Annotated in this window: 55 protein-coding genes and 2 tRNA genes (2 of these 57 running past the window's edge); 16 read left to right on the top strand and 41 right to left on the bottom strand. The window is 63.6% G+C overall.

Translation table 11 applies throughout. The features are described 5' to 3' along the window. From NZ993_08780 to pruA, 7 genes are all read left to right on the top strand, one after another. Nucleotides 1-1,055, top strand: the 3' portion of a protein-coding gene (locus NZ993_08780; GenBank protein ID MCS7155881.1) for a cytochrome c. It extends 31 nt beyond the left edge of the window; the window shows 1,055 of its 1,086 coding nt (coding positions 32-1,086); the start codon falls outside the window, past its left edge; the stop codon is at nt 1,053-1,055. A gap of 64 nt (nt 1,056-1,119) precedes the next feature. After that, nucleotides 1,120-2,166, top strand: coding sequence for an MBL fold metallo-hydrolase (locus tag NZ993_08775; protein ID MCS7155880.1), 1,047 nt, complete (start codon nt 1,120-1,122; stop codon nt 2,164-2,166). 13 nt (nt 2,167-2,179) lie between these two features. Further along, complete coding sequence (gene ubiE / locus NZ993_08770) at nt 2,180-2,896, top strand: bifunctional demethylmenaquinone methyltransferase/2-methoxy-6-polyprenyl-1,4-benzoquinol methylase UbiE (protein ID MCS7155879.1); 717 nt, start codon at nt 2,180-2,182, stop codon at nt 2,894-2,896. Between the two features lie 19 nt (nt 2,897-2,915). Further along, entirely contained in the window at nt 2,916-3,518 is a 603-nt protein-coding gene (locus tag NZ993_08765) for an outer membrane beta-barrel protein (GenBank protein ID MCS7155878.1), read from the top strand. A 30-nt stretch (nt 3,519-3,548) separates the two neighbouring features. Beyond that, nucleotides 3,549-4,403 (top strand): ABC transporter substrate-binding protein, encoded by an 855-nt coding sequence (locus NZ993_08760; protein ID MCS7155877.1) that lies wholly within the window; start codon nt 3,549-3,551, stop codon nt 4,401-4,403. Nucleotides 4,404-4,419: 16 nt separating this feature from the next. Then, on the top strand, nt 4,420-5,709 hold the full coding sequence (locus tag NZ993_08755; protein MCS7155876.1) for an amidohydrolase family protein: 1,290 nt from the start codon (nt 4,420-4,422) through the stop codon (nt 5,707-5,709). Nucleotides 5,710-5,774: 65 nt separating this feature from the next. Continuing rightward, nucleotides 5,775-7,436 (top strand): L-glutamate gamma-semialdehyde dehydrogenase, encoded by a 1,662-nt coding sequence (gene pruA, locus NZ993_08750; protein MCS7155875.1) that lies wholly within the window; start codon nt 5,775-5,777, stop codon nt 7,434-7,436. A 7-nt stretch (nt 7,437-7,443) separates the two neighbouring features. Here pruA and NZ993_08745 read toward each other — a convergent pair whose 3' ends face one another. The 25 genes from NZ993_08745 to NZ993_08625 form a co-directional block, all read right to left on the bottom strand. Next, nucleotides 7,444-9,153 carry a short-chain dehydrogenase gene (locus tag NZ993_08745; protein MCS7155874.1) on the bottom strand — a complete coding sequence of 570 codons (1,710 nt, stop codon included), beginning with the start codon at nt 9,151-9,153 and terminating at the stop codon, nt 7,444-7,446. Nucleotides 9,154-9,324: 171 nt separating this feature from the next. Beyond that, nucleotides 9,325-10,593, bottom strand: coding sequence for a cell division protein FtsZ (gene ftsZ / locus NZ993_08740; protein MCS7155873.1), 1,269 nt, complete (start codon nt 10,591-10,593; stop codon nt 9,325-9,327). A gap of 18 nt (nt 10,594-10,611) precedes the next feature. After that, complete coding sequence (ftsA, locus tag NZ993_08735) at nt 10,612-11,841, bottom strand: cell division protein FtsA (GenBank protein MCS7155872.1); 1,230 nt, start codon at nt 11,839-11,841, stop codon at nt 10,612-10,614. 13 nt (nt 11,842-11,854) lie between these two features. Then, on the bottom strand, nt 11,855-12,580 hold the full coding sequence (locus NZ993_08730) for a hypothetical protein (GenBank protein ID MCS7155871.1): 726 nt from the start codon (nt 12,578-12,580) through the stop codon (nt 11,855-11,857). A 2-nt stretch (nt 12,581-12,582) separates the two neighbouring features. After that, entirely contained in the window at nt 12,583-13,485 is a 903-nt protein-coding gene (gene murB / locus NZ993_08725; protein MCS7155870.1) for a UDP-N-acetylmuramate dehydrogenase, read from the bottom strand. After that, entirely contained in the window at nt 13,482-14,897 is a 1,416-nt protein-coding gene (gene murC / locus NZ993_08720; protein MCS7155869.1) for a UDP-N-acetylmuramate--L-alanine ligase, read from the bottom strand. Before murC ends, murB begins: the two co-directional genes overlap by 4 nt. Further along, a complete protein-coding gene (gene murG, locus NZ993_08715; GenBank protein ID MCS7155868.1) occupies nt 14,894-15,994 on the bottom strand; it encodes an undecaprenyldiphospho-muramoylpentapeptide beta-N-acetylglucosaminyltransferase in 1,101 nt (366 codons plus the stop codon). Before murG ends, murC begins: the two co-directional genes overlap by 4 nt. Continuing rightward, on the bottom strand, nt 15,991-17,118 hold the full coding sequence (locus NZ993_08710; protein MCS7155867.1) for an FtsW/RodA/SpoVE family cell cycle protein: 1,128 nt from the start codon (nt 17,116-17,118) through the stop codon (nt 15,991-15,993). Before NZ993_08710 ends, murG begins: the two co-directional genes overlap by 4 nt. Before the next feature lie 5 nt (nt 17,119-17,123). After that, complete coding sequence (murD, locus tag NZ993_08705) at nt 17,124-18,491, bottom strand: UDP-N-acetylmuramoyl-L-alanine--D-glutamate ligase (protein MCS7155866.1); 1,368 nt, start codon at nt 18,489-18,491, stop codon at nt 17,124-17,126. Nucleotides 18,492-18,493: 2 nt separating this feature from the next. Continuing rightward, nucleotides 18,494-19,642, bottom strand: coding sequence for a phospho-N-acetylmuramoyl-pentapeptide-transferase (gene mraY / locus NZ993_08700; protein ID MCS7155865.1), 1,149 nt, complete (start codon nt 19,640-19,642; stop codon nt 18,494-18,496). 4 nt (nt 19,643-19,646) lie between these two features. After that, nucleotides 19,647-21,116, bottom strand: a complete 1,470-nt coding sequence (locus NZ993_08695) for a UDP-N-acetylmuramoyl-L-alanyl-D-glutamate--2,6-diaminopimelate ligase (protein MCS7155864.1) — start codon at nt 21,114-21,116, stop codon at nt 19,647-19,649. Nucleotides 21,117-21,121: 5 nt separating this feature from the next. After that, nucleotides 21,122-23,197 (bottom strand): penicillin-binding transpeptidase domain-containing protein, encoded by a 2,076-nt coding sequence (locus NZ993_08690; protein MCS7155863.1) that lies wholly within the window; start codon nt 23,195-23,197, stop codon nt 21,122-21,124. Beyond that, on the bottom strand, nt 23,194-23,571 hold the full coding sequence (locus NZ993_08685; protein MCS7155862.1) for a septum formation initiator family protein: 378 nt from the start codon (nt 23,569-23,571) through the stop codon (nt 23,194-23,196). The genes NZ993_08690 and NZ993_08685 overlap by 4 nt, the downstream gene beginning before the upstream one ends. Continuing rightward, nucleotides 23,568-24,494, bottom strand: a complete 927-nt coding sequence (gene rsmH, locus NZ993_08680) for a 16S rRNA (cytosine(1402)-N(4))-methyltransferase RsmH (GenBank protein MCS7155861.1) — start codon at nt 24,492-24,494, stop codon at nt 23,568-23,570. The genes NZ993_08685 and rsmH overlap by 4 nt, the downstream gene beginning before the upstream one ends. Next, nucleotides 24,491-24,937: a division/cell wall cluster transcriptional repressor MraZ gene (gene mraZ / locus NZ993_08675; GenBank protein ID MCS7155860.1), complete on the bottom strand. Its 447-nt coding sequence runs from the start codon at nt 24,935-24,937 to the stop codon at nt 24,491-24,493. The genes rsmH and mraZ overlap by 4 nt, the downstream gene beginning before the upstream one ends. A gap of 241 nt (nt 24,938-25,178) precedes the next feature. Then, nucleotides 25,179-26,636: an aminomethyl-transferring glycine dehydrogenase subunit GcvPB gene (gene gcvPB / locus NZ993_08670; GenBank protein MCS7155859.1), complete on the bottom strand. Its 1,458-nt coding sequence runs from the start codon at nt 26,634-26,636 to the stop codon at nt 25,179-25,181. A 15-nt stretch (nt 26,637-26,651) separates the two neighbouring features. Next, a complete protein-coding gene (gene rnc, locus NZ993_08665; GenBank protein ID MCS7155858.1) occupies nt 26,652-27,392 on the bottom strand; it encodes a ribonuclease III in 741 nt (246 codons plus the stop codon). A 65-nt stretch (nt 27,393-27,457) separates the two neighbouring features. After that, entirely contained in the window at nt 27,458-28,711 is a 1,254-nt protein-coding gene (fabF, locus tag NZ993_08660) for a beta-ketoacyl-ACP synthase II (GenBank protein ID MCS7155857.1), read from the bottom strand. A gap of 9 nt (nt 28,712-28,720) precedes the next feature. Beyond that, nucleotides 28,721-28,960 carry an acyl carrier protein gene (locus tag NZ993_08655; GenBank protein ID MCS7155856.1) on the bottom strand — a complete coding sequence of 80 codons (240 nt, stop codon included), beginning with the start codon at nt 28,958-28,960 and terminating at the stop codon, nt 28,721-28,723. A gap of 79 nt (nt 28,961-29,039) precedes the next feature. Further along, nucleotides 29,040-29,798 (bottom strand): 3-oxoacyl-ACP reductase FabG, encoded by a 759-nt coding sequence (gene fabG, locus NZ993_08650; GenBank protein ID MCS7155855.1) that lies wholly within the window; start codon nt 29,796-29,798, stop codon nt 29,040-29,042. 1 nt (nt 29,799) lies between these two features. After that, nucleotides 29,800-30,729, bottom strand: coding sequence for an ACP S-malonyltransferase (gene fabD, locus NZ993_08645; GenBank protein MCS7155854.1), 930 nt, complete (start codon nt 30,727-30,729; stop codon nt 29,800-29,802). Between the two features lie 16 nt (nt 30,730-30,745). After that, a complete protein-coding gene (locus NZ993_08640; protein ID MCS7155853.1) occupies nt 30,746-31,789 on the bottom strand; it encodes a ketoacyl-ACP synthase III in 1,044 nt (347 codons plus the stop codon). Nucleotides 31,790-31,816: 27 nt separating this feature from the next. Continuing rightward, nucleotides 31,817-32,827 carry a phosphate acyltransferase PlsX gene (plsX, locus tag NZ993_08635; protein ID MCS7155852.1) on the bottom strand — a complete coding sequence of 337 codons (1,011 nt, stop codon included), beginning with the start codon at nt 32,825-32,827 and terminating at the stop codon, nt 31,817-31,819. Between the two features lie 23 nt (nt 32,828-32,850). Then, the gene (rpmF, locus tag NZ993_08630; protein ID MCS7155851.1) at nt 32,851-33,039 is read right to left on the bottom strand and encodes a 50S ribosomal protein L32; all 189 of its coding nucleotides are present in this window, start codon (nt 33,037-33,039) and stop codon (nt 32,851-32,853) included. Nucleotides 33,040-33,051: 12 nt separating this feature from the next. Next, the gene (locus NZ993_08625; GenBank protein MCS7155850.1) at nt 33,052-33,525 is read right to left on the bottom strand and encodes a DUF177 domain-containing protein; all 474 of its coding nucleotides are present in this window, start codon (nt 33,523-33,525) and stop codon (nt 33,052-33,054) included. 364 nt (nt 33,526-33,889) lie between these two features. Between NZ993_08625 and dnaA the strand changes: the two genes are divergently transcribed. Together dnaA and dnaN are read left to right on the top strand one after the other, a co-directional pair. Then, a complete protein-coding gene (gene dnaA / locus NZ993_08620) occupies nt 33,890-35,332 on the top strand; it encodes a chromosomal replication initiator protein DnaA (GenBank protein ID MCS7155849.1) in 1,443 nt (480 codons plus the stop codon). Nucleotides 35,333-35,347: 15 nt separating this feature from the next. Next, nucleotides 35,348-36,526, top strand: a complete 1,179-nt coding sequence (gene dnaN / locus NZ993_08615; protein ID MCS7155848.1) for a DNA polymerase III subunit beta — start codon at nt 35,348-35,350, stop codon at nt 36,524-36,526. 50 nt (nt 36,527-36,576) lie between these two features. Here the strand turns inward: dnaN and NZ993_08610 are convergent, their stop codons facing one another. The 3 genes from NZ993_08610 to tyrS are packed head-to-tail and all read right to left on the bottom strand — an operon-like array spanning nt 36,577 to nt 40,030. Then, a complete protein-coding gene (locus tag NZ993_08610) occupies nt 36,577-37,731 on the bottom strand; it encodes a trypsin-like peptidase domain-containing protein (GenBank protein MCS7155847.1) in 1,155 nt (384 codons plus the stop codon). An 11-nt stretch (nt 37,732-37,742) separates the two neighbouring features. Further along, the gene (locus tag NZ993_08605) at nt 37,743-38,816 is read right to left on the bottom strand and encodes a glycosyltransferase family 4 protein (protein ID MCS7155846.1); all 1,074 of its coding nucleotides are present in this window, start codon (nt 38,814-38,816) and stop codon (nt 37,743-37,745) included. Further along, nucleotides 38,813-40,030 carry a tyrosine--tRNA ligase gene (gene tyrS, locus NZ993_08600; GenBank protein MCS7155845.1) on the bottom strand — a complete coding sequence of 406 codons (1,218 nt, stop codon included), beginning with the start codon at nt 40,028-40,030 and terminating at the stop codon, nt 38,813-38,815. Before tyrS ends, NZ993_08605 begins: the two co-directional genes overlap by 4 nt. Before the next feature lie 106 nt (nt 40,031-40,136). On the opposite strand from tyrS, the gene NZ993_08595 reads away from it, so the two are divergent. After that, nucleotides 40,137-40,227 (top strand) — tRNA-Ser (locus NZ993_08595). 30 nt (nt 40,228-40,257) lie between these two features. Here the strand turns inward: NZ993_08595 and smpB are convergent. The 8 genes from smpB to ffh form a co-directional block, all read right to left on the bottom strand. After that, nucleotides 40,258-40,722, bottom strand: coding sequence for an SsrA-binding protein SmpB (gene smpB / locus NZ993_08590; protein ID MCS7155844.1), 465 nt, complete (start codon nt 40,720-40,722; stop codon nt 40,258-40,260). Then, nucleotides 40,719-41,549, bottom strand: coding sequence for a hypothetical protein (locus tag NZ993_08585; GenBank protein ID MCS7155843.1), 831 nt, complete (start codon nt 41,547-41,549; stop codon nt 40,719-40,721). Before NZ993_08585 ends, smpB begins: the two co-directional genes overlap by 4 nt. Next, nucleotides 41,546-41,914, bottom strand: coding sequence for a 50S ribosomal protein L19 (gene rplS / locus NZ993_08580; GenBank protein ID MCS7155842.1), 369 nt, complete (start codon nt 41,912-41,914; stop codon nt 41,546-41,548). The genes NZ993_08585 and rplS overlap by 4 nt, the downstream gene beginning before the upstream one ends. An 11-nt stretch (nt 41,915-41,925) precedes the next feature. Further along, a complete protein-coding gene (trmD, locus tag NZ993_08575; protein MCS7155841.1) occupies nt 41,926-42,618 on the bottom strand; it encodes a tRNA (guanosine(37)-N1)-methyltransferase TrmD in 693 nt (230 codons plus the stop codon). Beyond that, the gene (gene rimM, locus NZ993_08570) at nt 42,618-43,151 is read right to left on the bottom strand and encodes a ribosome maturation factor RimM (GenBank protein MCS7155840.1); all 534 of its coding nucleotides are present in this window, start codon (nt 43,149-43,151) and stop codon (nt 42,618-42,620) included. Before rimM ends, trmD begins: the two co-directional genes overlap by 1 nt. Next, entirely contained in the window at nt 43,148-43,405 is a 258-nt protein-coding gene (locus tag NZ993_08565; protein ID MCS7155839.1) for a KH domain-containing protein, read from the bottom strand. Before NZ993_08565 ends, rimM begins: the two co-directional genes overlap by 4 nt. Nucleotides 43,406-43,490: 85 nt before the next feature. Continuing rightward, nucleotides 43,491-43,949 (bottom strand): 30S ribosomal protein S16, encoded by a 459-nt coding sequence (rpsP, locus tag NZ993_08560; protein MCS7155838.1) that lies wholly within the window; start codon nt 43,947-43,949, stop codon nt 43,491-43,493. A 34-nt stretch (nt 43,950-43,983) separates the two neighbouring features. After that, nucleotides 43,984-45,315, bottom strand: a complete 1,332-nt coding sequence (gene ffh, locus NZ993_08555) for a signal recognition particle protein (protein ID MCS7155837.1) — start codon at nt 45,313-45,315, stop codon at nt 43,984-43,986. A 153-nt stretch (nt 45,316-45,468) separates the two neighbouring features. Here ffh and NZ993_08550 point away from each other — a divergent pair, with 153 nt between their 5' ends. Further along, the gene (locus NZ993_08550) at nt 45,469-46,848 is read left to right on the top strand and encodes a M20/M25/M40 family metallo-hydrolase (protein MCS7155836.1); all 1,380 of its coding nucleotides are present in this window, start codon (nt 45,469-45,471) and stop codon (nt 46,846-46,848) included. A gap of 1 nt (nt 46,849) precedes the next feature. Here NZ993_08550 and NZ993_08545 read toward each other — a convergent pair whose 3' ends face one another. Beyond that, on the bottom strand, nt 46,850-47,134 hold the full coding sequence (locus NZ993_08545; protein ID MCS7155835.1) for a helix-turn-helix transcriptional regulator: 285 nt from the start codon (nt 47,132-47,134) through the stop codon (nt 46,850-46,852). A 175-nt stretch (nt 47,135-47,309) separates the two neighbouring features. Between NZ993_08545 and mfd the strand changes: the two genes are divergently transcribed. After that, complete coding sequence (mfd, locus tag NZ993_08540) at nt 47,310-50,630, top strand: transcription-repair coupling factor (protein MCS7155834.1); 3,321 nt, start codon at nt 47,310-47,312, stop codon at nt 50,628-50,630. Here mfd and rsmG read toward each other — a convergent pair. After that, entirely contained in the window at nt 50,619-51,278 is a 660-nt protein-coding gene (rsmG, locus tag NZ993_08535) for a 16S rRNA (guanine(527)-N(7))-methyltransferase RsmG (GenBank protein ID MCS7155833.1), read from the bottom strand. The two genes, mfd and rsmG, sit on opposite strands and share 12 nt — an antisense overlap. 8 nt (nt 51,279-51,286) lie before the next feature. Then, a complete protein-coding gene (gene mnmG, locus NZ993_08530) occupies nt 51,287-53,164 on the bottom strand; it encodes a tRNA uridine-5-carboxymethylaminomethyl(34) synthesis enzyme MnmG (protein MCS7155832.1) in 1,878 nt (625 codons plus the stop codon). A gap of 93 nt (nt 53,165-53,257) precedes the next feature. Here mnmG and NZ993_08525 point away from each other — a divergent pair. Then, nucleotides 53,258-53,330 (top strand) — tRNA-Gln (locus tag NZ993_08525). 57 nt (nt 53,331-53,387) lie between these two features. Here NZ993_08525 and NZ993_08520 read toward each other — a convergent pair. Next, nucleotides 53,388-53,951 (bottom strand): YqgE/AlgH family protein, encoded by a 564-nt coding sequence (locus NZ993_08520; protein ID MCS7155831.1) that lies wholly within the window; start codon nt 53,949-53,951, stop codon nt 53,388-53,390. A 76-nt stretch (nt 53,952-54,027) separates the two neighbouring features. Here NZ993_08520 and NZ993_08515 point away from each other — a divergent pair, with 76 nt between their 5' ends. Continuing rightward, nucleotides 54,028-54,744, top strand: a complete 717-nt coding sequence (locus NZ993_08515) for a pyridoxine 5'-phosphate synthase (protein ID MCS7155830.1) — start codon at nt 54,028-54,030, stop codon at nt 54,742-54,744. Here NZ993_08515 and NZ993_08510 read toward each other — a convergent pair. Further along, the gene (locus NZ993_08510; protein MCS7155829.1) at nt 54,741-55,337 is read right to left on the bottom strand and encodes a glycerol-3-phosphate acyltransferase; all 597 of its coding nucleotides are present in this window, start codon (nt 55,335-55,337) and stop codon (nt 54,741-54,743) included. The two genes, NZ993_08515 and NZ993_08510, sit on opposite strands and share 4 nt — an antisense overlap. Nucleotides 55,338-55,439: 102 nt before the next feature. On the opposite strand from NZ993_08510, the gene NZ993_08505 reads away from it, so the two are divergent. Both NZ993_08505 and NZ993_08500 read left to right on the top strand, forming a co-directional pair. Beyond that, the gene (locus NZ993_08505) at nt 55,440-56,012 is read left to right on the top strand and encodes a sigma-70 family RNA polymerase sigma factor (GenBank protein MCS7155828.1); all 573 of its coding nucleotides are present in this window, start codon (nt 55,440-55,442) and stop codon (nt 56,010-56,012) included. Next, a protein-coding gene (locus NZ993_08500) for a hypothetical protein (protein ID MCS7155827.1) crosses the window boundary here: on the top strand, nt 56,002-56,051 show its start. It continues 340 nt past the right edge of the window; 50 of the gene's 390 nt are visible here — the first part of the coding sequence; it begins with the start codon at nt 56,002-56,004; the stop codon falls past the right edge of the window. The genes NZ993_08505 and NZ993_08500 overlap by 11 nt, the downstream gene beginning before the upstream one ends.

Here is a 56,051-nt window from a genome sequence, read left to right as displayed (position 1 = left end):
TCGGCGCATCCCAACGACTATGGGCCCAAACGGACAGCACGGAAACGGATCTGGTCAGCCTACCCGCTCCGCGTCTTTTCCAGGTGGCCTGCGCACGCTGTCACGGCCCTGACGGCAGGGGCTATCCCGATGGATCCTGGCGAGAGCTTACAGCCCTTCAGGTCCCGCCGCCCGATTTTACAGACCCCCTGTTTAGCTCTCTAGAACCCCTTGCCGACTGGATCGGCGTGATCCGCGAGGGGGGCAAGCCTTATGGGCTCTCGATGCAGATGCCGGCCTTCGGCGAGGCGCTTCCGGAGTACAAAATTCGGGAGCTAGCCGAATACCTCAAAAGCCTGGGCTCAGATCCCCGGTATCTTCCCGGTGAGCTCTCTTATCCCCGGCTGTTTAACGCCACAAAGCCGTTTCCGGAAAGCGAGGCCCTCTGGATCTCCAGCCAGGAGATGAAGGCGGACCGCAGTCTGGTCCGCAAAAGCACCCTGTATTGGGCCCAGCGCTGGGGGCCGCGTCGGCAGTGGGAGCTTAAGCTCACCCCTGAGTGGAGCGCACACAAGCTGCAGGCGCTCGAGTTGGAGCTGGGCCTCAAGCAGGCCTTGGCTTATGATCGCGCCGCCTCCTGGCTGCTTTCCTCGGGTCTAGAGGCCGCCCTCTACCTTTGGGGGGATGAACCCTGGACCCTGCAGCCCTACATAACCGGGGTCAAGGGCCTGGGCGAATGGGCCGCTCTGCACGGCAGCCTGCGTCTCGTCTACGGCCCCCGGGCGGATCAACGGACCCTGCTGCGCTGGGCGCTGGGCGGGCAATTCTTGATCGCCCACCGGGCTCGGATCTTCGCCCCGGCCCTGGAGTACGTGGGGCAATGGGCGCTAGGCGCCTCTGGAAGTCCAAGCGGGCACCTGGTGCCCCAACTGTTCTTTACTCCCCCCCGTCGCGGTCATGTTGCTATGGCCCTGGGTCTGGAGCTGCCCTTGGGGCGTTCGGCCTCCTACCGATACCGCCTGCGGGGGTTTCTGCTGTGGGAATTTCTAGAGGGCCCCTTTTGGGAAGGCTGGTAGCGTTGCGCGGTGACTTCCGCAGGTCTCTTTTTTACGTGGCGTTCCCTTGCAAGGAGATGCAGCTATGCGCCTTCTTCTGTGCACCCTCTGCTTGGTATTCGGCCTCGGCGTCAACGCACAGCCTCGGTACTTCGACTGGAAGGAGGTGGCCCCGGGCGTATACGCGGCCATAGGCAAGCCCGGCGTGCTCAGCAACGCCGCCGTAATCATAACCGAAGAGGGCGTCGTTGTAGTCGATACGCACCTGCGTCCCTCCTGGGCTCGCGACCTTATTGAACAGATTCGGCGCCTGAGCAGACAACCCGTGCGCTTTGTGATCAACACGCACTGGCACAACGACCACACCCACGGCAACCGGGCCTATCAGGCCGCCTTCCCTCAGGGCGTGATCTTCATTGCCCATCATCTGACGCGAGAAGACCTGATCCAGAAAGGGATCCCGAATCTGGAGCAGACGCGCCGGACGCTTCCGGAGCGCATCGCGCAGTGGCGCCGGTGGCTGGCTGAGGGAAGACGCGAAGACGGCACCCTTTTGGACGAGGCGGGCCGCCGACAACTGGAGGCCCAAATCGCAGACAACGAAGCTTACTTGCGCGAGCTCGAGCAACTGGAGCTTAAGCTGCCCGATCTGACCTTCGACCGCAGCCTGCGCCTGTGGCTCGGAGGACGGCCGATCGACGTGCTCTACTTCGGCGAAGGGCATACTCGGGGAGACGTGTTCGTATACCTGCCGCAGGAGAAGGTGCTCATCACGGGCGATATGCTCGTAGGGGGCTTGCCTTTTATGCGGGACGCCACCCCCCTGGCCTGGGCTTCGACGCTAGAGCAGGTGGGGCGACTTGAGATCCGCACCATTATCCCCGGTCACGGAGAGGTGCAAACGGGAACGGCGCGATTGGCGCTCACGGTACAATATCTGCGCGACCTAGAGGCCCTGGTGCGCGAGCAGATCCAGCGCGGAGCCTCTCTGGAGGCGGCCACGGAGGCCCTATTGCGGGATGAACGCCTGATGCGCTATGAACGGGAGTTCCCCAACTTCCGAGCCGGGCTTACGGGTCCCAACGGCAACATCACCAAAATGTACCAAGCGCTGCGCGCTCATGGCTCCTGATAGCCCTTCGCTAATGCGGACCGCAGTGTGGGAACACGGCAAAAAGGACTACGTTCGGGCTCTTTTCAACGCCATCGCCCACCGGTACGATCTCTTAAACAGCCTGCTCAGCCTGGGGCTAGACCGCTACTGGCGCTGGCGCGCGATACGATGGCTGGCCTCTGAACGGCCCCGAACGATCCTGGATGCGGCCACTGGAACGGCCGAGCTGGCGATTGCGGCCGCTCGGCTGCGCAGCGTAGAGCGCATCGTCGGCGTGGACATCGCCGAGGCCATGCTGGAGCGGGGCCGACACAAAGTGAACCGGCTGGGTTTGAAGGAGCGAATCCTCTTGCAACGAGCCGACTCCGAAGCCCTGCCCTTTCCTGACGGGCTTTTCGATGCGGCCATGGTCGCCTTCGGGGTGCGCAACTTCGAAAACCTAGACCAAGGCCTGCGGGAACTGCGCCGCGTGGTCCGCCCAGGCGGCGTGGTGCTCATTTTGGAGTTCGCCCGAAGCCGGTTGCCCGGTTTTCGCACCCTTTTCGGGTTCTACTTCCATCATCTGCTGCCCCGCCTGGGCAGTTGGGTATCGGGACATCCGGAGGCCTATCGCTACCTGCCCGAATCGGTGGCGCGCTTTCCGGAGGACCTCGAGTTCGTGAGTCGACTCCAGAAAGCGGGCTTCCGCCGCATCAGCTGGCGAAGGCTTACCTTCGGCGTCTGCGCCCTTTACAAAGCATGGGTATGAATGCAGGAGGACGACCCCCATGAAGCGGCTTCTTCTCTGTCTGGCGTGCCTAGTGGGCGCTGGCCTTTCCTACGGCCAAGGCATCGGGGTGGGCGTAGTGGGGGGGCTAAACTACAGCTCGCCCAGAGCCCTGCAAAACGGCTCCGCCAGGGACATTTACGAACGTCGTTCGGGCTACGACGTGGGGCTTTTCCTGGATTTGGGGCTTTCCTCGACAACCCATCTGCGGCCTGGCTTTTTCTGGTCGGTGAAACGGATCGGAGCGCAATCCAGCACAGGCAGCATCAGCCAGGGAAGCGACTTTGAGATCAATTTCGTAAACGTGCCCCTGGATCTTGTGCTGCAGCTTGCGGTCCCCTTGATCTCCCCCTACGTGCTACTGGGCCCGCAGGCCGCGGTTAAGATCGACGCCAAGGACGCCGAGGGCCGCCCCCTGCGAGACCGGATCAAGGTGCTCTCGTGGAGCGGCAACGTGGGCCTGGGGCTGCGTGTGCGCCTGCTCGGACTTGCCCTGTATCCGGAGATCCGCTACAACCTCGCCTTGGACAACCTAAACGAGCCCGGCGCCTGGGACGATCTGCGGGTCAACCTCGTACACCTGCGCCTCGGCCTAGGGCTGTAGGGATCCCGGTTCGGCAAAAAACTCAGCCCTATGCGAGAACTCATACGCCTGTCGGTCGCCCACAGTCCGGATGCCGACGATGCCTTCATGTTTTACGCCCTGAGCTCGGAGCCACCCCGAATCCCCACGGGCCGATACCGCTTTGAGCACGTGCTGGCGGATATCGAAACGCTCAACCGCGCCGCGCTCGAGGGGCGCTATGCTGTATCGGCCCTTTCCTTTCACGCCTACGCCTACGTGGCTGATCGATACGCGCTTCTCGGCGCCGGGGCAAGCATGGCCGAGGCCGATTACGGCCCGATAGTCGTGGCGACCCGACCCTTTGAGCCCGATTCCCTGTACGGAGCCCGGATCGCCGTTCCTGGGCTGTGGACTTCGGCGTATCTGGCGCTCCGGCTGCGCTTGCCCGTCTTCGAGCCGGTCGTGATGCCGTTCGACCAGATTCTAGGGGCCGTCGCCCGCCAAGAGGTGCCCGCGGGGCTTATCATTCACGAAGGGCAGTTAAGCTACAGGCGATATGGCCTATATGCGGTTCTGAACCTGGGCCGCTGGTGGTATGAGCAGACCGGCCTGCCCCTGCCTCTTGGCGGCAATGTGGTCCGACGCGATTTGGGTCCGGATGTGATGCGCGACGTGGCGCGGCTCCTGCGCCAGAGCGTTCTTTACGCTCTCGAACATCGCCGGGAGGCCCTGGAATACGCCCTCCGCTATGCTCGCGACCTAAGCCCTGAGGAGGCCGACCGCTTCGTTAGCATGTATGTCAACCGGCGCACCGTAGATTACGGACCTGAGGGCCGGCAGGCGGTGCAGCGGTTTCTGGATCGCGGCTATCAGGCCGGCTGGATCCCCCGGAAAGTGACCGTGGATTTCGTAGACGCATCCTAAGGCGAGGAGATTCGCGATGAGGCGTGTTTGGGTGCTGCTTTGCCTGTTTGCGGGCGCCGCGCAGGCGCAAGCCCCGGAACGGCTGGCCATCCGGGCCGGCCGGCTTTTTGACGCCACAGACGGCAGCCTGAAATCCGATATGGCCGTCCTGGTGCGAGGAGATCGCATAGAGGCCGTCGTGCCGGCTTCGCGGATTCCGCCTGGGGTGCCCGTGCTAAACCTGAGCGCTTATACCGTACTGCCAGGGCTTATCGACTGCCACGTGCACCTGAGCTCGGACAGCTCCTCCGTAATGGGGTATTTTCAACCCCTGCAGGAGGTGCCGGCCTATGCGGCCCTGCGGGCGGCTGTGAACGCGCGCAAAATGCTGGAGGCCGGCTTCACGGCGGGCCGCAACGTGGGGGCAAGCGACTGGGTGGACGTGGCCCTGCGGGATGCGATTGAACGCGGCCTTGTGCCTGGGCCTCGGCTACAGGTGGCCGCGCATGCTATCGGAATCACGGGCGGACACTGCGACGTGACGGGGTTCCGACCGGACTTGTTCGGACGCGAACCGGGCATCGAGCGCGGCATCGCCAACGGACCTAATGAGGCCGCAGCCGCGGTGCGGTATCAGATCAAGTACGGCGCGGACCTTATCAAGATCTGCGCCACGGGGGGCGTGCTCTCGATACGCGACCCCGCGGGGGCCCAACAGATGACCTTCGAGGAGATCCGAGCCGTCGTCGAGGAGGCCGCGCGCCACGGAAAACGCGTCGCCGCGCACGCGCACGGAACCGAGGGCATCAAAGTGGCCGTCCGAGCGGGGGTGGCCTCGATCGAACACGGGTCCATGCTCGACGATGAGGCGATCGCGCTCCTGAAGGCGCATGGCACCTACCTGGTGCCCACGCTCCTGGCCGGCGAGACCGTCTACCGCAAGGCCCAACGCGGCGAACTCCCCCCGCAGCCTGCCGCCAAGGCCCTGGAGATCGCACCCCGCATGCGAGAAAGCTTCCGCAAAGCCGCCCAAGCCGGGGTTCGGATCGCCTTCGGCACAGACGCCGGTGTCTTCCCACATGGGCAAAACGCGCGCGAATTTCGGCTCATGGTCGAAGGCGGCATGCGCCCCGTTGATGCACTGCTTGCGGCCACGCGCGAGGCGGCCCGATTGCTGGGATGGGAGGATCGAATCGGCACAATCGAGGCGGGCAAGTACGCCGATCTGATCGCCGTGCCGGGCGATCCCACGCGCGACATCACGGTCATGGAGCGCGTGCTCTTCGTTATGAAGGGCGGCGTTATTTACAAAAAGCCGCCCGAATGATGCTTTTTTCGTTCCCCGATCTCGTAACTTTGGTTTGATGAACCCCGTTTGCGGAGAAGCGCGCTATGGGCCTGTACAAGATCCCCCGTCCCACAAACGAGCCCGTTCGCAGTTACGCCCCGGGCACCCCGGAACGGGCTAGTCTGCGGCGGCGCATCGAACAGATGCGCTCCGAGGTGATCGAAATCCCCGTCATCGTGGCGGGAGAGGAGCTGTACACAGGCCAGGTGCAGGAGGTCGTCTGCCCTCATGAGCACGGCCACGTTCTGGCCCGCTTTCATCAAGCCGGCCCTCGTGAGGTAGAGTTGGCCCTTGAGGCCGCCAAGCACGCCTGGCAGGAATGGTCCCGATGGCCTTGGGAAGAACGAGCGGCGATCTTTCTCAAGGCAGCGGATCTGCTCGCTGGCCCCTGGCGCGACACCCTGAACGCGGCCACCATATTGGGGCAGAGCAAAAACGTCTTTCAGGCCGAGATCGACGCCGCCTGCGAACTTGTCGATTTCTTTCGCTTCAACGTCTACTACATGCAGTTCATCTACGAGCAGCAGCCCGACTCAGCCCCGGGCATGTGGAACCGGATGGAGTACCGGCCGCTAGAGGGGTTTATCTTCGCCGTAACGCCTTTCAATTTCACCTCTATTGGCGGCAACCTCCCCACAGCCCCCGCCCTTATGGGCAACACAGTGCTGTGGAAGCCCGCCTCCACCGCCTTGTACTCGAACTACTATGTGTACCGGCTCTTGGAGGCCGCTGGCTTGCCTCCGGGGGTGATCAACTTCCTACCCGGAAGCGGACCTCAAATCGGTGCCCTGGTGCTTTCGCATCCGGATCTGGCCGGTGTTCATTTTACCGGCTCTACGAACACCTTCCGATACATGTGGAAGCTCGTCGGAGAGCACATAGAGCGCTATCGCACCTATCCCCGGCTCGTGGGGGAGACGGGGGGCAAAGACTTCATCGTCGTGCACCCGAGCGCGGACCTGGAGGCGGCGGCCACGGCCATCGTGCGCGGCGGATACGAATATCAAGGGCAGAAGTGCTCGGCTGCTTCGCGCATCTACGCGCCCAAAAGCCGCTGGCCCAAACTCAAAGAGCTGCTCCTGGGCCAACTGGCGGAGATCCGCATGGGCCCCCCGGAGGATTTTCGGAACTTCTTCAACGCCGTCATCGACAGGGCGGCCTTCCGGAACATCGTGGGCTACATCGAATATGCGCGCCGCTCCGCGGAGGCGCAGATCCTATATGGAGGCACCTACGATGATACGACGGGCTACTACATCGCCCCCACGCTTATCGAGACAGCGGACCCGGGTTCTCGCTTGATGTGCGAGGAGATCTTCGGACCCGTGGTGAGCGTCTACGTGTACCCAGACGCCCAATACGCCGACACGCTCCGCATTGTGGATCAAACAAGCCCCTACGGGCTTACGGGCTCGATCTTCGCGCAAGATCGGAAGGCCATACAGCTGGCCACAGAACTGCTGCGCTACGCAGCCGGAAACTTCTACATCAACGACAAGCCCACGGGCGCCGTGGTGGGGCAACAGCCCTTCGGGGGCAGCCGGGCCTCGGGCACAAACGACAAAGCGGGCAGCTACCTAAACTTGCTCCGCTGGATTACACCCCGAGCCATCAAGGAGACCTTCCTACCGCCCCGGCACTTCGCCTATCCGTTTATGCAGGAAGATCCAGCAGAGCTCCCTCAGGCCGCTACATCGGCGGGCTAAAGGCCGCCTATCGCTTCATCCGGTAGCCGCCCTCCTCGTGGGCGAAAATCCAGGCGGCCAGCTTGCCCGGCTGCAGGCGCTCGTCTAGATCCGTCTTCCAGTATAGCTTGTCCTGCGTGATGGCGCTGTCGGAGCGCACGCCGATCCCTTCGGCTTGGGCTATGATGGCTTGAGCGCGCTGACGCCATTGGGCCATGTTTTGGGGCCTTAGGTCCACCCAGCCCTGCTCGGCCCATTGGTGGATGCGTTCGGCCGTGATGAGGAGCTCCTCAGGACAGGCGGGGGGATCCGGCACTTTGAGCTCCGCCCCCCGCCACCAGTGCCGACCGTCGGCCGCCAGAATAGCTAATCCTATAGAGAGGATCCGCCGGCGCAGCTCCGCCTGTTGGCGCACCCGAACCTCCAGACCGATGGCCAGGGCCTGTGGATCGGCGCAGGCCAGGGCCCGCAGACTGCCCACCTCCAAGCGCAACAGATACGCCTCCCAAAGAAGCTTCGAGAGCCGAGGAGGGCCCAGCATCTCAAAGGCCACGCCTTCTACGCCGTGCTGCTGTTCCAGGGCCTCCAGCATCTGCAAAGCCCGAGTCCGGAGGTTGCCCGCCCGATAGGTGGGCCCCAAGACGGCTGCATCGAGGGCATCGATCACGTCCCGACCCGTGTTGCGGCCCTCCAGCTCCCAACGGACCGCTTGGGCGATCTCCTCGGGCGTGATGAACTCCATCTGGCCCTCTTCGGAGAGGATTTCGAACTCGCTGCGGGCGAAGACGCCATTTTCCCCCACGTCGATAAAAGGAGCCTCCAGATAGCGGCCCAGGCGCAGCACGGGCTTTTCGTCCTCTAGCGACAAGCTCTCCCCCTCCTGCAACAGGAGCGGCTCCGGGCAATCCTGCAACTCTATCGGCTTACCTGCTCGGTAGACCGGCCCATAGGCGATGCGCTTCCAGCCCACAGCGGCGGCGGGCTTAAGCTCCTTGATGATCGTGCGGCCCGGGGTTCTGCCCAACAGGTAAAGCAAAAGCGTATGGGCTCCCGCCACCGCGGATTTGGAAAGGAGCATCCGAGAGGGCCGCCCCTCAGAGTGCGTATAGGGCACATTGAAGCCCATTCCGCCCGTGCCCGTGGTGCCCACCTTTAGGTAAACCTCTACGCCGGCGTGCTCCAGGGCGGCCGCCAGGATCTGAACATGCCGAATGAGCTGGGGGATGTATTGGATGGCCAAAAGGTGCTCCAGCTCCCGGCGCAGCAGATCGGCCGAGGCCCCCCGCTGCAGGGCGTACAAACAGCGCCGAGAGGCCGTGTACACGTCTTGATAGGCTACCACCGTGGCCGTGTTGATGCAGTCCACCACCAGCTGCGGCTTTTCCCGCACGAGCAGCTCGTAGAGCCAACTGGCCTTTACGATCTCCTCATCGAGCGTATCCCAGATGTCTCGCAGCAGCCGAAACCTGACTTCCGGATCGGCCAGCAGCTCGCGCAGGGAGCGGTCTTTCCAGGCCGTGCGCACCATCACGTTGCCCCAGGCCTCTCGGATGTCAACCTCCAGGCCCAGCGAGGCGGCCAGAGCGCGCAGCTCTTGGACGGCCTCCTCAGCTTCGGACTTCGTCAGGGCGGCCACGACCAAGCGCCCGATGCGGGCGCGCAGAAGCTCTCGGCATACGGCCCGGCCCACCAGGCCGGCCCCGCCCAATACCAATGCGGTTTTGCCTTCGAAACCCATGACGAAAAATTCAAATCGACTTGTCGAGGTTTGAGCACGATACGGTTACATCACCCGAGACGTGAAGACCGATCGTGTCAACGGGTGCACAATGTTACGAGCCCCCCCAAAGAAACGCAAACCGGTCAGGTTTGCGGTCGCAAACAACCCATAAGGCGCCGAGGAGCCTGCTTAGTCCATGATACGGCGCAGCAGGGTCGGCAGCCCCAGGTCTTGCTCTGCGGAGGGCTTTCCGCTATCCGAGGATAGCCGCACGACCTTGGGGTCTGCGCGTCTGCGATCGATAGCGGGTTCCTCCAACGGACGGCTTAACGGAGCCCGCTCTTCGTCTGGGGCTGTGGACCGAGAGGATCGCTCCGGCAAAGAAGACTCCACAACCCTATCCGATTCGGCCATAGGGGCCGACGCCGGGGCCAGATTCGGCCGTCGAGTATGCGGCGCAGCCAAAGCTTCCAGCAAGGGCTCGGCAAAACCGGTGGCCAGGACCGTCACGCGCAGCTGCTCGCCCACCTCTTCGTCCACGATAACCCCATGCAGGATCTCCTGCACATCCTGGGCCTCCCGGTTGAGCACCCCTAGAATGGTGCGGATTTCGCGCATAAGCGGTGGAGTGCCGGCGGTGATGTTCACCAGCACATGTCGAGCCCCGGCGATGGTGCGGCCATTCATCATGGGATGTCGCAGGGCTCCGTAGATCGCCTCTTCGGCCCGATTAGGTCCCGTGGCGGTACTGCTTCCAATAAGGGCAGCTCCGCCGTTTTCCAGGACGGTGCGCACATCCGCAAAATCCAAGTTGATCACCCCGCGCACGGTGATCACTTCCGCGATCCCCTTTACGGCGTTATAGAGCACCTGATCGGCCAACAGAAAGGCCTGCTCCAGGGTCAGATCCTCCCGTTCCTCGGCCAGCTCCATGAGGCGCTGATTGGGGATGACGATCAACGTATCGACCTGAGGGGCGAGGGCTTGAATCCCGGCCAGGGCCTTGCGCATCCGGGCCGGCCCTTCATCCTCATAGGGCATGGTGACCACGGCCACGGTGAGAATACCTAACCGGCGCGCCACACCACCGATGATGGGCGTAGCGCCGGTCCCCGTGCCTCCGCCCATACCGGCGGCCAAAAAGACCATGTCCGCGCCCTCTAGCACACGCTCCAGCTCCTCAATGGACTCTTCGGCGGCTTGGCGCCCAATCTCCGGTTTCGAGCCGGCTCCGAGTCCACGCGTGAGCAACCGGCCTATCTGCACCTTTGCCGGCGCCAGATTTCCATCCAAATCCTGCCGGTCGGTGTTGACCGCGATGAACTCCACCCCCTTGATGCCTTGGCGGATCATGTTGTTCAGCGCGTTGCCCCCTCCTCCTCCCACGCCTACGACCTTAATACGGGCTACCTCTTGGGTGGGGATCTCGATCACAAAGGGCATCGGTTGTTCTGGCATAGCCAGACTCCTTTTATGTTACAGTTCCTCCAGCCATCGTCCAATGCGCTCTACAAACCGCCTCCAAAGCCCCCTCCCCTGATCCCGCATCGGGGACCCTTTGCCCTCGGGGAGCTGGCTTAAGGCGTAGTGGATCAGTCCCACGCCCGTGGCGTACATGGGCGAGCGCACCTCCTGGGCCATGCCGCCATGCACCCCGACAGGCAGGCCGACACGAGCTTCCAGGCCGAGCTTGTGTTGGGCCAGCTCCGTGATACCCGCCAGCAATGCCCCGCCTCCGGTAAGAACCACACCCGCGGAGAGATGGCGCAGGTATCCGGAACGGCGCAATTGTTCATAGACGAGCTCGAAGATCTCCTCCATTCGGGGCTGGATGACCTGCGCCAAGGCGCTGCGCTGTATCGTCCGCGGCGGACGGCCGCCGATGCCCGGAATAGAGATCTGTGTCGCGTCGCGGACCCAATCCACCATTGCGCAGCCGTACTGGATTTTGAGCGTTTCTGCTTGCTCCGGCAACAGATGGAGCACCTTACGAATGTCCTCGGTCACGCTATCTCCGGCAAACGGGATGGCGGCCGTGTAGCGGATCACGTTGTTTTCGAAGACGGCCACGTCCGTAGTGCCTCCTCCGATGTCTACCAAAGCCACCCCGGCGCGCCGCTCCTCGGGATCCAGCACGGCCAAGGAGGAGGCCAGAGGCTGCAGTACGATATCGGCCACTTCGTATCCGGCCCGCTCTACGCAGCGCTGCAGGTTGCGCACAGCCGTAACCAAACCGGTGACTACGTGAAAGCGACCCTCTAGCCGGATGCCAGCCATCCCGACGGGGTTCTGGACGACGACGTGGTTGTCGACGATGAATTCCTGCGGCATGAGGTGCAGGATCTGCCGGTCGGCTGGCAGCAGCAGCCGTCGCGCGTCCTCCAGAAGCCGCTCTACGTCCCGCTGTCGGATCTCCCCGTCGCGCGTAGTGACGATGCTGCGGGTCTCGGAGCTGCTGATATGCTCTCCGGCCACGCCCACGTAGAGGGCGCGCACCTCAACGCCTGCGGCGCGCTCAGCCTCCTGTATGGCCTGCCGGATAGCCTGCACGGTCTGCTCGATGTTGGTCACCACCCCCCGGGTGATCCCGGTCGAAGGCGCTCGCCCGAGGCCCAGGATGTTCACGTGGCCCCATTCGTCGCGTTCGGCCACCAGGGCGCATACCTTGGTCGTGCCTATATCCAGCCCCACAACCAACCCTTCCATAAGCCACTCCTTGCTAGTGGGCGCCCTCCTTCAGGCGGGCGACGACCTGGCCTCGATACCGCACGTCGAGCTCCTCAAAACCCCGTCCTCCGCGGGGCAAGATCTCCTGCCAGTAGAAGGCCTCGAAGGCTTTCCACTGCTCCTCAACGCGCTCCGGATCGACGCGTACGGGCACGTAGCCCAAAGTGGTATACAGGACCAATTCCGGACCCGGATAGAGCGCGATTTCGGCCACCAGGGCCCGGCGCGGCCCCACCGCGGCCAGCCATCGCAGCCAGGGCAGCAGGGCCCGCATGACCGTATCGCGCCGGACCAGCCCGGCGCCATAGGGCGGCCCCAAGCCCCGTACCCAGGGCACGCTGGGCAGACCACGCTCCGGAGGCGGCAGCAAACGGCCCTCGTCATCCAGGTAAAGGCCTGGCGCCTCGGCTAGACGGGCCACGGGCTGCCGCTCCTGCACCTGAATCACCCACGCATCCGGCAGGCGCGGCCGGATGCGAACGGTGCGAAGATACGGATGTCCCACCAGCCGGCGCTCCCACATGGCAAGATGCGCCCCATAGAGCGGACTTCCGAGCGCGGGAACAAGGGGCCGAATCAGACTGGAATCGGCCACCCATCGGGCGCCCTCAACCAGAAGGCGACGGCATGTGAGCCCCTCACGCCACTTCCAAAACCCGAACCCAAGGGCTCCCAGAAACAACATCCCAAGTAGCAGCGCCTTGCGAAGCGAAGCCACAGCTAAAACCCCTCCCCCACAAGCTCGATTTCTAGCTCCAGCTCCACACCAAAGCGCTCCTGCACCACCTGACGTACGTGCTCGATAAGACGCCGCATATCCTGGGCGGTTGCCGAGCCGGTGTTTACGAGGAAGTTCGCGTGCTTATCGGAGACCATGGCCCCGCCGATCCGAAACCCCTTCAGCCCAGCCGCTTCGATCAGCCGACCCGCATACTCCCCCGGAGGGTTTTTGAACACGCTGCCCGCATTGGGCAACTCCAGAGGCTGGGTGGCGTTGCGCCGAGCCAGCAGCTCTTGTCGCCGTCGAAGGGCCTGTTCTGGGTCCACAGCGGGAAGCTCCAGCACGGCCTCCAGCACAAGAGCGCCCCGCAGGTCTGTGTATCGATACCCGTAGCGGACCTGCTCGCGTCGGCGTATCTGTCGGCGCCCCTCTTGGATGAGCTCTACGTGCAAAAGGTAATCGAAAAGCTCCACCCCGTAGGCGCCGGCGTTCATGATCACGGCCCCGCCCACGCTGCCCGGCACCCCACCGAGGCCCTCAATACCGCCCAGACCGCGGCGCAGGCATTCAAGCACGAGTTTAGGCAGGCTGTAGCCGGCGCCCACGGTCACGCGCGCGCCCTCGATATGCAGGTACTCCAAGCTGTCCTGGATCGCCACGACCACGCCGCGGATCCCCGCATCGCCCACCAGGATGTTGGTGCCCCGGCCCAGGATGAAATGCGGTATCGCCCGGCTCTGGAGCCATTCGACAATCTGAGCCGAGTCCTCCTTGTCGCGAGGCACCACAAAGACGTCGGCCGGACCTCCAATGCGCAGCGAGGTGTGTCGGGCCATCGGCTCCTGGAGCCGAACTTCTCCCCGCGTGAGCTTGCGCAGAGCCTCCAAAACAAGCCCGTTCATGCCTTCGTCCACTGCGCCCAAGCCTTCTCCACGAAGCGGTGCACATCACCGGCGCCCAGGCTAAGGAGCAGATCCCCGGAAGCCAGAAGCTCCGGCAACCGCTCCGCAAGCGCCGCCTTGTCGGCGATGTAATGCACATGACGATGCCCCAGGCGACGCGCGGCCTCAGCAATAAGGGCGCCGCTGACGCCCGCAATAGGGTGCTCGCGGGCCGGATAGACATCCAGCACCACCAGCAGATCGGCCTCCAGGAACGCGCGCGCGAAATCCTCGTACAGATCGCGCGTGCGGCTGTAAAGGTGCGGTTGAAAGACCGCCACAAGCCGACACCCCGGCCAGCCGCTCCGAGCTGTCTCTAGGGTGGCTCGCACCTCGGCCGGATGGTGGGCGTAGTCGTCGATCCAGATCACCCCTCCGTGCTCGCCCCGTAAATGGAAGCGTCGCTCCACGCCCGTAAAGGCGGCTAGGGCCTCGGCGATGCGGGGAAAGTCCACCTCCAGCTCCAGCCCCACGGCCACGGCGGCGAGCGCGTTTTGCACGTTATGTCGGCCCGGAACGGCAAGCCGCACCCGGCCCAGGGGGCGCTGCTCCTCCGAAACCGTAAAGGTGCTGCCCCATTGCTCTAGCTCCACCCCAACGGCCCGCAGACGCGCCTGCGGGGAGAACCCGTACGTGACGACGCGACGCTCCAGATGGGCCAGCAGCCGCTGCAGATTCGGATCATCCAAGCAGAGTATGATTGAGCCATAAAAGGGCACTTTATTGGCAAAAGCGCAGAAGGCCTGCTCCAAATCCTCCAAAGAGGCGTAAACGTCCGTGTGCTCCAGGTCCAGCGTGGTCAGCACGGCCAGCGTGGGGCTGAGCTGCAGGAAGGTTCGGTCGTATTCATCGGCCTCCACCACGATCACGTCTCCGGCCCCCGGCACGGCGTTGGAGCCAAAGACGTGTACCCTGCCGCCCACGATGATAGTGGGATCATAGCCGCCCGCGGCCACCACGAGCCCCACCATCGAGGTGGTGGTCGTCTTCCCATGCGTGCCCGCCACCCCGATTCCGTACTTCATGCGCATAAGCTCCGCCAGCATCTCCGCCCGACGGATGACGGGGATGCGCAGCCGATGCGCCTCCAGAGTCTCGGGGTTCTCCTCCGGACGCACGGCGGAGGAATAGACCACCACGTCCGCCCCGTGAACGTGCTCGGGGGCATGTCCCTCGAAGATGCGCGCCCCCAGCCGCTCTAAGCGTTCCGTTAGCTCGCTATGCCTAAGATCTGAGCCCGAGACCAGGAAACCTTGGTTGAGCAAGATCTCGGCGATCCCGCTCATACCCACGCCCCCGATGCCGACCAAATGCACATGACGGGTCCGGCCCAGACGGGGGGACCGACGCGGAGGCGGGGCCGAGAGGTTCATAATTGGGCTTCGATCAGTTCCCATACCAGGCGCGCTATCGTCTCCGCCGCACCGGGCCGGCTCAACTGCCGGGCCTGGACGCCCATGCGGATCCGGCGTTCCGGCTGCGCGGCTAGTTCCTGTAACAGATACCCAAGCTGCGCCTCGGCCTGCTGATCGGGCAGCAGCACCGCGGCCCCGGCTTGCGCGAAAAGCTCAGCGTTGCGGCGTTGGTGATCGGCCACCACGTTGGGCGAAGGCACGAGCACGCTGGGCAGGCCCGCTTGGGCTAACTCGCTCAGCGTGAGCGCGCCGGCGCGGCAGACCACCACATCGGCTGCGCCATAGGCCTCCGCCATCGCCTCCAGAAACGGGCTTAAGTACAGACGCGGATGGGGGGGCAGCTGGCTTCGCAGGCGTCCATAGGCCCCCGGGCCCGTCTGCCAGAGCACCTGCCAGCCGGCCTCTAGAAACGTGCTCGCCCATCGAGCCATGGCCCGGTTGAGGGTCTCGGCCCCCAGACTGCCCCCCAAAGCGAGCACCGTAAACCGATCGGGCGAAAAGCCCCACCGGCCGGCGGCCAAGGCTCGGGGTACGGTTCCGATTTCGGATCGCACGGGGTTTCCGGTCAGGCGCACCCGCGTCTGGGGGAAATACGCAGCCGCGGCCTCAAAACCCAAGCACACCCAGCGGGCCCAACGGGCGAAACACCGGTTGGCCAGACCGGGGTAGCTGTTTTGCTCTTGCAACACGTAAGGTAGGCCCCGCAGGACAGCCGCGCTCAGCACGGGCACCGTTACGTATCCCCCGGTGGCCACGATCGCATGCGGCCGTATCCGGTCCAGCAGCCTCCAGGCGCGTCCCAGACCCCGTCCTACCACGACGGGCAAAGACAGGTTGCGCCACCACTGCCGGCGTCTTAGCCCCCGAGCCGGTATCGCATAGAACGGATATCCGGCCTGCGGTACCACGCGTCCTTCCAGTCTTTCCGGAGTTCCCGCGAAGGCGATCTCCACCTCTGGCTTCAGGCGACGAAGCGCCTCCGCAACCGCCAAAGCAGGGTATACGTGCCCTCCTGTGCCCCCGCCCACAAACAAAACGCCCGGAGGCGCCCTCACTGTCGCCTCCGAGCCTGTCGGGATACATTGAGCACAATTCCGGCCTGAGCGCAGCTTACCAGAAGCGCCGTGCCGCCGTAGCTGACAAACGGCAGCGTCTGCCCTGTCACAGGCCCTAAACCCACTACAATGAGCACATGCACGAAGGCCTGCACGAGCAGAGCCGTCGTCAGCCCGCCTGCAAGCAAAAAGCCCAAAGCGTCAGGCGCCCAGCGCGCCACATAAAAGAAACCCCGCACCAAGAGGACGACAAACAAACCCACCAGGGCCGCCCCGCCCACTAGCCCGTACTCCTCGACGATGATGGCGAAGACAAAATCATTGTACGGCAAGGGCAGAAAATCCCGCTGCACGCTTTTGCCCATGCCTACCCCGAACAACCCACCGTTGGCGAGCGCGATCAGGGACTGCACCACCTGATAATCATCCCCCAGCGGGTCAAGCTCCCCCTGCCCGATGCGGGCCGCAAAGCGCTCCAGGCGCTCCCATCTGTAGGGAGCCATTCCTATTAGGATCCCGGAGAGGGCTATCCCAACAAGGCCCACCACAAGAAGCTGACGCACCGGAATGCGGCCCAAAAACAGCAGCACGGCCGATACGACCAGCAACAGCACGGCCGCGCTCAGGTTGCTGGGACCGATCAAGCCCACCCCTAAACCGATCCAACAGAGCGCCGGCAGCAGCGCCCGATCCATGTCCGCGATACAGGGCTGCTTGCGGGCCAGCAAGGTAGCCAAATACACCGTAAGCGCGGCGCGCGCCAGCTCCGAAGGCTGAAAACTGGCCCCTGCTATACGCAGCCATCGAGCCGAGGCCCCCGGACCTTCGGCGAACCACCAGACCAGGCCCACAAGGCCCAGGCTAAACAGGAGCACAGCTCGACTCCAACGGGCCACCACATGATAATCGATGCGGCTCAGGATCAGGAGCGCCGCTATCCCCATGCCCACGTGGGTCAAGCGACGCAGCATGAGCCCGCCTAAGCCCCCCTCCGCCCGGTGGGTAGCCAAAGACGCCATAGAGGAGAAAACGGCCAGGGTACCCAGCAACAGGAGGGCTAGGACCGTCCACAGAAAAATCCGGTCCACTCCCCCAGGCGCATCAGGGGTGGGACGGTAGGACATCGTCATTACTCCAGAGCCAATACCAGTCGCTTAAAGGTGTCCCCGCGGTGTTCGTAGTTTTCGAACATATCGAAACTGGCGCAGGCTGGGCTCAGCAGCACCACCTCGCCCGGACGAGCCAAAGCGCGAGCCGACCGAACGGCGTCCTCCAGCGAGCGGGCTGGCACAAGCAACTCCACAAGCCCCCCTAGCTCCTGCTCGATCTTATGGGCCGACTCGCCGATCGTGATCAACACGCGCACCTTGCGGGCCACAAGAGGCTTGATTTTGCTGTAGTCGTTTCCCTTATCGCGCCCCCCCATGATGAGCACGATGGGCTGCTCAAAACTTTCCAGCGCGTACCAGACGGAGTTAACGTTCGTCGCCTTGGAGTCGTTGACGTAGAGCACCCCATCGAGCTGACGAACGAACTCAAGCCTATGCGGCACCCCCTCGAAGGTCTGAAAGCTTTCCCGCACCACATCCTGGCGGATCTCCATAACGCGGGCGGCTAGGGCCGCGGCCAGCGAGTTGTACAGGTTGTGGCGTCCCCGCAAGTTCAGGTGCTCCATGGCGATACCCCACTCCTGTTGGTCAACTCGAACCACGAGCTCACGACCTCGCAGAAAAGCCCCCTCGGGCAACTCCCGCTCTAGGCTGAAGCCCAAGCGGCGAGCTTGAACGGGCGTATGCGGATCAACCCCAAAGGGGCCGACTACGGGATCATCGGCGTTGTAGAGCAAGAAGTCTTGGGGGGTCTGATGGGCTGCGATGCGGAACTTGGCCTCCGCATAGCGAGCGAAACTTCCCCCGTATCGATCCAGGTGATCGGGGCTGATGTTGAGGATCGCCGCCACATGGGGCCGGAAGCTGAGCACGTGATCCAGCTGAAAACTGGAGACCTCCAGCACCACCATGTGTTCGGGGCTAAGACGCAACACGAAATCCGAAAACGGGGCTCCGATGTTGCCCGCCACCACGGTGGGCCGGCCTGAGCGGCGAAAGATGTGACCGATGAGCGCCGTCGTGGTGGTCTTGCCGTTCGTGCCCGTGATAGCCACAATGGGCGCCGGACAGAACCAGGAGGCGAGCTCAAGCTCGCTGTACAAGGGCAGGCCGCGTTCGAGCAGGGCCTGCACAAGCGGGGCTTCCGTCGGCACCCCCGGACTGATGACGGCCCAGTCGGCCTCCAGGGCGCGTTCGCTATGTCCCCCCTCCTCATAGGAGATCCCCTGTCGCAGCAGGGCCTCACGCGTCGGCTGCGGCAGCAGACCCTGATCCGTCACGAACACCTCGGCTCCGAGCCGATGGAGCAGCTCCGCCGCGGCTCGTCCGCTGCGCGCTCCGCCTATGATCGTGACGCGTTGCCCTCGTATGGGCTGCAAAGGCGGCATATTCAGCGCAACTTGAGCGTGATGATGGTGAAAACGGCCAGGACCACGGTGACGATCCAGAAGCGCACCACCACCTTGGCCTCGTGCCAGCCCTTTAGCTCAAAGTGATGGTGGATGGGCGCCATGCGAAAGAACCGCCGGCCATGACCGTAACGGCTCCGGGTGTATTTGAAGTACGTGGTCTGGATGATCACCGAAAGCGTCTCTAAAAAGAAGACCCCGCAGAGAATCGGCAGCAATAGCTCCTTGCGCACCAAGATGGCGATCGCGCCGATGGCCGCCCCCAGGGCGAGTGAACCCGTATCGCCCATGAAAACCTGCGCCGGGTAGGCGTTGTACCACAGAAAACCCAAGCAGGCCCCCACCATGGCCCCGACGTAGATGGAGAGCTCCCCCGCACCGGGCAGGTAGAGGATGTCTAGGTAGTCGGAGAAATCCACGCGCCCGGAGACGTACGCCAGTATGGCCAACGCGATCCCCACGATGGCGCTGGTGCCCGCAGCCAGGCCATCGAGGCCGTCCGTGAGGTTGACGGCATTGGAAACAGCCGTGATGATGAACGTGACCACCGGGATGTAGATAAGCCAGCCCAGATCCAGGTCTGAGATCCAATGCCGAAACAGGTTGTAATCGAGGTTTGTGTCCTTGACGAACGGCACCGTGGTGAGCGTCCGAAAGCCTTCAAAGGCCGGATGTGTGTACAGGATCGTCCCCACCAGCAAACCCAAAGACAGCTGCCCGATGAGCTTGGTGCGCTTTCGAAGCCCCGCCTTATTGCCTTTGACGACTTTGATGTAATCATCCACGAACCCCACGAGCCCCATCCACAGCGTCACCAAAGCCATGATCCACGTGTAAACCGAACGCCAGTCCCCCCACAGGGCTAGGGGCAGCAGAATGGCCAAGAGAATCAATATCCCGCCCATAGTGGGAGTGCCGACCTTCTGCTGGTGTGAGGCGGGGCCGAGCTCGCGGATCCGTTCTCCGATCTGACGCCGGCGCAGGGCCCGAATGAGGGGCTCACCCAGTAGCAGCGCGATCAGCAGGGCCGATAAGGCGGCCAGGCCGGCCCGCACGGAGATGTAGCCGAAGACCCCGAACCCCGGCGGGGCGTAGGTGCGCTCCAGCCACATAAGCAATTCGTACAGCACCGCCCTACCTCCCCGTAGCCCCCGATCGCAGCCGGAAGGCCTGCTCCAGCTCCCAGCGATCATCAAAGGGGCGCTTTTCGTGTCCGATCACCTGATACGTTTCATGCCCTTTGCCCGCCACGAGCACCACGTCCCCGGATCGGGCCTCCAGGGCGGCGAACCGGATCGCCTCGCGCCGATCCAGGATGCGCTCGACGCGCTCCGGATGCGCCATGCCGGCCAAAATCTCCTGCACGATCGCCTCAGGGTCCTCCGTGCGCGGATTGTCGCTGGTGAGCACCACCCGGTCCGCGTAGCGCTCAGCGATTTGGCCCATGGTGGGCCGCTTGCCCCGATCCCGATCTCCCCCACAGCCGAAGACCACCCAGAGGCGTCCGTCTGCCGGACATTCGGCGCGGAGAACACGCAGCACGTTTTCAAGCGCATCCGGCGTGTGCGCGTAGTCCACGATGCCGATCACCCCATCGGCGCTCCGCACGCGCTCCAGACGGCCCCGAACAGACGGGCAGGTGCTCAGAGCGGCCAGCACCTGATGGGCCTCTAGGCCGAGCTCAACAGCAGCGGCCCAAGCGGCCAACAGGTTGTAGACGTTGAAGCGTCCGACCAGACGAAACCCGTACGAACGCCCCCCCACGCGCAGCCGGATCCCGGACAGGCCCTGCTCCAGCACCTCGGCCCGGTACGCGGCGGGGGTCTGCAAGCCGTAGGAGACCACCCGACGAGCCGGGGTGTCGGCCACGATGGCCGGACCGTGGGGGTCATCGGCGTTGTAAACGGCTACGGCCTCCGGCCGGAGCCCGTCAAAGAGCTTCTTTTTGGCCGCAAAATACGCCTCCATGCTGCCGTGATAGTCTAAGTGGTCCCGGCTCAGGTTGGTAAAGACGGCCACCTGAAAGGGTAGGCCCCATACCCGATCCTGATCGAGCGCATGCGAGGAGACCTCCATGACGGCCGCCCGACCGCCGTGCTGCGCGATGCGGGCCAGCAGGCCGTAAAGCTCAACGGACTCCGGGGTCGTATGCACGGCCTCCTGCGCTTCGCCCACCAGATCGTAGCGGACCGTCCCGATAAGCCCGGCGGGGATGCCGTTTTGCTGCAGCGCATACTGGATTAAGTGGGTCGTGGTGGTCTTTCCGTTGGTGCCCGTGACGCCGACAAGCCTCAGGCGACGTTCCGGATGGCCATAATAGGCGGCCGCCAGCTGAGCCAGCGCCCGGCGCGTGTGCGGTACCTGGATGTACGCCACGCCAGGGGCGCGCGCCTCCGGGAGAACCTCCACCACCACGGCCACGGCCCCCTGGCGGATGGCCGCCTCCACAAATCGATGTCCGTCAAGCTGGGTGCCCCGGAGCGCCACAAAGACGCTTCCCGGCCGAACGCGGCGCGAATCGTAGACCAGATCCCGCACCTCCTGCTCCAGTTCGCCTTCGGCGCGCAACACCTCCACGGTCGCCAGCAACGTCCGCAGCTGCATAGTCGCTACTCCGGTTGCGCCACCAAGCGCACCACGGCCGAAAGCGGCCGCCCTGGCCTCGGATCCTGGCTAACCACGCGTCCCCATCCCGACCACAAGACCCGAGCGCCGCTTGATTCGAAGGCCTCTACGGCCCAGCGCAGCGGCCAACCCACAACATCCGGGGTCAGGCTTGGACGGACGCCTGCGCGTATGCGCAACGTCGCTCCCGGACTCAGAGGGGCGCCAGGGGCGGGCGCCTGGGTCAGGACCCATCCACGCGCCTGCGAGGGCTCCAAGCGTAGCCCCAGGGCCTCGCAGCGCGCGCGAGCTTGCTCGATGGGAAGCCCCAGCACGTTCGGGGCCGGGATCCGGAGGTCCTCAGACGGCCCCCCGCTGGCAAGGCTCAGAGCCTGCTGCACCCCAGGCATAGCCCCCACCAGACGATAGACGATGCGCTGAAATACGGGCGCCGCCACTTCGCCCGCGTAATAGGCCCCCTGGGGGTGGCCGATCATGACCAGGAGCACGGCCTGGGGATCGCGGGCGGGGAAGAAGCCCACAAACGCGGCCCGGTATTGGGCCTCATAGCGCCCTCCGGAGACGACCTTGGCCGTACCGGTCTTGCCCGCCACAGACAACTCTGCAAGCCGGGCCCGTTTGCCTGTGCCCTCCTCTACCACCCCCTCTAGGAGTAAGCGCAGCGTGCTGGCGGTCTGCGGCGAGCAGACGCGCCGGATAAGACGCGGCCGCGTTATCCAACGCCGCCCACCATTTGGCTCGCGGCGTTCGGACACCACAAACGGACGCACAAGCCATCCCCCGTTAGCCGCGGCCGCATAGGCGCACAGCAGCTGCAGCGGGGTCACGGCCACCTCGTAACCGATGGCCATCCAATAGAGCGTGGTGCCCGACCATTGGTGAGGTTTCTTTAAGCGCCCCGACACCTCGCCCGGCAGGTCGATCCCCGTTGGGCTTCCGAAGCCCAGATTCCGGGCCATCTGATAGAGGGCCCCGGATCCGAGCTGGCCGGCCATCTGAGCCAAAACGATGTTGCTGGAGCGCGCAAAAGCTTCGGCGAAGGTAAGCTGCCCCCATGGCTCGGGATCCGACATAACGCGCCCCCCGAAGGTGCGCACCCCGCCCGCGGTGAAAACGCGCTCAGGACGCACGATCCCGCGTTCAAGAGCCGCCATCGCCGTGACCAGCTTGAACGTAGAGCCCGGCTCTACAGGATCTGTAATGGCGCGGTTGCGGCGCCATTCAGCCGGAAACGCGGCAGGCCGATTGGGGTCATAACCGGGGTAGACGGACCACCCCCGAATCGCACCCGAATGCGGGTCCATCAGGATCGCCATACCCCATTCGGCCCCAGAGGCCTGTACGCCCTCGGCGAGCTCATCTTCCAGGATGGCCTGCTGGCGCAGATCGATCGTCAGCACGAGCTCCTGACCGTGTCGGGGGGCGAGCTCCGAGGCCCCTATGACCGGACGCAGATGTCCATGTCGGTCGCGCCGCACCAGACGCCGGCCGGGCTCCCCTCGCAGAAAAACCTCATAATAGGCCTCCACGCCGGCCATGCCCCTGCCTGCTGCGTCCACGTACCCGAGCACATGCTCGGCCAGCCCCTGATAAGGATAAACGCGCCTCCAGAAGCGCTCTAGGATCAGACCCGGCCATCTGCTCGGGTCCAGCTCCCTGGCCTGGGACTCCAACAGCTCGGGCTCCAAAACGACATAGCGAGCCCCCGCGGCCCGGCGTACCCGCTCCCTGTATAGCTCGGGCTTGCGACCCAAAAGGCGCCCCAAGTGACGATACAAGTCCTCGGCGCGCTCACCAAAGCGAGGGGCCTTGGGATCGACCGCCACCCGATAGCGAAGCTCGGCGGTCGCCAGCAACCGCCCGGCCCGATCGTAAATGGCCCCACGGCGGGCGGGTATGGACACATAGCGATGGGCTTGCTGCGCTCCCAGACGGCGCAGCTCTGCCCCCTGAACCGTCTGGACGTAGAGCAAGCGGATGATCGCGCCCAGCAATCCCAGACCCAGTAGCACCCCCACGACCCACAGACGCAGGTGCATTCGCGTGCGCTCGTCCATCATGGCTCTACATACAGCTGACGATACGTGAGACCCTCTACCAGACCCAGCGCTTGAGCCGCCTCGTAGATGCGAGAGGGGCTTGTGAGCCGATAATATTCGTGCTCATACTGGGCCTTTTGGGCCTGCAGGGACTCGTGCTCCCGCCGCAACCGAGCCACCTCATCGGCCAGCGCCTGTATCTGCAGCACGTGCCATACGTACAGCAGGCCGGCGGCGAAAAAGCCCAACAACAAACCTAGAACCGTCCGATTGGGCAGGCGCTCCACCGCCCAAGTCCGATAGACCCTGGAGCGCCTGCGCGCCCCAAATCGGCGAGCGACTCGCCTGGGGGTGGGACCCATGTCCCCGGCCATGGCGCGCACCTCAAGGTTCATGGCGCTTCCGTACGCTCGGCCACCCGCATCCGGGCGCTACGCGCGCGCGGGTTGCGGGCCAGCTCGCCTCCATCGGCTCGGATAGGCTTATCGGTAAGCATCCGCCAGGGCCGCAGCAAGCGCCCATATAGATCCCGCACCGGACGTCCGCTGGGATTGCCGTACTGCATAAAGCGCTTAACCAAGCGGTCCTCAAGGGAATGATAACTGATCACCACCAGCCGTCCCCCGGGCCGTACCCATGAGGGGATGGCCGTGAGGAATCGTTCAAGGGCGCCCAGCTCGTCGTTGACCTCTATGCGGATCGCTTGAAAGACCCGCGCCAAAGCCTGAGGCCGTTCGGGCTCGGGCACCACCGACTCCACCGCGCGCCGCAACGCAACCGTATCCGAAAGCGGTCGGGCTCGAACGATCGCCTGGGCGATCTGACGCGCCCTAGGTTCCTGTCCGTAGCGCCATAGGATGCGCCCCAGCCTCTGCAGGTCGTACGTGTTCACCACGTGAGCGGCCGTGCGCGGACTACGCCGATCCATGCGCATATCCAGCGGCCCTGCATAGCGAAAACTAAAACCTCGCTCGGGGGCATCCACAAAACGCGAGGAGAGCCCTAAATCGGCCAACACCCCATCCAATCGCTCTACCCCCATGCGCGCCAGATGGCGATCGATCTCCGCAAAATCGCCTTGAAGCATTCCCACCCGTCCTCGAAACGAGGCAAGCCGCCCGCTTGCAGCCCGGATGGCTTCCGCGTCCCGATCCAGGCCGATCAGGCGCCCGCGGGGGCCCAAACGGCTCAGAATCCCATAGGCGTGTCCTCCGCCCCCCAGCGTAACGTCCAAATACACGCCATCGGGATCTGTGAGCAGATGCTCTAGAACCGCCTCCAGGAGTACAGGCTCATGCCGGTACTCGAGGCTGTTCACCGGGAGCCTCCCATGACCCATTCGGCCTCTTGCCCAAATTGCTGCACCCCCAGCTCATGCTGCGCAAACGTCTCGGGATTCCATAACTCGATGCGATCCAACATGCCCACGAGCAAAACCCGGCCCCGAATGCCGGCCCATTGCAAGAGTTCTCGAGGGATCATGAGGCGATTTTGTCCGTCTAGCTCCACATCCTCAGCCCAGCGCAGAAGCTCGCGCACAAAACGCCGCACATTCTGTTGGTAGAGGTTTTGCTGCCGCAGCCGATCTTCAATCAACTGCCATACGTTCACCGGATACAACACCAAGCAGGGGTCTTCACCCCGGGTTACCACAAAGCGCCCCTCCGCCTCTGGACTCAGAGCGCGCCGCAGCTTCAGAGGCAGCATAATCCGCCCCTTTTCATCGACAGCGTACTCGTACTGCCCCTTGAAGCTGGGCATTCTTACCACTCTTTACCACTTTTTACCACGGATAGCAGATCAAGATACGCAGCGAATACGCAAAGTCAAGAGCAGACAGGAGGCGCTTTGTTTAAAAAAACGATGCCGGAATTAGACCAAGGGCCGCCCGGAGAGATTTTCCTGAAGCAACGCCAATGAAGGCGGTGGAATCGAACAAAAATACGACGCCAGCCAAAACAAAATGCACCCGCAACCCGCCTACGTGGGGCTTGAGCCCCTTTTAGGGGCTAGTCATGGCCTCGGAGGGCTCCTCAAAGCGCACGTTCACGTGGCGGGCCGCGTAGGCGTCATCGAGCCGGCGCACCGGAGTAGTGTGAGGGGCTGTGCGCACCCGCTCTGGCTGCGTCTCAGCCTCCTGGGCGATTTGGATCATGGCCTCTATGAAGGCGTCCAGGGTCTCTTTGGACTCGGTCTCCGTGGGCTCTATCATCAGGGCCTCGGGCACGATAAGCGGGAAGTAGACGGTGGGAGCATGGAAGCCGTAATCCAGGATGCGCTTGGCTATATCCAGCGCCCGCACGCCATGGGCTTTTTGGCGGACCGCACTGAGCACGCATTCGTGCATGACCGGACCCGGATAGGGGGCTTCGTAGTAAGGCCACAGCCGGCGCAGCAGGTAGTTGGCGTTCAGAATTGCGTGTTCGCTTACGCGCCGCAGACCCTCCGGACCGTGCAGGCGAATGTAGGCGTAGGCGCGCACGAACATGCCGAAATTACCCCAGAAAGCGTGCACCTTGCCTACGCTCTCCGGCTTGTCCCAGTTGAGGCGATAACGGGTTCCGTCCCAGCACACCTCGGGCTTGGGCAGAAATTCCCGTAGACGCTCCGCCACGGCCACGGGCCCGCTACCGGGCCCCCCTCCTCCGTGGGGGGTAGAGAAGGTTTTGTGGAGGTTCATGTGCACCACGTCAAAGCCCATATCGCCCGGTCGCGCGATGCCCAAGAGCGCATTCAAGTTCGCCCCATCCATGTAGAGCAAGCCCCCCACGCTGTGCACCAGATGGGCGATCTCCTGGATCTGGCGCTCAAACAGACCCAGCGTGTTGGGGTTGGTCACCATGAGGCCGGCCACGCGCTCATCGAGGTGCTGTTGTAGGGCTTCAAGATCCGTCAAGCCGTTTTCATTGGAGCGGATGTTGACCACTTCATAGCCCGCGATGCGCACGCTTGCGGGGTTGGTGCCGTGGGCGGAGTCGGGAACAAGAATTTTCGTGCGTTGCTCTCCTTGCCGCTCATGATAGCGGCGAAACAGCAGAAGACCGGTCAGTTCGCCTTGGCTTCCGGCGGCAGGCTGCAGGGACACGGCGGCCATGCCGGTGATCTCCTTTAGGAGCTCCTGTAGCTCGTACATAAGCCGCAGCGCCCCCTGTACGATCGGCTCCGGAGCCAGCGGATGCAGTCCGGTCCAGCCCGGCAAGGCGGCCAGCCGCTCGTTGAGCTTGGGGTTGTACTTCATCGTACAAGAGCCGAGCGGATAGAAGCCTTTATCGATGTGGAAATTCAAGCTCGAAAGCCGCACAAAATGGCGCACCACCTCGGGTTCGCTCAGCTCCGGCAATTCGGCCGGTCGTGAACGGAGCCATGCTTGGGGCAGGGGGCTTTCAGGAACATCCAAGCGAGGCAATGTGTACCCCTTGCGGCCCGGACGCGTTTTTTCGAACAGAAGCGGTTCCGGCATCTTGGGTATCCTCTCTCATGTTCGATTTTGCGAGAGCACTAGCCAGGCCTGGCGGGCGGCCTCTTGCTCGGCAGCTTTTTTACTGCGGCCAACACCGGTGCCCAGCAGGCGGTTGTTGACTATCACGCTAACGGTAAACTCGCGCGCGTGGCTGGGCCCGCTTTCGGCCTCCACCCTGTAAACAGGCGGGGGCCAACCACGCGCTTGGGCGTATTCCAAAAGCAGGCTTTTGTAGTTATCCTGTTGCGCCAACAGCTTCTCCAGTTCCTCTCTTTGCAGCAGCCGCGTCATGAAGTAACGGGCCGCTTCAAATCCCTGGTCCAGAAAGATGGCCCCCATTAGAGCCTCGAAAGCATCGGCCAACACGGTTGCGCTCTGCCGCGTACCGGCCGCTTCAGCCTGGGGGCCAAGCTCCAGCAAGGAGGGCAACCCTATAGCGGTGGCGTACCGAGCCAGATTACGGCCATTGACGATCTGGCTGCGGTAGCGCGTAAGGGTTCCCTCCTCAGCCTCTGGGAATCGATGAAACAGGAAATCCGCCACCACAAGTCCCAGAACGGCATCCCCCAAGTATTCCAGCCGCTCGTAGGAGTTCCCCCCCGAAAGCGCCGAGCGATGGCGCAGAGCCTCCTCGAAAAGACCCCACTGTCGCACGGGCACGCCGAGCAGGGCCTCGATGCGCTCGCGGCGCGAGGGCGCCACGCTCGGTCGAGCGCGGCGCATCCAGCGTGTTAACCATCGGCGAATCCAGCCCATCTCCAGGTTCCGGCCGTTACACCAACACCGCAGACGGCCGGTGCGTTTCCCGCACACGCTTCGGCTCAGGACCCAAAGCGCCGCAGGGCGAGCGTAGCGTTGTGCCCCCCGAAGCCGAAGGTGTTGCTCAGCGCCACCCGCACATCGCGCACCACGGGCCCCCGGGTGGTGTAATCCAGATCGCACTCCGGATCGGGCGTCGTGTAGTTGATCGTGGGCGGGATAGTGCTGTGGTAAATCGCCAGCGCCGTGGCGATCGCCTCGACGGCCCCGGCGGCCCCCAGCAGGTGCCCAATCATGGACTTCGTGGAGCTCACGTTTAACCGATAGGCGTGTTCACCGAAGACAGTCTTGATGGCCCGTGTTTCGATTTCATCGTTAAACGGGGTCGAGGTGCCGTGGGCGTTGATGTAATCAACCTCCTCAGGCTCAATACCGGCATCCTCTAACGCAGCCCGCATCGCCCGGGCCGCTCCGTCTCCGCTCGGATCTGGGGCCGTGATGTGGTAGGCGTCTGCCGTGTACCCGATGCCTACCACCTCCACGTAGATACGCGCGCCCCGCCTCAAGGCGTGCCCGAGCTCTTCGAGCACGAGCGCCCCGGCGCCTTCGCCCAACACAAAGCCGTCTCGGGTCGCATCAAAGGGACGGCTTGCCGTCTCCGGGCTCTCGTTGCGCGTCGAGAGCGCCTTCATGGCGTTGAATCCGGCCACGCCCAGCTCGCAGATGGCCGCCTCGGATCCGCCGCATAGGATCACATCCGCATATCCCATTTGGATGAGCTTAAAGGCGTCGCCGATGTTGTGCGTGGCCGTGGCGCAGGCCGAGATGGCCCCGTAATTGGGCCCCTTAAAACCGTAGCGAATCGCGATCTGGCCCGGTGCGATGTCCGGAATCAACATAGGGATGAAAAAAGGGCTGATCCGGTGCGGCCCCTCCGCGAATAGGACCCGAGCCTGGTGAGTGAAGATCTGAATGCCCCCGATGCCCGATCCGAAAACCACCCCCACTCGGTTTTTGTCTAGAGACCTATACTCCAGCAGACCTGAATCGAGAAGGGCCTCATGGGCGCTCACCAAGGCGTACTGGCAGAATGGATCTAAGCGGCGGACCGTTTTGCGATCGAGGTGCTCCAGGGGATCGAAACCCTTTAGCTCACAAGCGAAGCGGGTATCATACTGGGAGGCGTCGAAATACGTAATCGGCCCCGCACCGCTACGTCCTTCGAGCATGCCCCTCCAAAAATCAGGAACGCTCAAGCCGATCGGCGTGAGCGCTCCCAGGCCTGTGATGACGACCCGTCGTCTGGGGGAGCTCATAAAAGGGGATCACCGAATGCCCAGTTTTTCCTTCAGATAGGCCAAGGCATCCCCTACGGTGGCGATCTTCTCAGCCTCCTCGTCAGGGATGGTGATGCCGAACTCCTTTTCGAACTCCATGATGAGCTCGACCGTGTCCAAGGAGTCGGCGCCCAAATCGTTGGTGAAGCTAGCTTCGGGACGGATTTCGCTCTCGTCCACCCCGAGTTTGTCGACAATGATTTGTTTTACCTTGGCTTCCAGATCCATAGGCTCACCCTCCTTCTTTGTAGCGGCATAAATCTCTTGCAACGGACCAAAGTACGGAGATTTTCAGGCGGGCCGCAAACTACATCAGCATGCCGCCATCGACTTGGATAACCTGCCCGGTGATATAGCGAGCCGCCTCGGAGGCCAAAAACACGACCACATCGGCCACGTCCTCGGGCTGCCCGGCCCGTTTCAGGGGTATGAGCTCCAGCATAGCCCGGCGAGCGGCCTCCGGCAGAGCGCGGGTCATGTCGGTTTCGATGTAGCCGGGCGCAAGGGCGTTGACCGTGATGCCTCGGGAACCGACCTCCTTGGCGATGGCCTTTGTAAAACCGATGATTCCGGCTTTTGCCGCCGCGTAATTGGCCTGTCCGGGGTTGCCCATGAGGCCCACGACCGAGGAGAGGTTGATGATCCGGCCCCAGCGTTGCCCCATCATGGGGCGCAGAGCGGCCTTGGTGAAATGAAAGACGCTCTTAAGATTCGTATTGAGCACCGCATCCCAGTCCTCCTCGCGCAGCCGCAGCAGCAACCCATCGCGCGTGATGCCGGCGTTGTTGACGAGCACATCCAGGCGACCCCACTGGCGCAACAGGTCCTCTACGACGGCCTGCGCATGGAGGCCATCGGCGGCGTCGCCCTGATAATGGAGCACGCGCCGGCCACGGGCGCGCACGGCCTCCAGCAGACTCTCAGCCTCTGGCAAGGCGCTGCGAAACGTAAAGGCCACGTCTGCCCCCGCTTCGGCCAAGGCCAGCACGATAGCGCGGCCGATCCCGCGGGAGCCGCCCGTAACAAGGGCCGTCCGGCCCTGAAGCGAAAAACGCTCCGGCGTCATGTTAACCCCGCACGGCGTGTAACCAAGCCCGAAGGTCTTCCGCCTTGTCCAGGCCCAGCACCTGGACCCCCGGAAGCGCGCGGCGCACTAGCCCCTGCAATACGGTGCCCGGCCCCACCTCGACAAAACGCTCGGCCCCATCGGCGGCCATGCGGGCCATGCTTTGCGCCCAGCGCACCGGCGCCGTTAGCTGCTCCAGGAGCCGCGCGCGGATCTGCTCGGGGTCGCGTGTGGGCTCGGCCGTCACGTTCAGGTAAACCGGACAGAGGGGCGTCTGCAGGGGTACGCGCTCTAGGGCCTCGGCTAGGCCCTCTCGAGCCGGCTCCATCAAAGGAGAATGAAAGGCCCCGCTTACGGGGAGCTCCTTGACCAGTTTGGCCCCCCGAGCGCGGGCTAGCTCCATCGCACGCCGCACCCCGGCCATAGTGCCCGAGATCACGACCTGCCCTGGGGCGTTGAAGTTGGCCGGCCGCACCAGGCCCGCCTCCGCCTCCGCCTCCCGACAAATGGCCTCTACGAGCTCATCCCCAAGCCCAATAATGGCGGCCATCCCGCCCGGCCGTTGCTCGCCAGCCCGCTGCATAAGCTCCCCCCGCAGGCGCACGAGCCGCAATCCGTCGGCGAAATCAAGCGCTCCCGCCGCAACGAGCGCGCTGTACTCGCCCAGACTATGCCCCGCCACCATGTCGGGCCGCTCTCCAGCTAAACAGGCCCATGCGGCCATGCTATGTACGAAGATCGCCGGCTGCGTATAGGCCGTCTGCTTGAGCCGTTCTTCGGGCCCCCCGAAAAGAACCTCGGACAGCGCAAACCCCAGCAGCTGATCGGCGCGCTCGATGAGGGCCCTCGCCTCGGGGAAGGCTTCGTATAAAGACCGGGCCATGCCCACGTATTGGGAGCCTTGACCGGGAAAGAGAAAAGCCGTCACCATGCTTACACCCCTCCCCCTAGGAGGCCGAAAACGCCGCCTCGGATGGGGCGAGCGTGTGCATCGGAACGCTATCGTAAGCCCATCTGAGATATATCGCACCCCACGTATATCCGGCCCCGAAGGCGGCCAGGATCAAGTTATCGCCCTTCTTCAGCCGCCCCTCCCAATCGTACAAACACAGCGGAATGGTGGCGGCGGTCGTATTGCCGTAGCGATCGATGTTCATCATCACCTTTTCGCGCCCGATTCCCATGCGCCGCGCCGTGGCCTCGATAATACGCCAGTTGGCTTGATGGGGCACCAGGTAGGTTACGTCCTGGCCCGTGAGTCCGTTGCGGGCCATGATCTCAGCAGCTACGTCGGCCATCCCCTCTACGGCGCGTTTGAAAACCGTGGGGCCGTCTTGATACAGGAAGTGCAGTTTCGCGTCGATCGTTTTGTACGATGGCGGGTTCAGGCTCCCGCCTCCCTTCATGCACAAAGCCTCGGCGCCGGATCCATCGCAGTACAGACGCGCATCCAAAATGCCCACTTCCGGATCAAGGGCGGGCTCAAGCAAGACCGCGCCGGCCGCGTCGCCAAAAAGCACACACGTGCGCCGATCTGTGTAATCCGTGATGGCGCTCATCTTGTCCGCCCCGATGACGAGCACCTTGCGGTGCTGGCCGGTGGCGATGAACTGCGCGCCCGTAACGAGGGCGAACAAGAACCCGCTACAGGCGGCCGACAGATCAAACCCCCAAGCGCGCCTGGCGCCGATGGCTTGCTGCACCAAGCAAGCGGTGGCGGGAAAAAACATATCGGGCGTCACGGTGGCCACGATGATCAGGTCCAGCTCCTCGGCCTCGATCCCTCGCTTCTGCAGGACCTCTTCCGCCGCCCGAGCGGCCATGTAGGCGGTGGCCTTGGTGGGATCGCGCAGCACGCGCCGCTCCCGGATACCCGTTCGCTCTTGGATCCAGGCGTCGGTGGTATCTACGAGCCGCTCCAGGTCCTGGTTGGTGAGCCGTTCCTCCGGCAAGAAGTGGCCGACGGCGGTGATCGCGGCGCGCACGCTCATGTTCGCTTCCCCCTATCCCTAAACGGGCTATGAGGCGCCAATCGCCTGCATGGCCTGGGCGATGTGGCGGTTGACCTGCAAGCGCCCCATCTCTTCGGCTCGGCTGAGCATCTGCGAGATGGCTTTGGCCGTAGAGCGCCCATGTCCGATAATGACGATACCGTTTACGCCGAGCAGGGGAACCCCCCCGTAGTGTTCGTAATCGAAGAGGGTGCGCAGCTCGGCGATAGCGGATCCGAGAACCTCAAGAGCCCTCGCTTCCAGGGAGAGCTCCTTCAGGCGCGCCTGCAGGAGACGATCCAGGACCGTAGCAAAGGATTCGCCAAATTTCAGCACCACGTTGCCCACAAAACCGTCACAAACCACCACATCGGCCCGGTTCAAGAGCAGATCGCGACCTTCGACGTTGCCGATAAAACGCAAGGACGGATCCTGCGCCAAACGGGCGTAGGCCTGTTTACTGCGCTCGTCGCCCTTGGAGGGCTCCTCCCCGATGTTGAGCAAGGCCACCCGGGGATCGGGGCGCCCCAAGACGTGCTGCACAAAAATCCGCCCCATGTGCGCAAACTGCACCAGATGCTCGGGGCGGCAGTCCACGTTCGCCCCCACATCCAGCATGAACGAAAACCCCTCCGGCCCGGGCAGGTAGGTGCCTATGCTCGGGCGACTTACCCCCTCAAGGCGACCCAACACGAAGAGCGCAGCGGCCATGACCGCGCCCGTATGACCAGCGCTGACAAACGCATCGGCCTCCCCGCGCGCGTGCAGACCAAGCCCCACCACGATGGAGCTGCGGGGCTTGGCTTTGACCGCCACCGCCGGGCTTTCCGCCATGCCGATCACCTCCGGCGCGTCGACGATGCGCAGAGGCAACTCACGCCCCCCGAGCCGCTTCAGTTCGGCTTCGAGCAGCCCCCCAGGACCCACTAGCAGCACCTCCGTTATCCGCCCCGGAGCGCGCTGCAAGGCCTCGATCGCCCCGGCGACGGTGACATGGGGGGCGTGATCCCCTCCCATGGCATCGAGCGCGATCCGCATGAATCGGGGACCCTACCTGTGCGCTACGCCGATTCGGGTTTTACCAGGATGCGACGGCCTCGGTAGAAACCACAATGGCGGCAGATGCGATGCCGCTCCTTGGGTTCGCCGCAGTTGGGACATGACTCGATGTGATGCGGCTTTGCCAACTTGTAGTGCGTGCGCCGCTTGTCCCGGCGCGACTTGGAATGCTTGCGTTTGGGATTGGGCATGAGGCGACCTCCTTATGCTCCTACGGGATCTCGGCGAGGACAACCGGCGCGATGCGAGCTCAGATTCAAGTTGGATCCACACTCCGGACACAACCCCAGACAGTCCTCTCGACAGACCTGCTTGAGCGGAATCGATAGCAGGACCGTCTGCCGCACATCGTCGGTTATATCCACATCCCGGACGCCCACCCGAATCGGCCGGAACTCCTCAGCCGAAAGCACAGGGGGAGCTTCAGGGGCGTAAAGGATCGAATAGCTGCCGATCAACCTTTCCGAGTAACGCTCCAAGCATCGATCGCAAATGAGCTCCGCTTGGGCGCTGGTCTGCAAAAGCACCAAATACTGCCCCCCTCGACGCTCGATATCCACCTGTATCTCGACTTGGCCCCGAAAGCCGCTTTCAACGAGCTCCAACTCTTCCACCGGATGCCAGAGCTGCATCCGCTGCCACCCCTCGATAAGATGCAGGATGGGGATGCGTATCATAGCGGCCGTTTACGGATAGAGCCCAAAAATAGCGGGATGCACCCAAAGATACAAGGCGCGTTTTTCACAATCTCCTCTTGACCCGAGCCCAGACCTGCCGTAGGTTTGATAGGGCACTCGACATTCCGTGTGGATAAGTTGTGCATAATTAACCCGGCCTCATCGGCGGGGCGTGATTTTTATTTTCTCTGTCCAAACCACCAAGCCATGCATCAGCCCTGCTTTTGTGGATCTCGCGCATGTACGGCTGGGGAGAGCCGCTCGTCTCTTCTGCCTAGCTTTGGGCGCGACGGACGGCGGTAGGGAGGGGATTGTGGAAAACTTATCCACACATCGCGGATATAACCATCCCGAGCAGCGAACCATGGCGGCTGTCGAATCGACGGCGCAAGAGGTTTGGGCGCGTTGCCTGGCGTTGATCCGGGACAACATCCCACTACGCGCCTACAAAACCTGGTTTGAGCCTATTCGCGCCATCGCTCTGCGGCAAGAGGCCGGGGGCCCGGTGCTGATCCTGGGCCTGCCGTCGGGGTTCTTCGTGGAGTGGATCGAAGAGCATTACGGCCGCTTGTTCTGGGCCGCGATCCGCGATGTGCTGGGATCCTCAGCTCAAGTGCAGTATGAGATCACGCTAGAGGACGACCCCATAGCCCTTCCCCCTTCTCCCCCCAGAGGACTGGAATGGCGCGCGACGCCTTCAGCTTCGGCTCCCATGCCCACATCGCCCCCCCTACCCAATCCTATGGTGCTGCCCGGGCTGCAGAAGCCCCCTTTCGAAAGCCAGCTCAACGAGTCCTACACCTTTGAACGCTTCATCGAGGGGGACTGCAATAAACTGGCCCGCAGCGCAGCCTGGGCGATCGCACAAAACCCGGGCAAGACCTCCTTTAACCCTTTTTTGGTGTATGGTGGCGTGGGGCTGGGCAAAACCCACCTCATCCAGGCTATCGGCAACGAGGTCAAGCGCCGCATGCCGAGCGTCAAGGTGTTCTACATTTCCAGCGAGCGCTTCACCAACGAGTTCGTCATGGCCATCCAACATAACCGCGTCAACGAATTCTCTTTGTTCTATCGGCAGATCGATCTGCTTATCGTGGACGACGTGCAGTTTTTCGCGGGCAAGGAAAAGACCCAGGAGGAGTTCTTCCATATCTTCAACGCGCTGCACCAAAGCGACCGGCAGATCGTGCTCTCCAGCGACCGCCCCCCACGGGATTTACAAGGCCTTGAAGACCGGCTGCTTTCCCGTTTCAATTGGGGGCTGAGCGTAGATCTGCAGCCGCCCGATCTGGAAACGCGCATGGCTATACTGCGCCGCAAGGCCGCAGACATGGGTCTATCGCTGCCAGAACCTGTGGTGGACTTTATCGCGCAGCACATCACCTCGAACATTCGCGAGCTGGAGGGCGCCATTATTCGGTTGCTGGCCGTGTCCTCCTCCCAGAGCCGACCCATAGACTTGGCCTTGGCCAAGGAGGCTCTGCGGGATATCATCCGCGATCATCGGCTCAACGTGACCATCGAGCAGATTCAGCGGCAAGTGTGCGCCTATTTCGGGATACCGGAGGATCTGGTGCGAGCCAAAACGCGCAAGCAAGAGGTCGTCCTGGCTCGCCATATCGCCATGTACTTGGCCAAAAAGCTGACCAAGTCCTCTTTGAAAACGATTGGCTTACACTTCGGCGGCCGGGATCATTCGACCGTGATCCACGCCTGCGAATCGATCGAGCAACTGCTGGAGGAAAACGAACGCTATCGCAAAATGATCGCAGAAATTCAGCGCAAGATCGAGCTAAACGCACTATAAAAAGGGATATACGCCATGTCCACCGTTTTCACCCTCGATGCCTCGCAGGAGAACACGCAAGCGGCTGGAGTGCGTCTGGAGCTAGCAAGCGACGCACTGCTGACAGCGTTGCAGGTACTGGCCCCCGCCATCCCCTCGCGCTCCACAATGCCCATTTTGGAATGCGTGCTGCTGGAGTCCGACGGCCATGGGCTTCGGTTATCGGCTACAGATCTGGAGATCTTCGTGGAGCGCAGCCTGCCCCTGTCCGCCCCCCCCTTCCGGGTGGCCGTTCCGGCTCGTCGGCTCCTGGATACGCTCCGAGCCCTCGACACGGAGCCCATCGTGCTAGAGGTGGCCTCCGGTTCGCTGCAGCTCACCACAGCGCATGGGCGTTATCGGATGGCCACGTTGCCAGCTGAAGAGTTTCCCAGCCGTCCCAATCTGGAGGAGGGCACCGAGCTAGCGTCCTCCGCAGAGGAGCTTCGGCAGGCAATCGAGCAAGTGCTCTTCGCGGCCAGCACAGACGATCTGCGGCCCGCCCTGAACGGGGTGCTCCTGGAGGTGCGTCCTGAGGAGGTGCGCCTGGTCGCCACCGATGGTCACCGCCTGGTGCGCCTGCGTTCAGCCCACTTGTTCCAGGGCTCCGTCCAAGAGAGCCGAAACGCCATCCTCCCCGCGCGGGTCGTGGGGATGCTGAGCAAAATGCTTGGACGAGACACAGCCGAGACATGCCGCATTCGGCTGGGCGCCAACCAAGCCGCCTTTTCGTGGGGCGGGGTGCTGTTTGTTACACGCCTCATCGGGGAGGCCTACCCGAATTACGAAGCCGTGATCCCCACCTCCTGGGAGCGCCGGCTTCGCATAGACCGGGAGGCCTTTCTTAAGGCCCTCAAGCGCGTAGCGTTATACGCGAGCACGCAGGTGCATCAGGTGCGCCTGCATCTCAAGCCGGGGGAGCTGCTGCTGGAGGCTGAAGACCTGGATCGCGCCAATTCGGCCCAAGAAACCGTCATAGCGGAGCTGGAGGGAGAGCCTCTGGAAATAGGGTTCAATGCGAAGTACCTAACGGAGGCCCTCTCCCATTTGGACGCTGCCGAGGTGCTCCTAGAATGTACGCGCCCCAATCGGGCGGCCGTCCTAAAGCCCGCCCGATCTGAGAACGCAGAAGACGTGTTGATGCTCATCATGCCGGTGATGCTCAACCCCTACTGAGGGGCCCCGCCTTGGCCGTGATCCTCTGAGGCAGATTGGGTCTCGCCCCGCTAGCGGCGGGCGATCCGCAGCCGCACCGTTTGCGTGCCCCCTTGGCGCCAGATCACAAGCTCCAGAACCTCCCCCACACGGGCGTCTCGGATCGCGGCCAAGGCAAACTGCGTACTCGATACAGGCTCGCCGTTTATGGCCAGTATTACATCTCCCGGCCGCACGCCCGCCGCCTCCGCAGGGCTGTTGGGCTCCACATTGGCTACGAGCACCCCTTCGCTGGAACGCAAGCCCAAAGCCCGCGCCAGGCGGGGCGTAAGGTCTTGAATCTGGATGCCCGTGTAGATCTGGCGGTCCACATAGCCCCTGGCCTTAAGTTCCGCCACGATCTCACGGACCCGGTTTGAGGGGATCGCAAAGCCCAAACCCACAAACCCCCCGCTGGTCCCCCCAGTGTAGATGAACGTGTTCACCCCGACGACCTGCCCCAACGCGTTGACCAAGGGCCCGCCGGAGTTGCCGGGATTGATGGCGGCGTCCGTTTGGATCATACCCCTGTATACACGAGGCTCCTGGGGGTTGGGGCGGAAGTTGCGCCCCACGGCGCTTACCACGCCCACGGTCACGGTGGGCTGTTGATCCATGAAAAGCCCAAAGGGATTGCCCAAAGCGATCACCCACTCGCCCACGATCAGGCTATCGGAGTTGCCGAATTCCACGTAGGGCAGAGGGCCATCGGGTTCGATTTTAAGCAGCGCCAGATCCGTCACGGGATCGGCCCCCACGAGCTTGGCCTCATAGTGCCGACCCTTGAGCGACACCGTGATCTGGGCGGCCGATTCGCCGATCACATGTTGGTTGGTGACGATATAGCCATCGGAGGAGATCAAAAAGCCCGAGCCCACGCTGGTTACGGGGCGCTCCAGATACGGGCTCTGACGCCCGCCGAAGAAGAAGTCAAAGAACGGATCATAAAACGGATTCACGTAACGCTCCACGCTCGTGACGCTGATACTCACCACGGCCGGGCTCACCTTCTCGATGGCCATGGTGATCGCATTGCGTCGCCCTTGCGCGATCTCATCCCGATATGCGGCAAGCCAGCGAGCCCCGGGGCTCGACAGGGCGGGGTTTTCCGGTGGGGCCTGGGCGGTGCCGTGACAGGCCACGGCGCCGAGCAAGCCAACCAAGAGCAGCCCCCAAAGCCTACGCATAGGCGATCCTCCTATGCCAGCAGAGCCTCGAATGCGGCGGCAGTGGTCTGCCACGAAAAGCCCCGAGCCCGCTCTTGAGCGGCCTCCCCCAGAAGGCGTCGTCTCTCCGGGTCACGCAAGAGCCGCTCAAGCCCGTCGGCCAACGCCTGAGGCTGGGCTGGGGCTACGAGCAGGCCTGTTCGGCCCTCTTCGACGAGTTCCGGCATAGAGGCCGCCTGTGCGGCGACCACGGGCAGGCCCGCCGCCATAGCTTCCAGCAGCACGAACCCGAAGGTCTCGTGCAAGCTGGGATGGCAGAATACGTCTGCGTTTCGGTAGTAATACGCCAGGTGGGCCCGATCCTCCACAGCCCCGGCCCAGCGCAGCTGCGCTTGCAGACCTAAGCGTTCAGCCAAAGCGCGCAAAGCCTGGGCCTCTTGTCCATCCCCTACGATCGTGGCCCGCCACGAAACGGCGCGGCGGTTCAGCTCCGCCCCCGCCTCCAGCAGATAGCGGATGCCCTTTCGAGGATAAAGACGGGCCACGGCCAGCACTTCCGGGATCTGCCGAGGCCGGCGCGTTTGCGCGCGCAACAGCGCAAGCCAGGCCTCATGATCGAAGCCCGGATAGATGAGCTCGATCCGCGCCTCAGGGCGGCCGTAGCGCCGGCTGATCCGTTCCCGGGCGAAGCGGCTAATAGCCACCACAACGGGGGCCCGCTGAAGGGCGCGCGCCTCCATGCGGGCTTGCCAACGCAACGCCCAACGATACAGCCCCGGCTCTGTCGGGGCTATGTCCGCGAAAATCGCCAGCGGCAGCTGCACCTCGGCAGGCCGATCCAAGAAGAGCCCCTCCCAATCCAGGGCCACCAGCCGGTCCGGCCTGGCCGAGGCGATCTGCCGAGGCAAGGCCCAGCGGTTCCAGCGCACCCGGTCTAGCAGCTGCAGCCCGTAGTGGCGAAAAGGGCTACGGTAGCCGAAAAGTCGCACCTCGTATCCGCGCGCGCGCATAGCCGCCATCCAGGCGCGCACATACGTCGCGGTGCCGCTGCCTTCGGCAAAGCTAAGCGGCCAGCTCGTAATGAGCCCGATGCGCCGCGATTTCATGAATGCTCTAATGGGGGCAGGACCCGCACAAAGCGCCGCTTACCGACCCGAATCAAGACCGGCTGCCGCACCTCCAATACGGCTCCCGGATCTGTGACCGGCTGACCCTCCACGCGCACCCCCCCTTGCTCGATCAAACGGCGCGCCTCCGAGGTGGAGGTGCTCAGACCCGACTGACGCAGCAGCTGCGCAAGCGGCATTTGCGCCTCAGGGGCCCTCCATTCGGGCACCTCTTCGGGGATCTCCCGGCGCACGAAGAGCCGCTCAAAGTGCGCTCGCGCCCGGTCGGCGGCCTCCGGACCGTGATACATGCGCACGATCGTCCAGGCCAGGTGGTGTTTGGCGTCGCGCGGTGTGCGCTGGGCCCAGGCCGCAAGCTGCGGAAGCTCCTCCTCGGGCACGTCGGTGGCGAGTTCGAAATACCGGTAAATCAGATGATCCGGGATCGAAAGCACCTTGCCGTACATCTGCTCCGGGGCCTCGTTTAAGGCGATGTAGTTGCCGAGCGATTTGGACATCTTCTCGACCCCGTCGGTGCCCTCCAAAATAGGCAACAGCACGCAGACCTGAGGCTCCTGACCGGACTCCCGCTGGATGTCGCGCCCTACAAGCAGATTGAACTTTTGATCGGTGCCTCCCAGCTCTACGTCCGCTTTCAGAAAAACGGAGTCCTGGGCCTGCGCCAGGGGGTAGAGGAACTCATGGATGCCGATGGCCTCTCCGGTTCGGTAGCGCTTCTGGAAATCGTCGCGCTCCAGCATGCGCGCCACGGTGTATTTGCTCGCAAGCCGGATCACGTCGGCGAACGTCATCGAGGCCAACCAGGCGGAGTTGTAGACGATGCGCGTACGCTCGGGATCCAGGATCTTGCTCGCCTGCTCGAAGTACGTCTGCCCGTTGCGGCGCGTCTCCTCCAGCGACAGCGCCGGACGGGTTTTGCTTCTGCCCGTGGGATCTCCGATCATGCCGGTAAAATCCCCGATTACGAGCACGGCCTCGTGTCCCAGATCCTGAAACTGCCGAAGCTTGCGCAGCACCACGCTGTGGCCCAGGTGCAAATCGGGCCGACTCGGGTCGCAGCCGAGCTTGACCACCAGCGGCCTGCCTGTGTCCTCGGCGCGTCGCAGCTTCTGCACGAGCTCCTGTTCGGAGATGATCTCCGCCACCCCTCGGCGGATAAGCCGCAACTGCACTTCGATCGGTGGAAAGACCATAGGCTTTAGTACGCAGCTAACCGGACTGGAGACATGCAAAATACGACGCCCTGTCGCGGCCGGAAAAGCTTCCTCGGAACTTGGGTCCTTTGTAACTTTATGGTCCGGAGGGGTGGCAGAGCGGTTGAATGCACCGGTCTTGAAAACCGGCAGGCCCCACCGGGGCCTCGTGGGTTCGAATCCCACCCCCTCCGCCACGCACACCCGCCCGGCCGACGCGGTCTTGGCTACGCGCGGTGGCGTTTTAGCAGTCGCTCCAGTTCCCGCTTGGCCTCGCGTTCGGCGATCTCGGCTCGACGATCATACTGCCGCTTGCCCCGCACGAGGGCAAGCTCCACTTTTGCCCATCCCCGTTTGAAATAAATCCGCAGCGGAATGAGCGTTAGCCCCCGCTCGCGGGTTTTGCCGTATAGGCGCATAATCTCCCGCTTGTGCAGAAGCAGCTTGCGGGGCCGCAGGGGGTCGTGATTGTAGCGGTTGCCGAACTCATAGGGGCTGATGTGCATATTCCGCAGCCAGACCTCGCCGTTTTCGATCGTGGCGTAGGCGTCTTGAATGTTGGCCTTGCCTTGCCGCAGCGCCTTCACCTCCGTGCCCGCTAGCGCGATCCCGGCCTCTAGGGTCTCCAAGATCTCGTATTCGTGACGGGCTTTGCGGTTGGTCGCAACGGTATGTTGGCCGGGGCCGGTCACGGGGCGCTCCTGGGCTCGGTATCAGGGGGAGAGTAACGGTAAAAATCCAGCATCGGGAACTCATCCAGAAGCCCGTGCAGAAAGCAGTATTCCAAAAGGGTCTCCAGACCCGCCTGGAGGTATGGATCGAGGTCTATGCGCACCTGTTCCCAATAGTCCCGGTAGGGGGGCGCGGGCTCTAAGGTGCGCAGGTATTCCCCCCGATGCGCATCGGCCCACTGCCGGAGCTCCACCAGGGCCCTTACCGTGGGATCATCCAGCCCCCCCGTGGGCGCAGCCCATAAGGCCCACACCAGGGGCATAGCGGTCAGCTCGAACCACTCCTGACCCAGATCGAGCACAACCCCCGGAAAACGCGTCAGCAAGGCCTCTTCCCCCACCAGGAGCACAGCATCCGCTCTGCGCAGCCCTTCCTCCAAATCTGGCCTCCGCAGGGGCACAAAGACCGGCTTTCGCTGATAGTGCTCCAGAAGCACCACGTACGCGATCACGGCCTCCCCAAGGGCTCGGGGATCGAGCGCGATGCTCTGGATCTGATCTAGGGGACGCCCCAGAAACAGGCGCGCGGCTGGGTTGGCGCTCTGGGTGCTGATCGAGACACCGGGAACGAGCTCGTAGTGCTCTTGATGGCGAGCGTACTCCAAAGGAGACAGCAGCCCGAGCTCTACCTGCCCGCTGCGCAGCCATTCGGTGCATTGAGCCGGACTGCCGAGGCAAACGGCAAAGCGGACCCCTGAGGAGTGGAAGCGCTCGGCTGCCCAAGCCCAAAGGCGGGCTGCTGGCAAGTCCCAGATCGCAACCCGACGCGTGTAGACTCGATCCGTCACCCGCCGTTATCTGTCGAGGTGGGCCGTCTTTCCCGAATGCGCGCAGCCTTGCCCTGCAGCCCTCGCAGGTAGTAGAGCTTGGCGCGCCGCACGCGGCCCTGCCGGATGAGCTCGATTTTGGCGATACGGGGGGAGTAGAGGGGGAAGATCCGCTCTACCCCTACGCCATCGGAGACCTTGCGCACCGTAAAGGTTTTCTTGGCCCCCTCGCCCCGAATGGCGATCACGACCCCCTGAAACTGCTGGATGCGCTCTTTATCGCCTTCGATCACGCGCACATGCACGTTGATCGTGTCCCCCGGGCGAAAAGCGGGGATGTCATCGCGAAGCTGCGTGGCTTCCACTATCCGCATCAGCTGTTCCATGGTCCGTTTCCTTATGCTTGGGCTTCTGAATCCTCTAACAGGTCCGGCCGACGCGCACGTGTACGCTGCAGGGCCTGTTCCTCGCGCCAGCGCCGAATCGCCTCATGATTTCCCGAGCGCAGCACCTCGGGCACGCGCATGCCGCGAAATTCAGCCGGACGCGTATACCAGGGCGCGTCCAACATACCCGCTTGAAAAGAGTCCGTGAGCGCAGACTCAGCATCCCCCAGCACCCCGGGCAACAGGCGCACCACGGCGTCCAGCAAGACCAAAGCTGCCAACTCCCCTCCGGAGAGCACATAATCTCCGATCGAGATCTCGCGCGTTACCAGGCGCTGGCGCACCCGCTCGTCGACCCCCTTGTAATGCCCACAGAGCACGATGAGGTTCTCTTTTAGCGACAACTCGTTAACCAAGGCCTGCGTGAGACGAACGCCATCGGGCGTAAGGTAGATTACCTCATCATAGGACCGCTCGGCCATGAGACGCTCGACGCAGGCGAAAATAGGCTCTGGCCGCAAGACCATGCCCGCCCCGCCGCCATAGGGATAATCGTCGATCTGCCTGTAGCGGCCGATTCCGTAGTCGCGCAGGTTGTGCACCATCACCTCGAGTCTGCCTCGCTCCTGGGCCCGCCGAAACACCCCGTGCCGCAGCGGACCCTCAAGAAGCCCGGGCACGGCGCTGATGATATCGACCCGCATCAGAGGTCCAACAGCCCCTCAGGGGGGCGCACCAAAAGCCGACGCCTCTGAACGTCCACCTCTAGCACAAAGGCCTCCACAGCCGGCAACAACACCAAACGCCCATCGGGTCGCCGAATTTGGTATACATCCTGCGCCGGCATCCGCAACACATCCTGAACCTGCCCCCAATATTGTCCGTCTTCCGTCTCTACTTGGGCGCCGAGGATGTCGTGGATGTAAACCTTATCCTCCGGAAGGGGCCAAAGCTCCTCCTCGGGGATGTAGAGGGACATACCTACAAGGGTGTCGGCCTGCGTCCGAGTGAGCACGCCAGCCAGCTTGAGTACCACGGGAAGCCGATGCGTAAGCTCCAAGCGCACCCGCTCTACGCGCATCGGCCGCGCCCGAGTCGGATCCGGCCCTATGTAAACTTGCTCAAGCTTGCCAAATCGCTCCGGAAAATCCGTCTCGGGATAAACCCGCACTTCACCGCGCAACCCGTGACTACGGCGGATGCGCCCGATCAAGCACAACTGCTCGGGCGAGATCATGACGGAGTACGATCGGATCGTGCGTCGGCGATCAAAAGCCGAGCCCGCTGCCCCCGCCGAGCGGCGGCAGCAGCAAGCAGTAACCGGAGCGCCTGCGCCGTTTTTCCGCCCTTGCCGATCACCTTGCCCACATCCCGCGGATCAACCCGCAGATGATACACCACCCGCCCATCCGCGCCAAGCTCATCGCGCACGTACACCGCTTCCGGATGATCAACCAGGTGCTGCACGATGTGGAGCACAAAATCTTTCATGGTTTCCTCCCCCTAATCCGAACCCGGCCCAGGATCAGAGCCTATGGCTATAGCCTGGGGCGAGGGCAAGACGGGGCTAACAGGTTCATTCGGCGCTTGCGCCCTCAGCTGCGGCTTCGGCAGCCTGCCGGGCGGCGGCTCGTTGCTGGGCCAGTCGGCGTTCCTGCTCCAGACGCTCTGCCTTGCGCATCATGACCCTCTGCCGAACGGCCTCCAGCTTGGCCTCCCGCTGCGCCTTCCAGGCCTCATAGGCGGCCTGAATCTCCTCCGGGCTTTTACCCCAACGCTCTAGGTGCCACCGGAGCAAGATTCCGGCCTGCCTGAGCAGGCTTCGGGCCGTATCCGTGGGAATGGCCCCGTTGCGCAGCCAGTACAGCACCCGCTCCTCTTTCAGCCGGATTTCAGGCGGTTCGCTCAAGGGATTGTACTGACCCAAGGATTCAATGAAGCGTCCGTCACGGGGCGCGCGCGCATCGGCGGCCACAAGCTCGTAGACCGGCCGTTTTTTGCGCCCCAGGCGCCGCAAACGCAGTTTAACGGCCAAAAGAGCGCCTCCTTATTTTGTCGGGATCTTTAAGTTAACGAAAAAACGGAAAGCCCCGCAAGGTGCGGCCCTGTTTGCCAAGTTTCTGCCAGGTCTTCATCCAGCGGCGCAGCTCTTCGAATTGGCGCAGGAACTGGTTTACCTCGCGCAGCTCCACCCCGCTTCCCTGCGCGATCCGACGACGCCGGCTCGCGTTTAGGATCTCCGGATGCCGGCGCTCTTCCGGGGTCATGGAACAAATCATGGCCTCAATGCGGCGCAAAGCGCGCTCATCCAGATCCCAATCTTTGGGCAGGGCTTTCTGTGCGCCCGGGATCATAGAAAGAAGCTCCCGCAAGGAGCCCATTTTGCGAATCTGCCCCAGTTGCGCGTAAAAGTCCTCCAGGGTGAACTCTGCCTTGCGAAGCTTGCGCTCCAACAAGGCGGCCTGCTCCCGATCGTACTGCTCTTGGGCCCGCTCCACGAGCGAGAGCACATCGCCAAAGCCCAAAATGCGCTGCGCCATGCGGTCCGGATGAAAGGGCATCAGCTGATCGAGCCTCTCGCCCGTTGAGGCGAACTTTATGGGCTTCTGCACCACGTAGCGGATCGACAAAGCCGCCCCTCCGCGGGCATCTCCGTCCAGTTTTGTCAGCACCACCCCGTCGAAATCAAGCCGTTCCTGGAAGGCCTTGGCCACCCGCACAGCGTCCTGCCCGGTCATACTGTCGACCACAAAGAGCGTCTCCTGCGGCCGCACGGCCCGCTTGATGGCCGCCACCTCCTGCATCATGGCCTCATCGATGTGCAAGCGGCCGGCCGTGTCCAGGATCACCACGTCGCGCGCAGCGCGTCGGGCCTCTCGAACCCCCTCTTCGGCCACGCGCACGGCCTCGGCCCCGGCCAGGCTGAAAACCGGCACCTGAATCTGTGCTCCTAGCGCACGCAGCTGCTCTATGGCGGCAGGCCGATGTACGTCGGCCGCCACCAGCAGAGGAGCGCGACCTTTTCGCTTGAGATACGCCGCAAGTTTGGCCGAAAAGGTCGTCTTGCCCGAACCCTGTAAGCCCACGATCAGGATCACCGTAGGCGGATGCGCGCTAAAGCGAAGCTCCTCGCGCTGCCCACCGAGAAGCGCGACCAGCTCATCGTAGACGATCTTGATAAACTGTTGCCCAGGCGAAACCTGCGCATAGACGCGCTGCCCTAAGGCGCGCTCCTTTACGCGCTCGGTAAAGTCCCGCGCCACTTGATAGTGCACGTCCGCCTCAAGTAGCGCCCGGCGCACCTGGCGCATCGCCTCAGCGATGTTGAGCTCCGTGATGCGGCCCTCGCCGCGCAGTGTCTTGAGCGCGGCCTCTAGCTTCTGAGAGAGCTCCTCAAACATAGCCCCTCTTCTCCAAGCCTATTGCATAAAAGTACGAAAGCACCTGCGCCCCCAGCCAACCTAAGAGGCTTCTAAGAAGGAGCCTCGAGCTCTTGAGCGCCGCTCGCATCCGGCCGTAGCTTATAGGTGGGGGATAATCCGAGGATCTAGGCTATGCGATGGAGCAAGACGCTATGGGTTTGCGCATTTGCTTATCTGGGTCCCGCCTCGACGGAGGCCCAACCCGTTACGATCCGGCGGGACCCTCGCATTGAGGAAATGGTGCGGGCCGTCTCCCCGGCCGAAATCGAGCGCACGATCCGAACGCTGGCCGCCTTTTACACCCGGCATACGCTCAGCACGCAGCGCGACCCCCGCGTGGGCATCGGCGCCGCCGCCCGGTGGATCGAGGCCGAAATGCGCCGCTACAGCCAGGTCTCCGGGGGACGGCTGCGCGTTGAGCTGGACACCTTCACCCTGAACCCCGACGGACGTCGCGTCGATCGGCGCGTGCGACTTGCGAACATCCTGGGCATCCTGCCCGCCCGCGACCCTCAAAACAAGCAGGTCATCTTGGTGGGCGCCCATTACGACAGCCGCGCCTCCGACGTCATGGACAGCACCTCCTATGCGCCCGGAGCCAACGACGACGCCTCCGGCGTGGCCGTGGTTCTGGAGCTGGCGCGCATTCTGAGCCGCTACGAGTACGACGCCACGATCGTGCTGGCCGCCTTTGCAGGGGAAGAGCAGGGCCTGTTGGGCTCCGAACACCTGGCGCAGCGGGCCAAACGGGAGGGCTGGAACATCATCGCCATGATCACCAATGACATCGTGGGCAACACCGAGGGCGATCGAGGACTGAAAGACAATCAACGCCTGCGCGTCTTCTCCGAAGGCGTGCCCGCAGCCGAAACACCCGAAGAGGCCCAACTGCGCCAGAGCATCGGAGGGGAAAACGATAGCCCCGCGCGCCAGCTGGCCCGTTACATCAAAGAGGTCGGGGAACGCTACGTGGATCACTTCGAGGTCAAGCTCATTTACCGCCGAGACCGCTTCCTGCGCGGAGGAGATCACATCCCGTTTAGCCGCCAAGGCTTCCCCGCGGTTCGCCTTACGGAGATGCACGAGCACTTCGATCGGCAACATCAGAACGTGCGCAGGGAAGCCGGACGTAGCTTCGGGGACCTGCCCGAGTTCGTCGACTTCGCCTACGTGGCGCAGGTGGCGCGCCTGAATCTGGCCGTGGTCGCCAATTTGGCTTGGGCCCCGGCCGCCCCCCAAGAGGTAGAAATCGACATCAGCGAGCTCAGCAACGACACAACCCTGCGCTGGAAGCCCGGGACGACACCCCCGGATCTTGCCGGGTACTACGTGCTCATCCGCGAGACGACGTCCCCAGTTTGGGAGCGCAAGCTCTTCGTGGGAAACCGCACCGAGGTCACGCTGGTCGGATACTCCAAGGACAACTACTTTTTCGCCGTGCAAGCCGTCGACGAGCAAGGGCACGAAAGCCTCATGATTTGGCCCCGACCCGCAAGGCGCCGCAGCCCCTGATTCACAAGTCGTAAAGCTCTCGCTTTGGACGGCGTACCAAGCGGAGTTCGGGCTGACGGGCAACCGGGCTCTCAAGGGGCTCCCCGTCCCACACCAACAGATCCCCCACCCGACACCGAAAGTACTGGCATAGCGCCTCGATGGTGCGAAAATCGATGCGCGTGGTTTCGTTCTTATACAACGCGTTAAGCGTCTGATACGAGATCGGGACTTCAAGGGCAAGGGCTCGCACGGACCGGATTTTGCGCTCGGCCATGAGGTGACGCAGACGACACTGAATAGGCATGCTACGCTCGCGTGCTTACAAGGGGCCTCTGTAATAGCTCTTTTTGGTATATGATAATAACATATTTTACTACTAAGATCAAGCGTAAACCCGCTTAGCCTCCGATATCCCTATACGGGGAACCAGGCCCGTCTGGGCTCTGTTGCATGGGCCGGCCTTGGCTTTCGGACACATTATGGACGCGATCAAGCATGCCCTTGAGCGATCCCCAACGGCCCAGCAGATGCTAGGGCGGCTGGGCGCACTTCAACGGGAGCTTGTGCAGGTGCGCGGAGCTCCCGGAGCCTTGTTGCCCGCGCTACTGGAGCGTTTCTATCGGCGTTATCGAAGGCCCTTGTGGATCTTGGTGCCTAGCGAAGAAGAAGCGCGACGCTGGTTGATCGACGGGCCCACTTTAGGATGGGAGCTCGTATATCTTCCCGAAAGCGGCTCCAGACCCTATAATCCCGACCAACTCCCCGATCCCGGCAGCCTAGCCCGGCGCTGCGAGGCGCTCTTAGCGCTGCGTGCAAGCCCCGCCCCCGTGCTCCTTTGCTCCGTGGCCGCGGCCTTCGAGCGCGTCCCCCCTCCGGAGTCTCTAGCGGTGCAGACCCTACGGCTCCGTCGGGGTCAAGTCATGGGCCGCGACGCGCTCCTAGGGTGGCTTCGGGAGCACGGCTTTGCGCGCGCCGCTCTTGTGCGGGAGCCCGGCTCCTTTGCCGCCCGCGGCGGGATTGTGGACGTCTTCCCCTACACAAGCCCTGAACCGATTCGGATCGAGTTTTTCGGGGACGAAATAGAGACCCTGCGGATCTTCGATCCGGAAAGCCAGCGTTCCCTCTCCTTCCTCGAAGAGGTCCTGCTCGTGCCGCCCCTGCAAGAGGGCGCGTTCTCCGAATGGGCGCCCATATGGACCTACTGGCCGGAGCCCCCGGTCGTAGTGCTCTACAATCCCATGTTAATCGAAGAGCTGTGGGCCATACACGAGAAAACAACCCGGGAGGCCTTTGGGCAAGTGGCCCAAGATCCGCGCTGGCCTCCTTTCGAGCTCCGATATGTTTCGGCTAGCGCCTTTCGCCGGTGGTCCTCCGAGCAGAGCCTGCTTTGGGCCGGCCCCCTTCAACCCCGAGGTGCCGCCGAGGAATTCGACCTCGGCGCCAAACCCCATCCGGAGACCCACGGAGAGCTTAAGCTCCTGCGCAGCTGGATTGAGGAACAGCTCCAGTCCGGCTACCGGATCACGATCGCGGCCGGCTCTTACCTGGAGGCCCGCCGCCTGGCGGACTTGCTAGGGGAGCAGAGCGAGCGCCTGCAGATCAGCCCCGGTCATCTGAGCGGTGGCTTTGTTTGGCCCGAGCTCGGCCTTGCAGTCTTGACGGCCCACGAGATCTTCCGTCGCCCTCCTCGCCTACCGGAGCGTCTGCAGCGCCGCAGACGTCCTCCCATGCGGCTACTTGAAGAGCTGCGTCCCGGGGACTACGTCGTGCACGTGGACTACGGGATTGGCAAGTTCGCCGGCTTAACCCGCATTACCATCCAAGGCGCCGAGTACGAGGTGGTGCGCGTCCTCTACCACGGAGGGGACGTGCTGTACGTGCCCTTCTACGGCCTGCACAAGCTGCAGAAGTACCGAGCCCGGGAAGGCCAAGAGCCCAAACTCACGCGCCTGGGCAGCTCGGAATGGGAGACGACCAAACGGCGAACCAAGCAGCGTCTGAAGGACATCACGCGGGATCTGATCCGGTTGTACGCACAGCGACGGGCCGCGCAAGGCTACGCCTTCGGCCCTGACACGAGCTGGCAGCTGGAGCTGGAGGCCTCCTTCCCGTTTGAAGACACCCCCGATCAGGCCCGGGCCACAGCTGAGGTGAAGGCGGACATGGAAAAGCCCATCCCCATGGACCGCCTCGTCTGCGGCGATGTGGGCTTCGGCAAAACCGAGATCGCCGTGCGCGCCGCCTTCAAAGCCGTACAAGAGGGCAAACAGGTGGCCGTGCTTGTGCCCACCACGATCTTGGCCCATCAGCACCACCGCACCTTTTGCGAGCGCCTGGCCCGCTTCCCGGTGCGCGTGGAGGTCGTCTCTCGCTTCGTGCCGAGCGGGCGCATCAAGGCGATCCTAGAGGACCTGCGACGTGGGCTCGTAGATATCCTGATCGGCACGCACCGGCTGCTCTCCGCAGACGTGGTCTTCAAAGATCTGGGGCTGCTTATCATCGACGAAGAGCAGCGCTTCGGGGTGTCGGCCAAAGAGAAGTTGCGGCAGCTGCGGGTCAACGTCGACACGCTCACCCTCACCGCCACCCCTATACCCCGAACCCTGCAGCTATCCCTCATGGGCGTTCGGGATTTATCGCTGCTCACGACACCGCCCCCCAATCGGCTTCCGGTGCACACAGAGGTGCACGTGACCAACGAGCGCATCATCCGAGAGGCGATCCGTTTCGAAATCGGCCGCGGCGGACAGGTCTTTTTCGTGCACAACCGGGTCTCGGACATCGCCCAGGTGGCCGCGATGGTCCAGCGCGCCGTCCCGGAGGCCCGGGTAGCGATTGCGCACGGCCAACTTCCGGCGCAAACGCTAGAGCGGGTCATGTATCGGTTCATGAACGGGGAATACACCGTGCTCGTGTGCACGAACATCATCGAATCGGGCCTCGACCTGCCGAACGTAAACACGATCCTCATCCACAACGCGCACCGATTCGGGCTAGCGGACCTGCACCAGCTGCGGGGCCGCGTTGGGCGAAGCGACCGACAGGCCTACTGTTATCTGCTCGTGCCCCCCCTAGCCACGCTCACGCAAGAAGCGCGCGAGCGCCTGCAGGCGATCGAAGCCCATAGCGAGCTGGGAAGCGGCTTTGAGATCGCCCTTCGCGACCTGGATATTCGAGGCGCGGGCAACCTGTTGGGCGCCGAACAGAGCGGCTTTATCGCGGAGGTGGGACTGGAGATGTACTATCGGCTGCTCGATGAAGCCCTACAGGAGCTGCGCGCAGAGGAGTTCCCAGACCTCCCAGCCCAGACCTCGAGCGCGGAGCCCGAGGCACCAGAGGCCTCCGTAGACCTCGAGCTGCCCACACACCTGCCGGAAAGCTACGTGGAGGACCCCCTGGAGCGCCTGCGCCTGTACCGGCGCCTAGCGGCCGTTCGCGACGAGGCGGAGCTTCAAGACATCGAGGACGAACTGCGCGACCGCTTCGGGCCGCTTCCGGAGGCGGCCCGCTACCTGCTGGAGGCGATCCGGCTCAAACGCATGACGGCCCGCCTTGGGCTTGCGCGCCTCTCCTGGCGGCGACGCCAGCTCAGCCTCGAGGCGCCGCCGGCGGACCAGACGGACTTCTACCAGGGCCCGCGCCTGGAGGCCCTTCTGGAGGGGCTGCGCGCTCTGGGACGGCCCTACCGGCTGCGCCAAAAAAAGGATCGTCTGGTGGTGCTCCTGCCGGAGGTGCACTCCCTGGAAGAGCTCCTCCAGATCTTGCGGCAACTTGAGCCCAACCTTACCCTAAGCCAATAGAGGCCCGGCCTCCGACTCCGGGCGCACGTGCACAAGAAACTTACCCGCCATCAGGGGATCGGGCCAAAACGCCTCTATAGGCTCGGCCTCCACGCGCACGCCGCGCAGACGCGCGGCCTCCTCAGCCCAATCCGGGCCCTTTAGCGCGATCAGCCCAGAAGCCCATCGTTCCGGCAACTCAACCCCAGAGGCCGGCAACAGCAGCGGCCCTACCCAGGACCAAAGCACATCCAGAGGGCCTACGGCCCGGCTTACAACGTGCGTAAAGCGCTCTCGCAGCCCCTCCGCGCGACCATGGCGCACCTCCACGTGCTCCAACCCCAACTCGCGGACCATGGCTCGAACGGCGGCCACCTTTTTGGCCGTGGCGTCCAGCAGCAGGAAACGGGCCTCCGGGAAGGCGATCGCAAGCGGAATCCCCGGAAGCCCTCCCCCGGTGCCCACGTCCAACACCCAGTCGCCGGGGCCAAAGCGACGGCGCGCAATCGAGAGGCTGTGCAGCACGTGACGCTCCCAGATCCGATCTAGGTCGCGGCGGGAGACGAGGTTCAGACGCTGGCTCCAGGTTCGCAACAGCTCGGCATACCGGCGCAGCTGCGCCCACCGCCGCGAATCGAGCTCCAGGGCCCGCAGCCAGGGATGTTCCACGTGAAACACTAGCGGCCCAAATACACGAGCAGCACGGACACGTCGGCGGGGCTTACGCCGCTGATGCGCGCGGCCTGGCCGATCGAGCGCGGGCGCACGCGCTTGAGCTTCTCGCGCGCCTCCGCGGAGAGGGCCGGGATCCGGTCGAAGTCGAAATCCGGCGGGATGCGCAACTCTTCAAGCCTTCGGGCCTTTTCGGCCAGCTCGCGTTCTTTTTCGATGTAGCCGGCGTATTTGATCTGGATCTCCACTTGTTCAGCCACCTCCGGCGGGACCTCCCGCAGCAGCCGACCGAGTCCGGGAAGGGCCTCGGCCAGGTCGCGCAGCGCAAGTTCTGGCCGGGTTAGCAGGTTGCGCGCGGAGGTGGGCTGCCGGATCGGGGCCGAGCCCCGGCTCTCAAGCCAGCCGTTTAGGTCTTCAGGCCGCGCCCGCAGCGCCTGCAGGGCTTCGCTAAAGGCGTCTATCATCCGACGCCGGACCTCAAAGCGGGACCAGCGGGTCTCGTCTACGAGCCCGATCTCCCTGCCGATGGGGGTCAGGCGCAGATCGGCGTTGTCCTGCCGAAGCAGCGTGCGGAACTCCGCGCGCGAGGTGAACATCCGGTAGGGCTCGTCTGTGCCCTTGCTTACGAGGTCGTCTATGAGCACGCCGATGTAGGCTTGGTCTCTGCCCAGGATGAGCGGCTCGCGCCCCTGCACGCGTCGGGCCGCGTTGATGCCCGCCATGAGCCCTTGCGCGGCCGCCTCCTCGTAACCCGTCGTGCCGTTTATTTGACCCGCGAAGAAGAGCCCCTCTATGCGCTTGGTCTCCAGACTGGGGGTCAGCTGATGGGGAGGGAAGTAGTCGTACTCGATCGCGTAGCCCGGTCGCAGCAGACGCGCCCGCTCGAGACCTGGGATCTGCCGAAGGGCGCGCACCTGAACCTCCTCCGGAAGGCTGGTGGAAAACCCATTGAGGTACATCTCGGTCGTGTCCCAGCCCTCCGGTTCCAGAAACAGCTGATGACGCTCTCGGTCGGCAAATCGGTGGATCTTGTCCTCTATCGAAGGGCAGTAGCGCGGTCCGCGCCCCTGGATGCGCCCCGTAAACATGGGAGATCGGTCGAAGCCCTCCCGCAGAATGGCGTGCACCCGAGCTGAAGTGTACGTGATCCAGCAGGACAGCTGCCGCTCGATCAGGACGCGGTCGTGCAAGAACGAGAAGGGCCTAGGGTCCGGATCTCCGGGCTGTTCTAGCATGGGTGCGAAATCCACGCTGCGCCCGTCGATACGGGGAGGGGTGCCGGTTTTGAACCGGCCTGCTTCAAAGCCCAGCCGAACCAGAAACTCCGTAAGCCCGAGGGCCGCTGGATCCCCGGCCCGGCCGCCGCGCAGCTGGCGCTCTCCGACGTGTAAGATCCCGTTCAGAAAGGTGCCGGCGGTGAGCACCACGGCCTCGGCCCCGAATTCCCCCCCGAGCAGCGTGCGCACGCCCCGCACCCGGTCTCCGGAGATGAGCAGCTCCGTGACCGTGTCCTGTCGAAAGTGCAGTCGCTCGATGCGCTCTAGCTCCTTTCGCGCCTCCCAGGCGTAGCGCATCCGATCACATTGCGCCCTGGGGGACCACATGGCGGGGCCCTTGGAGCGGTTGAGCATCCGATATTGCACGGCGGCTCGGTCCGTGACGAGCCCCATGACCCCCCCTAGGGCGTCGATTTCGCGTACGATTTGCCCTTTCGCGATGCCCCCAATGGCGGGATTGCAGGACATCTGGCCGATGTTCTGCAAGTTCATCGTAATGAGCAGCGTGCGCATGCCCATGCGGGCCGAGGCCGCGGCGGCCTCTATGCCGGCATGTCCGCCGCCGATTACGACCACATCGTACCGATGACGCGCCTCGTGGTGCATGACCGGTTAGCCCCGCCCATCTACCCCAAAAACCGCTAAAAGATCCCGCCCCTTGCGAGGGTGGGATGGCGTGCGTAAATTTGGCCTCAGCACTGCCCGGTAGCTCAACTGGCAGAGCACCTGACTCTGGATCAGGGGGTTAGAGGTTCGAATCCTCTCCGGGCAGCCTAAGGGGCCGCCGAGGGCGGCCCTCTTTATTTGCCCTTTCTCCCAAGGACGAATCTCAATTCAAGCTGGGGTGCTCCGGAAAGTTGGCCAACATGCGGTATTCGCCACCGAGCCCATAAAGCAGCTCCCGCCATAAGCGTTCAGGGTCTAGGTCAAAGACGGCTCGCGAATCAGCCGGCATGACAACCCAATCGTTCCGCTCGCACTCTCTCTGCAACTGGCCAGGGGACCAGCCGGCGTAACCGGCAAAGAAGCGCAATCCCCCCTCTATGTCCTCACGCTGCCGCAGCAGGGCCTGAAGGGTCTCCAGGGAGCCGCCCCAGTATATGCCCTCTGAGACCCGATGGGCGCCCTCCATCAGCTCCCCATAGCGATGCACATAGTGCAGCGTATTGGGCTGCACGGGGCCTCCATAGAACAGGGGCAGATCGCGCTCGAAGTACGCGGGAGCAGCCTCCCGAAGCGTGATGGGCAGCCGACGGTTGAGCACCAGCCCCCAGGACCCGGAGGCGTCGTGCTCGCAGAGCAACACGACGGTGCGCCGGAAGTTCGGATCCCACAGAAGCGGTTGGGCGATGAGCAGCAGCCCCGCTCTCAGTTCGCGCACCGGTCCCAGCATGCACCCGCTGCGGCTTGCGTGACGTCGGTAAAATACAAAACTTCGCGTCGAGGCTGAAGGGGGAGAGAACGCACAGATGCGGCTACTGGTTAACATCGATCACGTGGCCACGCTGCGCAACGCGCGCGCAGCCCGAGTGCCGGATCCCGTACACGCGGCTGTGCTCTGTGAGCTGGCCGGCGCCGACGGTATTGTCTTTCATCTGCGCGAGGATCGGCGCCACATTACAGACCGCGACGTGCGCCTGCTCAAGGAGGTCGTAAGGGGGAAGCTCGACTTCGAGATGGCCCCCACAGACGAGATGGTGCAGATCTGCCTGCAAACCCGTCCCCACCTGGCCACCTTGGTGCCCGAGCGCCGACAGGAGCTCACGACCGAGGGCGGACTGGACGTGCGCCGGCATGCGGCTACGTTGGATCCCATCGTAAAGCGCCTGCAGGATGCGGGGATAGAGGTGAGCCTGTTTGTGGACCCCGATCCGGTGCAGATAGAATGGGCGCGGGCCGTCGGAGCACAGACTATCGAGCTGCACACGGGGGACTACGCCAACGCCCCAAGCGAACGACAACGGCAGCATGAGCTGGCCCTGCTGCGCGACGCGGCTCAGCTAGCCCATGAGCTTGGGCTGCGCGTGCACGCCGGACACGGGCTGGACTATCAGAACTTCCCCCTCTTTAAGCGCAGCGTGCCGCATGTGGAGGAGGTCAGCATCGGGCATGCGATCATAGCCCGAGCCGTATTGGTGGGTCTAGAGCAGGCCGTGCGGGACATGTTGGCCCTGGTGCGCGCCTAGGCCTTAAGCTCGGCCCACCACCGCCGCGCATCCGGAAGGTGCTTGCCCAGCACAAGCGCGCTTAGGATCCCGAGCGCGAGCGCCGCTTCGACCCCGCAGGGCCATCCCCCCAGAAGGCCAACCCAGAGCGTGGCCACGATATTGGCTCGGTTAATATCGCGCAGCCAGAACCGATAGCTCGCCCACCAGAGTAGACACCAGGCGAGCACAACCCAGGGGGCGAGCAAAAGCAAGATGGCCCCCGCTGTGGCCAGACCCTTGCCGCCGGAAAGCCGACCGGCTCCCAAGGAAAGCCACAGGTTGTAGTTGTGCCCGGCCACTGAGCCTACGGCGCTAGCCCAGAGCACATTCGGATCCCCACGCCAGAGCAGACCCGCCACGAGAAGGGCCAGCAGCCCCTTGAGGGCGTCTCCGAGGCCGGTTAAGAGGCCGATTGCGCGGCTACCCGTTACCTCGTAGGCGTTGCGCCCGCCGACGTTGCCCGAGCCTTCTTGGCGGATATCTAGGCCCGTTTGCCAGCGCACCAGCAGATACGCCGTCGGAAAAGAGCCCAGCGCGTAGCCTACTAGCGCCCCTTCGAGTAAGGGAATCATGGCGGCCCTGCCCCTTGTACGCGATCGAAAAATACCGCATCTCCGTACAATAAAACGAAGCTTTAACGCGTTAGTATCCGTGGGAAGACCGCGGCCGACCGGATGGGCGATGCCGAGTTGATTCGGGCCTACGTAGAGCGCGGCGATGAGCGGGCCTTCGGTGCGCTTGTGGAGCGCTATGGGGACCGGGTCTACAGCTTCCTGCGCTGGCGAAGCGGAAACGCGGAGACGGCCCGAGATCTGTTTCAAGAGACCTTCCTGCGCGTTCTTGAGGCCCTGCCTCGGCAGTACCGCCATGAGGGGCGCTTTTTGCCCTGGGTGCTGCGCATCGCCTACCGAGTGTGGGTGGATCATTGGCGCAGAAACGGCACGGGCCCGCGGGCCACGTCGGCCGAGGTGTGCAGAGAAGAAGACGGCCAAGAGCTGGAGCTCAGCGCGGAGGAACCGGATCCGCTGGAGGCGCTTGAGGCCCAGGAGCAAGAGGCGCTCCTGCGGCGGTGGATCGAGGAGCTTTCGGATCCCCAGCGCGAGGTCGTGTTGCTGCGGCTCTACGGGGAGCTTTCCTTCCGAGAAATCGCCGAATTGCTCGGCGTCCCTCTGAACACGGTTCTGGCGCGTATGCACTACGCGGTGCGCAAACTTCGAGAGCGGGTGCAACGGAGCTATGTCCTGTGAGCCTTTTGACTGGACGCGCCGGTGGGCGACGCCCACCTG

Source organism: Bacteroidota bacterium (assembly GCA_025059945.1).
Classification (GTDB): Bacteria; Bacteroidota; Rhodothermia; order JANXDC01; family JANXDC01; genus JANXDC01.
The sequence above is the reverse complement of the archived record's forward strand: the minus strand, read 5'-3'. Positions and strand labels throughout refer to the sequence as shown.

Excerpts from the sequence above, each read along its gene's own strand:
- NZ993_08775 (MCS7155880.1), top strand. The coding sequence starts at position 1,120 with ATGCGCCTTCTTCTGTGCACCCTCTGCTTGGTATTCGGCCTCGGCGTC.
- ubiE (MCS7155879.1), top strand. The coding sequence starts at position 2,180 with ATGCGGACCGCAGTGTGGGAACACGGCAAAAAGGACTACGTTCGGGCT.
- NZ993_08765 (MCS7155878.1), top strand. The coding sequence starts at position 2,916 with ATGAAGCGGCTTCTTCTCTGTCTGGCGTGCCTAGTGGGCGCTGGCCTT.
- NZ993_08760 (MCS7155877.1), top strand. The coding sequence starts at position 3,549 with ATGCGAGAACTCATACGCCTGTCGGTCGCCCACAGTCCGGATGCCGAC.
- NZ993_08755 (MCS7155876.1), top strand. The coding sequence starts at position 4,420 with ATGAGGCGTGTTTGGGTGCTGCTTTGCCTGTTTGCGGGCGCCGCGCAG.
- pruA (MCS7155875.1), top strand. The coding sequence starts at position 5,775 with ATGGGCCTGTACAAGATCCCCCGTCCCACAAACGAGCCCGTTCGCAGT.
- NZ993_08745 (MCS7155874.1), bottom strand. The coding sequence starts at position 9,153 with ATGGGTTTCGAAGGCAAAACCGCATTGGTATTGGGCGGGGCCGGCCTG.
- ftsZ (MCS7155873.1), bottom strand. The coding sequence starts at position 10,593 with ATGCCAGAACAACCGATGCCCTTTGTGATCGAGATCCCCACCCAAGAG.
- ftsA (MCS7155872.1), bottom strand. The coding sequence starts at position 11,841 with ATGGAAGGGTTGGTTGTGGGGCTGGATATAGGCACGACCAAGGTATGC.
- murB (MCS7155870.1), bottom strand. The coding sequence starts at position 13,485 with ATGAACGGGCTTGTTTTGGAGGCTCTGCGCAAGCTCACGCGGGGAGAA.
- murC (MCS7155869.1), bottom strand. The coding sequence starts at position 14,897 with ATGAACCTCTCGGCCCCGCCTCCGCGTCGGTCCCCCCGTCTGGGCCGG.
- NZ993_08710 (MCS7155867.1), bottom strand. The coding sequence starts at position 17,118 with ATGTCCTACCGTCCCACCCCTGATGCGCCTGGGGGAGTGGACCGGATT.
- murD (MCS7155866.1), bottom strand. The coding sequence starts at position 18,491 with ATGCCGCCTTTGCAGCCCATACGAGGGCAACGCGTCACGATCATAGGC.
- NZ993_08695 (MCS7155864.1), bottom strand. The coding sequence starts at position 21,116 with ATGCAGCTGCGGACGTTGCTGGCGACCGTGGAGGTGTTGCGCGCCGAA.
- NZ993_08690 (MCS7155863.1), bottom strand. The coding sequence starts at position 23,197 with ATGATGGACGAGCGCACGCGAATGCACCTGCGTCTGTGGGTCGTGGGG.
- NZ993_08685 (MCS7155862.1), bottom strand. The coding sequence starts at position 23,571 with ATGAACCTTGAGGTGCGCGCCATGGCCGGGGACATGGGTCCCACCCCC.
- mraZ (MCS7155860.1), bottom strand. The coding sequence starts at position 24,937 with ATGCCCAGCTTCAAGGGGCAGTACGAGTACGCTGTCGATGAAAAGGGG.
- gcvPB (MCS7155859.1), bottom strand. The coding sequence starts at position 26,636 with ATGCCGGAACCGCTTCTGTTCGAAAAAACGCGTCCGGGCCGCAAGGGG.
- rnc (MCS7155858.1), bottom strand. The coding sequence starts at position 27,392 with ATGGGCTGGATTCGCCGATGGTTAACACGCTGGATGCGCCGCGCTCGA.
- fabF (MCS7155857.1), bottom strand. The coding sequence starts at position 28,711 with ATGAGCTCCCCCAGACGACGGGTCGTCATCACAGGCCTGGGAGCGCTC.
- NZ993_08655 (MCS7155856.1), bottom strand. The coding sequence starts at position 28,960 with ATGGATCTGGAAGCCAAGGTAAAACAAATCATTGTCGACAAACTCGGG.
- fabG (MCS7155855.1), bottom strand. The coding sequence starts at position 29,798 with ATGACGCCGGAGCGTTTTTCGCTTCAGGGCCGGACGGCCCTTGTTACG.
- fabD (MCS7155854.1), bottom strand. The coding sequence starts at position 30,729 with ATGGTGACGGCTTTTCTCTTTCCCGGTCAAGGCTCCCAATACGTGGGC.
- NZ993_08640 (MCS7155853.1), bottom strand. The coding sequence starts at position 31,789 with ATGAGCGTGCGCGCCGCGATCACCGCCGTCGGCCACTTCTTGCCGGAG.
- plsX (MCS7155852.1), bottom strand. The coding sequence starts at position 32,827 with ATGCGGATCGCGCTCGATGCCATGGGAGGGGATCACGCCCCCCATGTC.
- rpmF (MCS7155851.1), bottom strand. The coding sequence starts at position 33,039 with ATGCCCAATCCCAAACGCAAGCATTCCAAGTCGCGCCGGGACAAGCGG.
- NZ993_08625 (MCS7155850.1), bottom strand. The coding sequence starts at position 33,525 with ATGATACGCATCCCCATCCTGCATCTTATCGAGGGGTGGCAGCGGATG.
- dnaA (MCS7155849.1), top strand. The coding sequence starts at position 33,890 with ATGGCGGCTGTCGAATCGACGGCGCAAGAGGTTTGGGCGCGTTGCCTG.
- dnaN (MCS7155848.1), top strand. The coding sequence starts at position 35,348 with ATGTCCACCGTTTTCACCCTCGATGCCTCGCAGGAGAACACGCAAGCG.
- NZ993_08610 (MCS7155847.1), bottom strand. The coding sequence starts at position 37,731 with ATGCGTAGGCTTTGGGGGCTGCTCTTGGTTGGCTTGCTCGGCGCCGTG.
- NZ993_08605 (MCS7155846.1), bottom strand. The coding sequence starts at position 38,816 with ATGAAATCGCGGCGCATCGGGCTCATTACGAGCTGGCCGCTTAGCTTT.
- tyrS (MCS7155845.1), bottom strand. The coding sequence starts at position 40,030 with ATGGTCTTTCCACCGATCGAAGTGCAGTTGCGGCTTATCCGCCGAGGG.
- rplS (MCS7155842.1), bottom strand. The coding sequence starts at position 41,914 with ATGGAACAGCTGATGCGGATAGTGGAAGCCACGCAGCTTCGCGATGAC.
- trmD (MCS7155841.1), bottom strand. The coding sequence starts at position 42,618 with ATGCGGGTCGATATCATCAGCGCCGTGCCCGGGCTTCTTGAGGGTCCG.
- rimM (MCS7155840.1), bottom strand. The coding sequence starts at position 43,151 with ATGATCTCGCCCGAGCAGTTGTGCTTGATCGGGCGCATCCGCCGTAGT.
- NZ993_08565 (MCS7155839.1), bottom strand. The coding sequence starts at position 43,405 with ATGAAAGATTTTGTGCTCCACATCGTGCAGCACCTGGTTGATCATCCG.
- ffh (MCS7155837.1), bottom strand. The coding sequence starts at position 45,315 with ATGTTTGAGGAGCTCTCTCAGAAGCTAGAGGCCGCGCTCAAGACACTG.
- NZ993_08550 (MCS7155836.1), top strand. The coding sequence starts at position 45,469 with ATGCGATGGAGCAAGACGCTATGGGTTTGCGCATTTGCTTATCTGGGT.
- NZ993_08545 (MCS7155835.1), bottom strand. The coding sequence starts at position 47,134 with ATGCCTATTCAGTGTCGTCTGCGTCACCTCATGGCCGAGCGCAAAATC.
- mfd (MCS7155834.1), top strand. The coding sequence starts at position 47,310 with ATGGACGCGATCAAGCATGCCCTTGAGCGATCCCCAACGGCCCAGCAG.
- mnmG (MCS7155832.1), bottom strand. The coding sequence starts at position 53,164 with ATGCACCACGAGGCGCGTCATCGGTACGATGTGGTCGTAATCGGCGGC.
- NZ993_08520 (MCS7155831.1), bottom strand. The coding sequence starts at position 53,951 with ATGCTGGGACCGGTGCGCGAACTGAGAGCGGGGCTGCTGCTCATCGCC.
- NZ993_08515 (MCS7155830.1), top strand. The coding sequence starts at position 54,028 with ATGCGGCTACTGGTTAACATCGATCACGTGGCCACGCTGCGCAACGCG.
- NZ993_08510 (MCS7155829.1), bottom strand. The coding sequence starts at position 55,337 with ATGATTCCCTTACTCGAAGGGGCGCTAGTAGGCTACGCGCTGGGCTCT.
- NZ993_08505 (MCS7155828.1), top strand. The coding sequence starts at position 55,440 with ATGGGCGATGCCGAGTTGATTCGGGCCTACGTAGAGCGCGGCGATGAG.